This window comes from Mycobacterium asiaticum (assembly GCF_001673635.1).
Lineage (GTDB): Bacteria > Actinomycetota > Actinomycetes > Mycobacteriales > Mycobacteriaceae > Mycobacterium > Mycobacterium asiaticum_C.
Window position 1 is genome coordinate 1 of sequence record NZ_LZMH01000036.1, and the last position, 57671, is coordinate 57671.

Genomic DNA, 57671 nt, shown 5'->3' on the forward strand with positions numbered 1-57671 from the left:
CGGCCCTGCCGGCGCCAATCAGCCCCGTCCCGCCGCCGCTGCCGCCCGTCCCGCCGACGCCGCCGGCGGCGCTGCTTCCTCCTATACCTCCGGCACCGCCGTTGCCGGTCAGCCAGCCGCCGTTGCCGCCTGATCCGCCCGTCCCGCCGAGGCCGCCCGTGGCGACCGGTGCCTGCGCGGCGCCGCCCTGCCCGCCGCTGCCGCCGTCGCCGAACAGCCAGGCGCTGCCGCCGGCGCCACCGACTCCGCCGTTACCGGCCGTGGTTGCGACGCCGCCCGACCCGCCCGCGCCCGCGTTTCCGGCCAACAGGCCGCCCCACCCGCCGGCGCCGCCGTTGCCGCCGCCGTTGGCACCCAGGCCGCCGGCACCGCCGATCCCTCCGGCGCCCAACAGGATCGCCTGCCCGCCGGCGCCGCCCAAACCCCCGATGCCGGCAACGGCGTCACCGCCCGCTCCCCCGGCCCCGCCGTTGCCGAACAGCCAGCCGCCGTTCCCGCCGGTGCCGCCGACCGCACCGGCAGCCCCGGCGCCGCCGGCCCCACCGTTACCGAAAAGCCCGGCGGCGCCGCCCCTTCCACCAGCGGGATGGGCACCGCCGCCGGATCCGCCGGATCCGCCGTTGCCGAACAACAGACCACCGGCACCACCGTCCGCGCCGGTGCCCGCCGCCCCGTCGGCGCCGTTGCCGATCAGCGGCCGCCCCAACAGCAGCTGCGTCGGCAGGTTGATCAGATTGAGCAGGTCAGCGATCGGCCCCGGCAGGGCCGCCGCACTGGCGGCCTCGGCACCGGCATATGCCGCCGCGCCCGCGGTGAGAGCGCGCACGAATTGGGCGTGCAAGGCATCGGCTTGGGCACCGAGTGATTGGTAGAGCTGAGCGTGCCGGCCGAACAACGCGGCGACGGCGGCGGACACTTCGTCGGCGCCGGCGGCCAGCAATTCAGTGGTGGGAGCCGCGGCAATTGCGTTGGCCGCGTTGACCGCCGAACCGATGGCCGCCAAATCCGCTGCGGCAGCTGCCATCCACTCGGGCGTCACAGCCACGAACGACATAGTGCACCTCCCGGCTTGCCGGATGTGCAGGACAGAGTAGCTCTAGTCGGCGCCTAGATCGGGGATTTGGCGGGGTCGAGCACGTGGATCTCGCCGGTGCTGCCGTCCACCTCGATCAGGGCTCCCGTCGGCAGCGACCGGGTGGCGCCCTGAACGTCGACCACACAAGGGAACCCGAATTCGCGGGCCACCACCGCCGCGTGCGACATGGGGCCGCCGAGTTCGGTGACCACCGCGGCGGCATAGCAGAACGCGGCGGTGTAGCCGACGTCGGTGACCTCGGCGACCAGGATCTCGCCGGGTTGCAGGTCGTCGATGGTCTCGGGCCGCACGATCCGCACCCGGCCGCGCACCTTACCGCCGCAGACACCGACACCGCGCAGGCTGTCACCGCCGGTGAGGGCCGGCGGTGCCGCCACGGTCGGCTCCCAGGACCCGCTGAACACGGTGGGTGGAACGACGCCGACCAGCCGGCGCTGCTCGGCGCGACGCCGGGCGACCAGCTCGGCGACGTTGGGCGGCAACGCATCCAGTTCGTCGACCAGCAGGTAGAAGACATCGTCGGCGGATTGGAAGACCCCGGATTCGGCCAGCCGTCGGCCATATTCGCGCAGCAGTCCGCGCAGCACCCAGATGGCCCGCACCATGCGGTCCCGGCGGACTTCCCGGTCCCGCAACTGCCGGGCGGCGAGCAGCGCAACAGGCTTGGCGCGCAACGGAATCCGTGCGTGTCGGGGCTGCGGCGCGGGTGGTGCGCTCAGCGCCTTGGTAACCATGCGGACCAGTAGCTCGGGGTCGTCGGCGTAGCTGGTCGACAACATCTCGACCTCCGCCGGACCGCGGTGTCCCATCAGGTCCAGCTCCGCGAACACCGCGGCGTGGAACTCGGGCGCCTCCACCGCCAGCTTGCCCAGCCGCTCCCCCGGTTCGCCCAGCACCCGCAGCACCGCGGGATCGTGCCGCGCGGCGGTCACCAGCCGCTGCACCGCTTCCACCGAGCGCGCGCTGACCAGTTGGGGTCCCGCGGCCGGTGCGGTGTCGCGTCCGCACAGCCCACGCAGCAGCACGTTGAACGCGGCGCAGAGCATGAACGACCCGGAGGCCAACAGCCAGCCGTGTACGACGTGATCGCGGGCCAACAGAATCAGGCTGAGCAACCGGCGGTCGTCCAGCCGGGTGACGTCGCGGCCGACCAGTTGCTCCAGGCGGTCGATGTCGGCCAGGTAGTCGTCGGTGTCCAGCGGTGAGCCCGCGCTCAGGCCGACCAGGTTGACCCCGAACACGCCGATGTTGCGGATGGTACGCAGTTGCCTGCGGACCGGATTGGTTTCCGACGGTGGCCGTTCGGCACCGAAGATCGGCAGCGAGGCCATGCTGGGCCCGAAGAACCCGCTGTTGCTGACGATGGTTGCGGGCTTCGCGAACGGCACCGTCTCGGCCATGAAATGCGCCGAGGTGATCGCCCCGTAGAGCCGGTGTGCGAACACCGCGACGGTGCGCATCGCGATTTCCTTCTGCACAATCCCGCCCGGACGTAGCCGCTCGGCGATGCCCACGCCGCCCGCGCGCAGGCCGCGGACCGTGACCGATGCCGACGACGGCGAGAACGGGCCGGGCAGCGCCTCGGAGAGGTTGGTGGCCAGGAAGGTAGGGAACCGGGGGTCGATCGGAGTGTCGAATTCTCCGTTGACGCCCTGCGGCCCGGCCAGTTTGGGCACCACCCCGTCGGCGGCGGGGGCGTCCACCGCGGGCAGGTCCTGGATGGGCGCCAGCCGCCACGGCAGCGCCAGCACGCGTTTGCCGAGCGAGACCCGGCCGCGCACCGCCAACGCGAAGTCTTCCAGGCATTCCTCGGCCGTCCACGCCGGCGCGAAGCCCCAGTGCTCGCGCAGCCGGGTGGTCTCCATCAGGGCGACCTCCGGCAACGTGGAGCTGCGTCCCAGGGCGGCGAGCCCGGGAAGCAGCGGGCGGCCCACCGCCGCCGCGAGCTGCCGCAGTGTCGGCGTCGCATCGGCGGCGAGATTGATTGCGCCGCTGTCGATTTCGGGTTGGACGAGGGCGGTGGTGAACAACCGCAGCGCGTCGTCGGTGTGGACCACCTGCACGCGGCGGTCGGCGGAGTCCGCGCGGAGCACCGGCCGGGCCAGCAGCCGGCGCAGCTCGTTGTCGACGCCGCGTCCCACCACCAGGGGAAAGCGGATCGCCACCCACTGCAGTCCGGACTGAGCGAGCATCTCTTCGACCCGCGCCCGCAGCCGCCCCTCGGGCGTCGCCGGGCGCACCGGGTCCTGCTCGCTCGCGGGCTTTGTTCCGCCGCCGTATACGTGCGCCGATGATGCGAACACGATGCGGGGGTTGCCCGACTCCTTCGCCGCGGCCAGCAGGTTGGCGGCCCCGGTCAGGTTGGCATGACCGCGGTCCCGACGCGCCCAGGCGCAATGCGCGACCACGTCGGCGCCGGAGATGGCGCGCCGGACCGCGGCGGCATCACGGATATCGCCGACGACGAAGTCGGCTGTGCTAGGCCAACTTTCGGGCCGGTGACGGCCGAGGCCGGTGACTTCGTGTCCCTGGCTGAGCAGTCGGGCGACCAGGCCGCGGCCGAGCACGCCGCCGGCACCGGTGACCGCGACCCTCACTGGTTACTCACCGCACGCACTCACTCATCGTCGTTCAGGAATGCCGCGTTGACCAGGTCGTCGAGGTCCATGTCCGCGATGTCCTTGGCGTCGGATCCGGACTGCGACGCCGCATGGGCACCGTTGAGGTCGCCGTCCTTCTCGTTGGCCAACGCCAACAGCACGTCCAGCACGCCCGCCTGCCGCAGCCGCTTGACCGGGATGGACGCGACGACGCGCCGCAGTTCCTCTTCGCCGGGCGCCGCGAGCTGGGCCGCCGGGTGCTCGGCGCCGACGAGCTCCTGGTGGAAGTAGCCGGCCAGCGCCGCCGAGTTGGGATAGTCGAAGATCAGCGTCGGCGACAGCGCCAGCCCGGTGGCGGCTTTGAGCCGGTTGCGCATCTCGACGGCGGTCAGCGAGTCGAAGCCCAGCTCCTGGAACGCCCGGTCGGGGTCGATCGCTTCGGGTGTGGTGTTGCCCAGCACCGTGGCGATGTGGGAGCGCACCAGATCCAGCAGGATCGCCCGCTGCTCGTCCTCGGGCAGACCGTCGAGGCGTTGCAGCAGCGCCGACTTCGATTTGGCCGCGGCCAGCGAATCGTCCACCTGACGCCGCGCCGGTGCGTTGATCAGGTCGACGAACATCGGCGGCAAGGTGCCGGCGTCGAACTTCGCCCGCAGCGCGACCAGGTCGATGTGCGCGGGCAGCAGGAACGGCTCGTCGACGATCAGCGCAGTGTCGAGCAGCTCCAGCGCCTCCTCCGAGGACATCGCCACGATGCCGTCGCGGGCGAACCGGGCCAGGTCGGCCGCGGCCAGTCCTTCGGTCATGTTGCTGGCCTGATCCCAGAGTCCCCAGCCCAGCGAGATGGCCGGCAGACCCTGGGCCTGCCGGTACACCGCCAGCGCGTCCAGGAACGAGTTACCCGCCGCATAGTTGGCCTGGCCCGAGGCGCCGGCCAGTCCGGCGATCGACGAAAACAGCACGAACGCATGCAGATTCAGTTCGCGGGTGAGCTCGTGCAGGTTCCACGCGGCATCGGCCTTGGCCCGCAACGCCGCATCGACCCGTTCCGGGGTCAGCGACGTGACCACCGCATCGTCCAGGGTGCCGGCCGCGTGGATCACGGCTGTCAGCGGATGCCGTTCGGGGACATCGGCGATCACCTTGGCCATCGCCTCGCGATCCGCGGCGTCACAGGCCACCACCTGCACCTGTGCGCCGGCGGCGGTCAACTGCGCGGTCAGCTCCGCTGCGCCCGGCGCATCCGGGCCGCGCCGGCTCACCAGCACCACGTTCGGCACCCGGTGCCGGGTGACGACATGCCGCGCCAGGGCCGACCCCGCCATGCCGGTGCCGCCGGTGATCAGGACGGTGCCGCCGCCCAGACCGCTGCGTGCCTCGCCGACGGGCCCGGCGCTCAGCGCGGCCGGCACGGTCATGACGACCTTGCCGACGTGGCGGGCTTGGCTGAGGTAGCGCAGTGCCGCCGCCGCGCGTCGCACGTCGAACGTCGTGGCCGGCAGTGGCCGCAGCACCCCGGCCTCGAACAGTGCGGTCAGTTCGGTGAGCATCCGCTGGATATGGTCGGGTCCCGCTTCGAACAGGTCGAAGGCGCGGTAGAGCACCCCGGCGTGTTGTTGCGCGACCTTTTCCGGGTCGCGGATGTCGGTCTTGCCCATCTCCAGGAACACCCCGCCCGGCGCGACCAACCGCAGTGACGCATCGACGAATTCGCCGGCCAGCGAGTCCAGCACCACATCCACGCCGCGCCCGCCCGTGGCCGTGCGGAACTGGTCCTCGAACTGCACACTGCGCGAGTCGGCGATGTGGTCGTCGTCGAAGCCGAGGCGGCGCAGGGTGTCCCACTTGCCCTTGCTGGCGGTGGCGAACACCTCGACGCCCAGGTGCCGGGCCAGCTGCACCGCGGCCATGCCCACGCCGCCGGTGGCTGCGTGCACGAGCAGGCGCTGGCCGGGCTGGATGTCGGCCAGGGCCGTCAGCGCGTAGTAGGCGGTCGCGAAAACGACCGGGGCGGTGGCGGCCTGGACGTCGGACCAGTCCGACGGAATCTTGATCAGCAGCCGCTCGTCGGTGACGGCGACGGCACCGGTGCCTTCCGGGAACAGCCCGGTGACGCGGTCGCCGGCCGCGAAACAGCTTGCCTCGGGACCCGTTTCGATGACCGTTCCGGCGGCCTCGACACCCATGGCGGCGCTCTCGTCAGGGTAGAGGCCGAGGGCGATCATGACGTCGCGGAAGTTGGCGGCCATGGCACTGGTCGCGACGCGGACGTTGCGTGGGGCCAACTCATCGCCCGCGCCGGGAATCGGCTCCATGCGCAGGTTCTCGAATGTGCCGGCGGTGCTCATGCCCAGTCGCCACGGCCCGTCGCCGGGCGGTACCAGCAGACTGCGCACCGCGCGGCTGCCGTGCACCCGGGCGATGTGCGTCACGCCGTGGCGCAACAACACCTGTGGCTCGCCGACCGCCAGCACCGCCGCGGCCTCGTCGTCGCCGATCGACACGTCGGTGTCCACCAGCACGATCCGGCCGGGATGCTCGGTCTGCGCCGAACGCACCAATCCCCATACCGCGGCGCCGGCCAGGTCGGTGACGCTCTCACCCGGGCCGGCCATCGCGCCGCGGGTGGCGACCAGCAACACACCGGAATCGTGCTCGCTCAGCCAGGATTGGACGATCTGCAGCGTCCGGTGGGTCGCTGTGCGCACGGCGGCCAAGGTGTCCCCGGAGACCGGTTCGGACTCGTAGAGCTGATACGGCGGCGTGCCGCCGGCTGATGCCGCCGGTGCCGGTGACCAGACCACGTCGAACAGCCGGTCACCGGCCGAACCCGAGAGCGCGGCCTTGAGCTGCTGCTCGGTCACCGGGCGGGCCACCATCGACGCCACGGACAACACCGGCAACCCGAGCGCGTCGGTCAATTCCACCGATACCGACGACGGGCCGGTGCGCGTGATGCGGGCGCGCACCGCCGAGGCACCCGCTGCATGCAGCGAAACACCTTGCCAGGCAAAGGGAACCAGTACACCGCCGGCATTATCCGGGCCTGCTTCGGCGCCGGCGATGATGGCGTGCAGCGCGGCATCCAGCACCGCCGGGTGCACACCGAAGCCGGTAGGCGACAAACCTGGTACCGCGGGCAGGGCGACCTCGGCGAACAGGTCGTCGCCACGACGCCACATGGCGGTCAGGCCCTGGAATGCCGGGCCGTAGCCGTACCCGTGCTCGGCCAACCGCTCGTAGATTCCGGTCACGTCGACCTGCTGTGCGCCCACCGGTGGCCACGCGGACAGGTCCGTACCGGGTTGCGCGGCCGCCGGACTCACCGAGCCTTCGGCATGCAACAGCCAGGTGGAGCCGGAGTCGGCCCGCGAGTAGACCGACACCGCGCGGGAGCCGGAATCATCGGCGGCGTCTACCACCACCTGCACGGCCACCGAACCCGACTCGGGCAGGACCAACGGCGCCGCCAGCGTCAGCTCGTCGACCACCGCGCAGCCGACTTCGTCGGCGGCCCGGATGGCCAACTCAACGAAACCGGCGCCCGGGAAGATCACCACGCCGCCCACGGCGTGGTCCTTCAGCCAGGCGTGCCGGGCGGCGGACAACCGGCCGGTCAGCACCACACCGCCGGAGGACGGCAGGTCCACGACGGCACCCAGCAGCGGGTGCTCTCCGGCGGCCTGGCCGAGGCCTTCGGCGTCGACGGCACCGCCATCGTTGGACAGCCAGAACCGGCGTCGCTCAAAGGCATACGTCGGCAGCTCGACGAAGTTCGCCGGCCCCAGCACCGCCCGCCAGTTCACCTGTGCACCCGTCACGAAGGCCTGGGCCAGGGCCGTGATCAACGTGGTGGGCTCCGGGCGGTCTTTGCGCAGCGCGCAGACCGTGGTCACGGCGACGTCGGGCAGGGACTCGTCGATGGAGGCGGTCAGGCCGCCGCTGGGACCGACCTCGACGAACCGGGTCGCGCCGGCCGCATGGGCGGACCGGATGCTCTCGGCGAACCGGACCGGTTCCCGCACATGGCGTTTCCAGTATTCCGCCGAGCCGAAGTCCGCGCCGGCCAGCTGCCCGGTCAGGTTCGAGATGACCGGAATGCTGGGCTGCCCGACCGGCAGCCCGGCCGCGACCGCGCCGAATTCCTCGACCATCGGGTCCATCAGCGCCGAGTGGAAGGCGTGCGACACGGCCAGCTGGTGGACGCGGCGGCCCTGTGCGCGCAGGCCGTCGGCCACCAAGCGCACCGACTCCTCATCACCCGAAATCACCACGGACGAAGGACCGTTGACGGCCGCGATGCTGACCTCGGGTCCCAGCAGCGGACGGACTTCCGCCTCGGTTGCCTGCACCGCGATCATTGCCCCGCCGGCGTCCAGCCGCTGCATGAAGCGGCCGCGGGCGGCGACCAGAACAGCGGCGTTCTGCAGCGACAGCACCCCGGCGACATGCGCAGCGGACAACTCACCGACCGAGTGCCCCATCACGAAGTCGGGCCGCACATCCCAGGACTCGAGCAGCCGGAACATCGCGACCTCGACGGCGAACAGCGCGGGCTGAGCGAATTCCGTGGTGTTCAGCAGGTTTTCGTCGCCGCCCCAGACCACCTCGCGCAGCGGGCGCAGCAGGTGGCGGTCCAGCTCCGCGACGACGGCGTCGAACGCCTCGGCGAAGACGGGATACCGGGCGTGCAATTCCTTGCCCATGCCCAGCAATTGCGAGCCCTGGCCCGGGAAGACGAAGACCGTCTTGCCACCGGGCTGGGCGACGCCGCGAATGACCTCGCCGACTTCGTCGGTGGCCAGCTCGTCCAGTCCGGCCAGCATCTGCTCCCGGTCGGACCCCACGATGACGGCCCGATGCTCGAAGGAAGACCGGCCGGCCAGCGTCCAGCCGATGTCGGTGAGCCCGAACTCGTCGTGGCCGCCAAGGTATTCGGACAACCGCGCCGCCTGGGCCGGCAACGCTGAGGGTGTCTTCGCCGAGACCACCCACGGCAGTACCGCCGGCTCAGGTCCGGCCGGCTCGACTGCGGGTGCCGCCGGAACCGACTCGATGATCACGTGCGCATTGGTGCCGCTGATCCCGAACGAGGACACCCCCGCACGGCGCGGGCCGCTGTGCGCGAGCCACGGCCGGGATTCGGTCAACAACGACACCGCCCCGGTGGACCAGTCCACGTGCGGGCTCGGTGCGTCGACGTGCATGGTGGCCGGGAGCACCTCGTGGCGCATCGCCTGAACCATCTTGATCACCCCGGCCACACCGGCTGCTGCCTGGGTGTGGCCCATGTTCGACTTGATCGATCCCAGCCACAGCGGCTCGGTGCGGCCCTGGCCGTAGGTGGCCAGCAGCGCCTGCGCCTCGATCGGGTCGCCCAAAGTTGTTCCGGTGCCGTGCCCTTCGACGACGTCGACCTCGGCCGGGGTCAAGCCGGCGTTGGCCAGCGCCGCCCGCACCACCCGCTGTTGGGAGGGACCGTTCGGTGCGGTCAGCCCGTTGGAGGCGCCGTCCTGGTTGATCGCCGAACCCCGCACCAACGCCAGCACCGGATGCCCGAGTCGCTGCGCGTCCGAAAGCCGTTCCACCACCAGCATTCCGCCGCCCTCGGCGAACCCGGTGCCATCGGCCGCGCCGGCGAACGCCTTGCACCGCCCGTCGGCTGACAGGCCACGCATGCGGCTGAACTCCACGAAGATGTCCGGTGTGGCGTTGACGGTGACACCGCCGGCCAGCGCCAGGTCGCACTCCCCCGACCGCAGCGACTGCACCGCCATGTGCAAAGCCACCAGCGACGACGAACACGCGGTATCCACCGACACCGCAGGGCCTTCCAGGCCCAGCACGTACGCCACCCGGCCGGAGGCCACGCTCGAGGACTGTCCGGTCAACCGGAAACCCTCCGCGGTCTGTGCGGCCCCGATGCCGTAGCCCTGGGTGTAGACCCCGGCGAACACGCCGGTGGCGCTGCCGCGCAGGGCGCCCGGGTCGATTCCGGCGCGTTCCAGCGCCTCCCAGGACAGTTCGAGATACATGCGCTGCTGCGGGTCCATGGCCAGCGCCTCGCTCGGTGCGATCCCGAAGAAAGCGGGGTCGAAGTCCGCGACACCGTCGACGAAGCCACCGGTGCGGGTGTAGCAGGTGCCTGGCACGTCGGGGTCGCGGTTGTACAGGCCGGCCAGGTCCCAGCCGCGGTCGGCCGGGAAGTCCGACAGCACATCGCGGCCTCGGAACACCATGTCCCACAGCTCTTCCGGGGAGGTCACCCCGCCGGGGTAGCGGCACGACATACCGACGATCGCGATCGCGTCGTCACCGGTGGCGCGGACCGCGGGCACCTGCTTGATCTCCTGCGGCATGCCGGCGAGTTCGGTGCGGATGTAGGAGGCCAGCCCGTTGGGCGTCGGGTAGTCGAAGATGAGTGTGGGCGAAAGCGACAGCCCGGTGGCGGTTTTGAGGCGGTTGCGCATCTCGACGGCGGTCAGCGAGTCAAAGCCCAACTCCTGGAACGCCTTGTCGGGGTCAATGGCTTCCGGCCCGATGTTGCCCAGCACGGTGGCGATATGGGATCTCACCAGGTCCAGCAGAACGGCATGCTGCTCGGCCTCGGCCAGCCCCTGCAGCCGGTGCGCGAGTGCCGATTTCGACTTCGCCGCGGCCAGCGATTCGTCGACCTGACGTCGGCCGGGGCCGGTGACCAGATCACGGAACATCGGCGGTACCGCCACCGCGTGCGCCCGCAGCGCGGCCAGGTCGATCCGGGCCGGGGCCAGGAACGGCTCGTCGACGATCATTGCGGTGTCGAACAGTTCCAGCGCTTCCTGCGACGACAACGCCAGCACACCCTCGCGGCCCAGCCGGGCCAGGTCGGCGGAATCCAGGCCGCCGGTCATCGCGCTGGCCTGATCCCACAATCCCCAGCCCAGCGACATCGCCGGCAGGCGCTGGGCGCGCCGGTGCGCGGCCAGCGCGTCGAGGAAGCAGTTCGCCGCCGAGTAGTTGCCCTGACCCGAGGAGCCCACCAGTCCGGCCATCGACGAAAACATCACGAACGCGGACACATTCAGATCGCTGGTCAGCTCGTGCAGGTTCCAGGCCGCATCCACCTTGGCCCGCAACACCGCGTCGATCCGCTCCGGTGTCAGCGATGTCACGACCGCGTCGTCGAGCACCCCGGCGGCGTGGATGACCGCCGACAGCGGCCGCTGCACCGGAATGTCGGCGATGACCTTGGCCAGCGCCGGCCGGTCCGAGGCGTCGCACGCGACGATCTGCACCTGCGCTCCGGCGGCCTCCAATTCCGCGGTCAACTCCGCGGCGCCGGGCGCGTCCGGGCCCCGTCGGCTGAGCAACAGCAGATGACGAACCCCGTGCTGCGCCACCACATGCCGCGCCAACGCCGAACCCGCCATCCCGGTGCCACCGCTGATCAGGACGGTGCCGTGCCCCAAGCCGTTGCCGGCCCCAAAGGGAATAGTCATGACGACCTTGCCGATGTGGCGGGCCTGGCTCAGGTACCGCAGCGCGGCCGGTGCCCGCCGGATGTCGAAGGTGGTCACCGGCAGCGGCCGCAGCACACCCGCGTCGAAAAGCTCGGCGAGATCCAGCATGTACTGGTGCATACGGGGCCGGCCCGGCTCGAAAAGGTCGAAGGCGCGGTAGCGCACCCCCGGGTACTCCTGGGCGATCGCTCCGGGGTCGCGGATGTCGGTCTTACCCATTTCCAGGAACACCCCGCCGGGGGCGACCAGCCGCAGCGAGGCGTCCACGAATTCGCCGGCCAGCGAGTCCAGCACGATGTCCATGCCGGCGCCGTTGGTGATGGTGCGGAACTTCTCCTCGAATTCCAGGCTGCGCGAGTCGGCAATGTGGTCGTCGTCGAAGCCCATGGCCCGCAACGTGTCCCACTTGCCCTTGCTAGCGGTGCCGAACACCTCGAGACCGAGGTGCCGGGCCAGCTGGGTGGCCGCCATGCCGACGCCGCCGGCGGCGGCGTGGATCAGCACCCGCTGCCCCGGTTTGGCGGCGGCGAGGTCGATGAACGCGAACCACGCGGTGGTGAACACCGCGGAAATGGCGGCCGCTTCGGCGTAGGTCCAGTCCGACGGCATCGGCAGCAGCAGCCGGATGTCGCCGGGCACCAGGGTGCCGCTGGTGTCGGGGAAGAATCCGTATACCGAGTCACCGACCGCGAATTCGGTGACGCCGGGCCCGACCTCGACGACCACGCCGGCGCCCTCGCCGCCGAGCAGGGCTTCGTGGGTGAACATGCCCAGCGTGATCATGATGTCGCGGAAGTTCGCCGCGATGGCGCGCAGCGCGACCCGGACGTGGCCGGGCTGCAACGGCGCCTCGCCGCCGGGAACCGGTTCCAGGCGCAGGTTTTCGAAGGTGCCGGCGCTGCTCAGGCCCAACCGCCACGGCCCCTCGCCCGGCGGTTCCAGGATGCCGTCGACCGCACGGCTGGCCCGCACTCGCGGCGTGTAGGCCTGCCCGTTCCGCAGCAACACCTGCGGCTCGCCGACCGCCAGTGCCGCCACCGCGGCCGAATCATCAACGGGCGCATCGGAATCGACCAGCACCAGCCGGCCCGGGTGCTCGGTCTGCGCCGAGCGCAGCAGACCCCAGACCGCCGCGCCTGCCAGATCTTTGACGTCCTCGCCGGGCAGCGCCATGGCACCGCGGGTGGCGACCACCAGCACGCCCGAATCCTGCTCTGAATCCTTTTGGAGCCACGATTGCACCGCGGCCAGCGCTCGGTGCGCGCGTTCGTAGGTCGCGGTCACCGGGTCGTCTTCGGCAGCAACGGAATTGAAGATCTCATAGCGTTCCGGCTGGCCGCTCGTGGATGTGGCCGCCGACCACACCAGTTCGAACAGCCGGTCGGGGCCGGCCCCGGAAATCGCTGCGCGCAGCCGCTGCTCGGTCACCGGCCGGGCCACCATGGCGGCGACCGAGAGCACCGGCAGGCCCAGGCCGTCGGCCAGCTCAACGGAGACCGCGGCATTCCCGGCCGGCGCGATCCGCGCCCGTACCGTCGATGCGCCCGCGGCGTGCAGCGACACACCCTGCCAGGAGAACGGAAGCGCCAGCTCCGCCTGCGGGTTGGCCAGCACCGCCGCATGCAGGGCGGCGTCCAGCAGCGCCGGGTGCATCCCGAATCCGCCGGTGCCCCCGGCCGATTCCGGCAACCGCACCTCGGCGAACAACTCCTCGCCGCGTGACCACAACGCGGTCAGCCCGCGGAAAGCCGGGCCGTAGCCGTAGCCGTGCTCGGCCAGCCGCTCGTAGCCTCCCGTCAGGTCGACGGCGACGGCTCCCGCCGGTGGCCACACCGCCAGATCGGCCACCGGTTCGACCGTCCCGGAACTCAACGTCCCCTCGGCGTGCAACACCCACGCCGAAGCGCCGTCGACGTCGGCGTGTGAGTAGATCGAGACGCTGCGCTGGTCGCTCTCTTGCACAGCTGCGCCCACAACCACTTGCACCGCAACCGATCCCGACGCGGGAAGCATCAACGGCGACCGCAGGGTCAGCTCGTCGACCACCGTGCAGCCGACCTCGTCGCCCGCGCGGATCGCCAACTCCACGAAGCCCGTGCCCGGGAAGACCACCATCCCCGAAACGGCGTGATCGGCCAGCCATCCCTGCGCACTGGCCGACAGCCGACCCGTCAGCACCACTCCGCCGGAGGCGGGCAACTCCACGACCGCGCGCAGCAGCGCATGCTCGCTGACCGCCAACCCCAGCCCCGAGGCGTCGGCGCCCGCGCCCTCACCCGAAAGCCAGAAGCGGCGCTTGTCGAAGGCGTAGGTCGGCAGGTCGACCAGACGGCCGCCGGCCACCGGGACGTGCCAATCGACCGTCACACCGGCCACAAAAGCCGCGGCGGCCGAGGACAGGAACCGCCGCAGACCGCCGTCCTCACGGCCCAGGGTCGGGATCACGACGGGCTCGGCGTCGCCGTCGAGGCAATCGGCGACCGTGTCCTCGATGCCCGCGATCAGCGCCGGATGCGGACTGGATTCGACGAACACGCGGTAGCCGTGCTCGCAGGCGCTGCGGACGGCCTGGTCGAGTTGCACGGTCTGGCGGATGTTGCGGTACCAGTACTCGGCATCCAAACCGGCGGTGTCCAAGCGGTTTCCGGTGACGGTAGAGAAGAAGGCGGTGCGCGTCGAGGTGGCTTCGATGCCGGCCAGCGCGTGGGCGAGGTCGGCGCGAATCGCCTCGACCTCGGCCGAGTGCGAGGCGTAGTCCACGTCGATCCGGCGGACGCGGAGTTCTTGTTCGGTGCATACGCGGATCAGCTCGTCCAGGGCCGCCCCTTCGCCGGACACCACGACCGCCGAGCGGCCGTTCACCGCGGCAATGTCGATCCGATTTCCGAACGGCGCCAACAACTCCCGCGCCCGCTCCACACCGCAGGCGATGGAGACCATGCCGCCCGGTCCGGCCAGCCCGGTCAGCAACTTGCTGCGCAGAGTGACCACCTTGGCGGCGTCGCGCAAGGACAGCGCACCGGCGACGTAGGCGGCGGCGATCTCACCCTGCGAATGACCGATCACGGCATCGGGGCGCACGCCGATCGACTTCCACAGTTCGGCCAGCGACACCATCACCGCGAACAGCGCCGGCTGCACGACGTCGACGCGATCCAACCCGGGCGCGCCCGGCGCGCCGCGCAGCACGTCGATCAGCGACCAGTCGACGAATTCAGCGAACGCCTCCGCGCAAGCTTGGATCTGTTGCGCGAAAACCGGCGCCGTATCCAGTAATTCGACACCCATGCCGATCCACTGCGAGCCCTGGCCGGGGAAGACGAACACGGTCTTGCCGGCGGGCCGCGCCGTGCCGCGCACCAGTTCACTGAGTTCAGCGAGTTCACTCGGCTCCCCCGCTGCCAACTCGTCAAGCCCGGCCAGCAGGCGCTCGCGGTCCGCGCCGACCAGCACGGCCCGGTGCTCGAAGGTGGTGCGGCCGGCCAGTGTCCAGGCGACATCGGCGGGTTCCAGCTCCGGCCGGGCGCGCAGGTGCTCGACCAGGCGGGCCGCCTGGCCCGTCAACGCCGAGGCGGACTTCGCCGAGAGTGCCCACGGCACCACCGCAGGCGCCGGGCGGGACTGCGGCGGCTCGTCGGCCGGCACCGACTCGATGATCACGTGCGCGTTGGTGCCGCTGATCCCGAACGACGACACCGCCGCGCGGCGCCTGCGTCCCGACTCAGTGGTCCAGGGCCGCGCCTGCGCCAGCAACTCCACCGACCCGGCCGCCCAATCCACATGCGGCGAAGGCACATCCACATGCAGGGTCGCGGGCAGCAGCTCGTGCCGCATCGCCTGCACCATCTTGATCACCCCGGCCACGCCGGCGGCGGCCTGGGTGTGACCCATGTTCGATTTGACCGACCCCAGCCACAGCGGTTGGTTGCGGTCCTGGCCGTAGGTGGCCAGCAGCGCTTGGGCCTCGATCGGATCGCCCAAAGTTGTTCCGGTGCCGTGGCCTTCGACCACATCCACGTCGGCCGGGGTCAAGCCGGCGTTGGCCAGCGCCGCCCGCACCACCCGTTGCTGGGAAGGCCCGTTGGGCGCCGTCAACCCGTTGGAGGCGCCGTCCTGGTTCACCGCGGACCCGCGCACCACCGCGAGCACCGGATGCCCGAGCCGGCGGGCGTCGGAGAGGCGTTCCACCACCAGCATGGCCCCGCCCTCGGACCAGCCGACGCCGTCGGCCGCCCCGGCGTAGGCCTTGCAGCGCCCGTCGGGCGCCAGGCCGCGGTGCCGGCTGAACTCGACGAAGACCGTCGGGGTGGCGTTGACCGTCGCGCCGCCGGCCAGCGCCAGATCGCACTCGCCGGTGCGAAGCGACTGAACCGCCATGTGCAGCGCGACCAGCGAGGACGAGCACGCCGTGTCCACCGATACCGCCGGGCCTTCCAGGCCCAGCACGTAGGACACCCGGCCGGACGCCACGCTGGACGTCATTCCGGTGAGCCGGTAGCCCTCGACCTCCTCGGCAAACATTCCGTAACCCTGGGCGATAATGCCAGCAAACACACCGGTGGCGCTGCCCCGCAATCCGCCGGGGTCGATTCCAGCGCGCTCCAGCGCTTCCCACGACAACTCCAGCAACATCCGGTGCTGGGGGTCCATCGCCAGCGCCTCGCTGGGCGCGATGCCGAAGAACGCGGGGTCGAAGTCGGCGACGCCGTCCACGAAACCGCCGGTATTGGCGTACGTCTTGTGCGGGGCGTCGGGGTCGGGGTCGAAGAGGCTGCCGACATCCCAGCCGCGGTCGGTGGGGAACTCGGCGATCACGTCGCGGCCGTCGGCCACCATCTGCCACAGGCCGTCCGGGGAGTCCACTCCACCCGGGAAGCGGCAGGACATTCCGACGATGGCGATCGGCTCGCTCGACCGCTCCAGCAGCGCGCGGTTGGTGCGCTTGAGGCGCTCAACCTGGACCAGCGCTTTTCGCAACGCTTCGGTTGCATGCTGGAGTTGATCAGCCATTACTAACCCCTCGCCTTTTTTGGTCGTCTCTGACCCGCCGGATGCGGCTCTCGCCGAGTCATGAAGGTTGCTGCACGAAGCGACGTCGCTGTTTCTTCGACCGGCTTCGTGCGGGCTTCCGACCTAAGAATCTCGCTGGTGAGTATCGCCAACTCCGGCTGGATTTCAAAACGTCCGATACTCCCGGCTACACACGGAACGGCTGGGCACCCGTCCGCCGCGGCGATCCACCCGATGGATGCGCGGCGCACTGCGTCCCCTCTGCACTCCCTTGTACACCGGGTCCGCCGTTCATGGCGCGACTGTACCTTTCCTTCTCGATTCCATGTCGTTCCGGCCGTTCGGGAAGTTCGCTTACGAGGGCTCAGACGCCCACACGCCGCCAGCCGTCGGCGGCTCGGGCGGCGCGGAGCAATTCGTTGCAGAGGTCCCGCAATTCGGCGGCGCCGGCACCCTCGTCGAGCGCGGTGGCGACGTCCTCGGCCGCGCATCTGACCTGGTAAACGCGGTCCGACAGGTCGGCCGCCTCGTCGGCGGTCAATACAACGGCGTCGGCGGGCAGGGCCGCGACTTCACCGCGGGTGATCATGGCCCGCTGCTCGTATGCCCGCTGCCGGCAGGACTGGCGGCAGTACTGGCGACGACGGCCCATACCCACGTCGGCGACATCCCGTCCACACCAGCGACACGGCTGGGGCCGAACCCGACGACTCACGCCTGCAGACTTTAGTCGGAACCGGGCCGCGATCCCGGTATCATTGATGATCGCCGATGATCGCGTCGTTCATGCGCAGGAATCATGGAGAACGGGAACTCGGGCAAACGGTCTTATCGTTTGCTTAGGGAGAATCGCACTACGGGAGCACCACGGGCTCACCGCACCCAAAGGAGCAGCACCAATGGCTGATCGTGTCCTACGAGGCAGTCGCCTCGGAGCCGTGAGCTATGAGACCGACCGCAATCACGACCTCGCGCCGCGACAGATCGCGCGCTATCGCACCGAGAACGGCGAGGAGTTCGAAGTTCCGTTCGCCGACGACGCCGAGATCCCCGGCACCTGGCTGTGCCGCAACGGCATGGAAGGCACCCTGATCGAGGGCGACCTGCCCGAGCCGAAGAAGGTCAAGCCGCCACGTACCCACTGGGACATGCTGCTGGAGCGCCGCTCGGTCGAGGAGCTCGAGGAATTGCTCAAGGAGCGTCTCGACCTGATCCGGTCGCGCCGCCGCGGATAGCCACCGGATCAGGTGCGGGCTCGGCTTGACCGGGCCCGGTTGTGTCGGCGCTCGACCCGGCCCTTCCAACCCCACTGGGCGACCTTGACCAGTGCCTCGCGGATGTTCGATCCGCTCATTTTCGACACGCCGATCTCGCGCTCGGTGAAGGTGATCGGGACCTCGACGACGGAGAAGTCGGCGTTGACGCTGCGCCACGTCATCTCGATCTGGAAGCAGTAACCCTTGGAGTCGACGGTGTCCAGGTCGATGGCTTCGAGGACTTCGCGTCGGTAAGCGCGGTAACCGGCCGTGATGTCGTGGACGCCGATGCCCAGCGCCAGGCGTGAATACGTGTTGGCCGTCCAGGACAGCGCCCAGCGCCGCCACGGCCAGTTGCGCACGGCCCCGCCGTGTACGTAGCGGGACCCGATCGCCAGGTCGGCGCCGGCGTCGACGGCCTCCAGCAGGCGGTACAGCTGCTCGGGAGCGTGGCTGCCGTCGGCATCCATCTCGACCAGAACGGCGTAGTCGCGGCTCAGCCCCCAGGCGAAACCTTCCAGGTATGCCGCGCCCAGACCGTTCTTGACCGTGCGGTGCAACACGTGGGTGCAGCCTGAATCGGCGGCCGCCAACTCGTCGGCGAGCTTGCCGGTGCCGTCGGGGCTGCTGTCGTCGACGATCAATATGTGCACGTCAGGGCAGGCCTGCTTGACGCGCTGATGGATCAGCGGCAGGTTCTCCAGCTCGTTGTAGGTGGGGATGATCACCAGGACGCGCTGGCTGGGACCGGCGCCCGACACGTCGGGCGCGCTGTGGCCGGTGGTCATGTAGCTCCTTCGTCTCGCCCGGTTGGAGTTCCGTCGCCTTCGTCGGACGGGGCGTCGTTGGCCGTGGTCACCTGGCTCGCTGACGGCGGTTCGGAGTCACCATAGTTGGGCCGGGACCGCCGGCGGTTTGGACGCGGAAACCTCGCCGGGAACCAACCATTGTGCCGTATTGCGGCCAGAATCAATGCCCCAGCCGCCCCGACCAGGACCCATTGCACGATCGGAGCCCAGCGCGTGGCCGGCGTCAGGCGGGTCTTGAGGCGGACTTGGGTGTCCAGATAATCCGGCACGAAGAACTCCGTGCGCTTGAGTTCGCCGCCGTCCGGAGCGATGACGGCGCTGATTCCGGTGGTGCCGGCCACCAGGACGTAACGGTCGTGCTCGACGGCCCGCACCTTGGCGAACGCCAACTGCTGCTCACTCATCGTTCTGGTGAAGGTGGCGTTGTTGCTCGGCACGGCCAGCAACTGGGCGCCGTTGAGGACGGACTTGCGCGGCGCGCGGTCGAAGACCACCTCCCAGCAGGTCGCCACGCCCAGCGGTACCCCGGCGATGGGCACCACCCCGTCCCCGGGGACGGGCACGAAGTGTCCGGCGCGGTCGGCGTAACCGGACAGATGGCGGAACAGCCAGGGCATCGGCAGATACTCGCCGAACGGTTGCACGATCGCCTTGTCGTGGCGGCCCTCCGGTCCCTTGCCGGGGTTCCAGACGATCATCGTGTTCGTGTATTCGGGCGTCTCTTTCATGCGCCCGGGCACGTCGAGCACCGTGCCGATCAGGATCGGCGCGCCGATCGCGCCGGCCGCTTTGGAGATCTGCTGGCCGGCGTCGATGTTGGTGAACGGGTCGATGTCGGAGGAGTCCTCCGGCCAGATCACGAAGCGGGGCTGCGGGGCGACCCCGGCCTGCACGTCCTCGGCCAGCCGCAGGGTCTGGTTGACGTGGTTGTCGAGCACCGCGCGCCGCTGGGCGTTGAAATCCAGTCCGAGGCGGGGCACGTTGCCCTGCACGATGGCGACGGTGATGGTCGGTTCGCCGCCGGCGCCCACCCCGGCGTGGCGCACCTGGGGCCAGATCACGATCGCGGCCAGCAATACGAGACAGATGCTCAGGCCCGGCAGCATGACCGCCGGCGGCTTGGCTGTGTCGGCTGTGTCGGCTGTGTCGCGCTTGGCTGTGTCGCGCTTGGCTCCCCCGGCGCGCAGCCAGGCAGCGATTTCCAGCGCGATCGCCGTCATGCTGGTGCCGACCAGCACCACCGAGGTGGACAGCAGCGCCACCCCGCCAAGCTGAACCAGCGGCAGCAGGGGGCCTTGGGCCTGCCCGAAGGCCACCGAACCCCAGGGGAATCCGTCGAACGGGAAGATCGATTTCAGCCATTCCTGGGCGCCCCAGAGCACCGCGAACCAAACCGGCCAGCCGGGCAGTCGGCGGACGACGACGGCAAGCAAACCGAAGAGGGCCGGAAAGCAGGCACAGGCGGTCGCCAGCACCAGCCACGGCATCGTGCCCACCAGCGTGCTGATCCAGGGCAGCAGCGGGACGTAGAACGCCAGGCCGAACAGGAATCCGTAGCCCAGCCCGCCGGCCGGCGTGGTGGCGGGGTGCACCAGCACCCAGGTCAGTAACGCGATCGCCACGACGGCGGCCCACCACCAGTTCAGCGAGGGAAAACTGGCGTACATCAGCCAGCCGGCGACCAGGGCGACCGCCAAGCGGACCAGCCGCGGACGCAGCGCCGCAAATATGTCGGGAATGCGTTCCAGCGCCCGCCGGCCCGGGCTCGGCCGTTCCGGCCGTGCTTCTTCTGGCAAATCCTCGGATGCCCCCGACGGCAAATCCTCTAGGGGTTGCTCCGGGACCGGTTCGACGTCGGGAAGACTTGACTGGGCCGGCTCGTCGGGCTCCTGGCGTCTCGGTCCCCGGCTGTGCCGTCCGCTAGCCATAGATGACCGCACCCCGGTGCACGGTCTGGCGGCATCGCGGCAAGGGGTCGTGCGTGTCCAGCCGCGGCAAGGCGGGCACCCTCGATCGCGGGTCCGTCGACCAGCGTTGCACGTCATCGCGGGGTGCGCTGACGTCCAGCACGTCGGCATCCCATACGGAATACGACGCGGGCGCGCCGGGTACCAGGGTGCCGGTGACGCCGTCGCGGACCCCGCTGGCCCGCCAGCCGCCCCGGGTGGCCGCGGCGAACGCCGCCCGCGCCGACACCGCGCTGCCCGGCGTGCGGTGCCGGACCGCAGCGCGGACGCTCCCCCAGGGCCCGAAGCCGGTCACGGGCGCGTCGGAACCGAAGGCGAGGGGCACGCCTTGGGATGCTAACAGCGCGAGCGGGTTGAGCCGGCAACCTCGATCGGGACCGAGCCGCTGCGCATACATGCCGTCACTGCCACCCCACAACGCGTCGAAATTCGGTTGCACGCTTGCGATGACGCCCCACGAGCCCAACTTCGCGGCCTGCTCGGCGCTGACCATCTCGAGGTGCTCGAGTCGATGGCCGCAACGAGCGACAGCGGCCACTCCGAGGTCGGTTACGACCCGTTCGAGGGCGTCGACGACCGCTGACACCGCGGCGTCCCCGATCACATGGAAACCGGCCGTCACCTCGGCCTGGGTGCACGCCCGCAGGTGGGCCTCGATGGTGTCGGGATCGATATGGCGGGTGCCGGTGCATTCCGGTGCGTCGGCGTACGGTTCATGCAGCCAGGCGGTGCGCGAACCCAGCGCCCCGTCGACGAACAGGTCCCCGGCCAAGCCGCTCGCGCCGGTCTCCGCTATCAGCGCGCGAGCCTGCGCTGCCGTGCTGACCGCTTCACCCCAGTACCCGATCACTTCGACGCCGCTATGTAGTGCGCTGATCTGCAACCAGTCGTCCAGGCCGCCGATCTGCGGACCGGCGCATTCGTGCACCGCGACGATGCCGGCCGCGGCCAGCGCCTGCAGCGCCGCGACTCGGGCCTCGGCGAGCTGATCTTTGGTGAGCAGTTCTCGGGCGGTCTGCCGCGCCAGGTGGTGCGCGTCGGCGGTCAGCGGCCGCTGTGGGTCGAATCCTTTGGCGTCGGCAAGTCCGGGGACGAGCCGCCGCAGCGCCGACGACGCCACCGCCGAGTGCACGTCCACCCGGGCGAGGTAGGCGGGCAGATCGCCCAAGGCCGCATCGAGGTCGTCGGTGCGGGGGGCGGTGTCGTCGGACCAGGTCGACTCGTCCCAGCCGTGCCCCCATATCGGTTGTCCCGGGTGGGCGACCGCGTAGTCGGCGAGCAGCCGCAGGAACTGCTGCCGCGAGCCGGCGGGGCGCAGGTCCAGGCCGCTGATCGCCAGGCCGGTGGCGCTGAGATGGATGTGACTGTCGACGAAGCCCGGCGCCACGAATCCGCCGTCGAGATCCTGCACCTCAGCGTCCGGGAACTGGGCGCGGCCCACCTCATCGCTGCCCAGCCACGCGACGACATCGCCGCGCACGGCCATGGCGGTGGCGTCCGGGTGGCTCGGGCTGTGTACCCGGCCGTTGATCAGCAGCCTGGTGGATGTCGGCGTCACACGGGCAAAACTACGCGGGTCCGTCATGCAGTCTTCGAATGCCGGATTGTGGGGTAAATGTTGGCGAGGAGTTGGACGGGAGGCTGCCATGCCCAAAGAATCGAAGACCGCTGACGACGAGCCCAAGGGCGGCCGTCCGGGACCCGTGGACCACGGGCGCGAAGGCGGGATGGCCACCCGGGAGAACGCGCCGGAACTGACCGAACCGGACAACGACGACTAACGGCTGGGACCCGAGGGCAAGCCGGGTGCGTCGACGTCGATCACGTCGATGACCTCGCCGTCGATGTAGTCACGGCCGTCGCTGTCACGGCCGGTCTGCAGATCGGCCGGCAGCGGGATACGGCGCAGGAACCCGCGTACCGCCAGGGCGCTGAACGCGGGGCGAGCGGCGGCGCGCACCGGCGGCACCAGCAGCAGCAAGCCCAGCACGGTGGAGGCAACCCCGGGAACCACGACCAGCCCGGTGGCCAGCGCGGTCAGGGCGCCGTCGCCCAGCGCGCTGTGCGGTTCCTCGGCGCCCGATCGCAGCGCCATCAGCTGGCGACTGAGCTGCAGCCCGCCCATCGGCGCGCCGACCATCAGTCCCAGCACGAATGTGCCCGCCAGCACCAGCACGGTCCAGCCGACACCGATCGTCGCCGCCAGCCCGACCGTGATCATGAGCTCGACGACGGCATAGACAAGAAGCAGCCGTCCTAACATGTGACGCCAACGTGCGCCGGGTACGCGAGAGTTCCTTGGACGGTCGCGTCACGGCTGCAGTTAGATGACGGTATGACGACGATCGAAATCGACACCCCCGCCGGACCGATCGATGCGCTACTGAGCGTTCCGCAGGGTGAAGGTCCGTGGCCGGGTGTCGTGGTGGTGCACGACGCGATCGGGTACGGCCCGGACAACGAGGCCGTTTCCCGGCGCATCGCCGGTGCGGGCTATGTGGCGATCACGCCGAACCTGTATGCGCGCGGCGGGCGGGCCCGCTGCATCACCAGGGTGATTCGCGAGGTGCTCGCCGGCCAGGGGCGGTCCATCGATGACGTGCTGGCCGCCCGGGAGCACCTGTTGGCGCTACCCGAATGCAATGGCCAGGTCGGCATCGCCGGTTTCTGCATGGGCGGTCAGTTCGCACTTGTGCTGTCGCCCAAAGGTTTCGGTGCGTCGGCACCGTTCTACGGCACGCCGCTGCCGCGTCGGCTGGACGAGACGCTGGACGGCGCCTGCCCGATCGTGGCCAGCTTCGGCAAGCGCGACCCGCTGGGGGTGGGTGCGCCGGACAAGCTGCGCCGGGTGACGGCGGCCAAGAACATCCCGACCGACATCAAGACCTACCCGAAAGCGGGACACAGCTTCGCCAACAAGCTGCCTGGGCAGCCGGTGCTGCGGATCACCGGATTCGGCTACGACGAGGCCGCCACCGAGGACGCCTGGCGGCGGGTGTTCGCATTTTTCGGCGAGCACCTGCGCTGAGTTCTTGGGCCTCTTGGGCCACGTTTCTCAGGCCACCCTCAGTTCGAGTCCGACGTTGTTCTCCATACCGCCGCGCAGCTTGCTGAACAGATTGAAAACTTTGCCGATGACGCCGTAGCGCTTGCCGATCGCGTCGTAGACGGCCGCGGTTTGCGACTTGTCCAGGATCGCCGCGGTGCCTTCGACGGCGTCGCTTTTGGGGTTACCGCGCATGTCGCAGATGGCCAGCGTGACCCGCGGCGTGTTGCGAATTCGCTTGACCTTCCAGGACTTCTCCTGGGTGATGACCAGCAGCCGGTCACCGCTCTCCTTGTCTAGGGCGGCCCAGATCGGGACGGGCTTGGGCCGGCCGTCCTTGGTGAAGGTGGTGAGCAGGATGTATTGCGCTTTGGCCAGGTCGGCGAAGGTCGGTGTCACGCTGACAACCTAGCGCGCTTTGGTTGCGCGAGCAGACGCAAAAGCACCCAAAATGGCACATTTTGGGGCGCTTTTGCGTCTGCTCGCCGGGGGCACGGGTGCCCCGCTTTCGAGGTGCGGCACATTCCGTCGTTGACATCCGGCGGCGTTAAGTGAAAACATCGTTTTCACTTAACCTGCGTGCGGATCGAGGAACCGGGTGAGCGACCCACCACAACCGTTGGCCTGGTTGCCGTTTTCCATCACCGAGGCCGCAACCGCGGGCTCCGAGACGCACCTTCCGCCCGCATGGTCACACCTGTTGGACCGGCTGCGCCGGGCCGCGGCAGTGGTGGAGTCCTCCTCGAGCAACCGCAATCGCGCCGATTTTGCCGCCGGCATGCGGCACCTGACGGTGCTGCTGACCGCCGGCATCGATGAGGTCTTGCAATTCGACCCCGATCCAATCCTGTCGGTGCAACGGACCAGTACCGACGACCTCATCACCTGGGGCATGGAATGCCCGGACTGTCTCTACACCCGCGCCGTGCTGCGCGGCGGGCAGCGCTACCGGTTGTTCGGCAATCGCGGTACCGCACGCTATGTCGGTCTGCAGACGATGAACGGGATCGCGGCGACGGCGAACGCGCTCGTTGATGAGCTGGCGGTCGACTCGGCCGGCAACTTCGAGGTGTTCCTGTCCGCCGATGAACAGCCAGGCAACTGGCTGCGCGTCGAGGGCGACAACCCCACGCTGGCTGTCCGGCACTTCTTCTACGACTGGGACACTGAAGTGCCGTCGTCGTTGCGGATCGAACGGCTCGGCGGGCCGACGGCGGCGACGGGTGATCGCGTCGACGCCGGTGACGCATTGGCGCGGCAGCTGGTCGCCCTCGGCGACTTCGTCCACGACAACCTCGCGTTCTTTCTCCAATTCGGCGCCGCCCCACCCACCAACGGGTTCCTGCCGCCGATCGACCGCACCGACATGGGCGCCGCCGCGGAAAACAGGCCGGTCATCGGCCGGTGGGAGCTGGAATCTGACGAGGCGCTGATCGTCGAAGTTGAACCACCCGAAGGCATTTACTGGAGCTTTTCCATCGGTAACCCGTGGTGGGAGACCATCCACTACGGCCGCCACCAGTCCAGCCTCAACGCCCATCAGGCCGTCGTCGATTCCGACGGACGCGTGCGCGTGGTCCTGTGCTCGCAGGACCCGGGGGTGGCCAATTGGCTCGACACGGCCGGGCACAGCAATGGCCCCATCATTCTGCGCTGCGTGCGGACCGCGACCGCACCGGTGCCGACGACGCGCGTGGTTCCCGCCACGAATGTGCTGTCGGATTTGCCATCAGACACAACGAGAATTACGGCGGCAGAGCGAGCTGCGGTGCTCGCCGCGCGCCGGCGTGCGGTGCACGAAAGGTTCCGACGATGACTTTCAGTGCTGACGAATTGGAAGTGGGTGCCTGTGCGGCAACGGGTCTCGAGGATTTCGGATCAAGTTATTACCGGGATGGGCTCGAGCGCATAGTCGACGCGCTGAACACCGAGGCGGATCTCAACGAGCTCGGCCGGGTCATCCAGCACGCCACCATCAGCAACGCACTGATCCAGCGACTCAAGGTCGAGGACACCTATGCCCGGCACCCCGAGATCGACGATCAGGTGGTGGAGGGACCGGTTTTCGTCATCGGCCTCCCCCGCACCGGCACCACCGCGTTGAGCCAACTGGTGGCCGCCGATCCACAGTTCCGATCGTTGCGCATGTGGGAATCACAAGCACCTACCCCACCGCCCGAATCCGCGACCCAACATGATGATCCGCGCATCGCGCAGGCCGAGGCGGGACTGAAGATGCTCGACGACATGTTCCCGAAGATGAAGACGCTGTACAACTCCGAGGCGACCGCACCAACGGAGTGCCAGGATCTGATGGGCATGAGCTTCCGGACGTTCCACTTCGACGGCGCCGTGCGTGCGCCGAGATACCTGGCATGGTTGATGGACTGTGACATGCGGGAGACCTACACGTACCACCGGCGAGTCCTCAAGTTGTTGCAGTGGCGTTGTCCACCGAATATGTGGCACCTCAAAACGCCCGTACACATGTTCGCTCTCGACGCGCTCGTCGAAGCGTACCCGAACGCTAAATTCCTTTGGAGTCATCGTGATCCGGCCAAGGTGATGGCCTCGGTGTGCAGCCTCATTCACTACGTGCGCAGCTGGAGCAGCGACCGCGACGACGCCGCCGAGTTGGGTGCCGAGCAGGTCGACAGTTGGGTCGAGGCGGTTCGGCGGGCAATGGATTTCCGCGACCGGGTGGGTGATGAGCGATTCGCCGACGTGTCCTTCGCCGCATTGCAATCCGACCCCGTCGAGACGCTGCGCGCCAGCTACCAGTCACTGGGATTGACATTCAGCGAGGCGAGCCGGCGCGCCGTCGACCAGTGGGCGCAGGATCATCGGCCGGGAGCCCGTGGTGCACATGACTATTCGTTGAGCGATTACGGCTTGATCGCTGAAGGTGTGCGCGAGCGGTTCGCCAACTACCTGGCCAGCTATGACGCAACTGCGTGAAGAAGGCACCGCGGCCCGGACCCGGCGGCGCGATAAGCTCGGGCCGGACCCCGCGATTCGCCGCCGAATACTGACGGCCGCCTCGGCGACTCTGCGCACGGAGGGCGTGAGCGGACTCAGCATCGCGGCGGTTCTGGACCGAGCAGGTTTGAGCACCCGCGCGTTCTACCGGCATTTCGACTCCAAGGACGCCCTGGTAGCCGAGATATTTCTAGATGCCGCGCGCATCGAAACGCGCCGGCTGCGTCGCCGCATGGCCTCTGCTGCAACCGAAATAGACGCTGTGGCGGCATGGGTCGACGCACGACTAGACCTTGCGTTCGACCCCCACGTGAGGTCGGATCTGCGGCGACTCTCACAAGAGGCGCAATCGCAGACCTTCGTGTCGCCCAACTCGATTCAGCCGGCGTTTCTGGAGATGCTCAAACCACTCGCCGACGCGCTGCAAGGCGGTGTCCAGAGCGGGGCGTTTCACGACGTCGATCCGGTAATCGGTGCCCGCTTCATTCACGGCGTCGTGTGGACGGGCATTGACCGGCAATGGGCTGATGGCGACTGCGATCGCGCCGAAGTCCGCGCCCACATATTGCGGTTCTGCCTGGGTGGCCTGGGCGTTGCGGCCGAATTGATCGACGGCATCTGTTCGGGTTGAAGGAGTAGTTGTGGACTTGGGGTTGGCCGGCGCGACCGCCGTCGTCACCGGTGGCAGCAAGGGGATGGGTCTGGCCATCGCCGAGGCTCTGGCGGCCGAGGGCGCCAGGGTGGCCGTCATGGCGCGGGGCCAGGACGCGCTCGATGCCGCGGCGGCGGTGCTGACCGCGGCCGGCGCTCCGGAAGCCATCGGGATCAAAGTGCATATGGGCGAGGCGGATTCGATCGCTTCGGGCTTCGCTGAGGTGTCGCATCGCTGGGGCCATCTCAATTGCCTGATCCATACCATCGGACCGGCCGACGGCTACTTCGAGCAGATGGACGACGCGGAGTGGGATGCCGCGTTCGCTTTGGGCACCATGTCGGCCGTGCGATCGATTCGAGCGGCGTTGCCATTGCTGCGCGCCGCAAAGTGGGCTCGCATTGTGACCCTGGGTGCGCATTCCATCCAGCGCCAGAACCCACGCATCGTCGCCTACACCGCAGCCAAGGCGGCCCTGGCCAGCGTGACCAAGAATTTGTCCAAAAGTCTTGCCGGCGACGGCATCCTGGTGAATTGCGTGTGTCCCGGGACCATCGTGACAGCCAGCTTCACCGAGAACCTCAAGGACATCCTGGCCGCCGACGGACTGGATGCGACTGATCCCCGTGATGTGATGACCTGGATTGACCGGCATTTTCATCAGCCCTGCGACCTCGGGCGGGCTGGCCTGCCGGAAGAGGTTGCGTCGATCACTGCCTACCTTGCATCCCGGCTCAACGGCTACGTGACTGGCGCGACGGTGAACGTGGATGGTGGCTCAGATTTCATCTGAGTCCACCTTTGGTTGCGCGAGCAGACGCAAAAGCACCCAAAATGGCACATTTTGGGGCGCTTTTGCGTCTGCTCGCCGGGAGGGCGTTAGCCCTCCAGGTCGCCCTCGGTCTCCAAAAGCGCCTGGCGCAGCCCATCGAGTGTGTCGGGTTGCGGTTCGGCCCACATGCCGCGACCGGCCGCCTCTAGCAGTCGCTCCGCCATGCCGTGCAACGCCCACGGGTTGGACTCGGTCATGAACTTGCGGTTCTCCGGGTCCAGCACGTATCGCTCGGTCAGTTGCTCATACATCCAGTCGGCCATCACGCCTGCGGTGGCGTCGTACCCGAACAGGTAGTCCACCGTCGCGGCCATTTCGAACGCGCCCTTGTACCCGTGCCGGCGCATGGCCGCCATCCAGCGGGGATTGACCACCCGGGCCCGGAACACCCGGGTGGTCTCCTCGGACAGCGTGCGGGTGCGGATGGCGTCCGGCCTGGTGTTGTCGCCGATGTAGGCCGCGGGCGCCTGACCGGTCAGCGCCCGCACGGTGGCCACCATTCCGCCGTGGTACTGGAAATAGTCGTCGGAGTCGGCGATGTCGTGCTCGCGGGTGTCGGTGTTCTTGGCGGCCACCGCGATGCGCCGGTATTGCCGGTTCATGTCATCGACCGCCTCGCGCCCGTCCAGGCCTCGGCCGTAGGCGAAACCGCCCCACGCGGTGTACACCTGCGCCAGGTCGGCGTCGTCACGCCAGTTGCGGCTGTCGATCAACTGCAGCAGGCCCGCGCCGTAGGTGCCCGGCTTGGATCCGAAAATCCTTGTCGTGGAACGCCTTGCATCACCGTGCTGGGCCAGGTCGGCGCGCGAGTGTGCCCGCACGTAGTTGTCCTCGTCCGGTTCGTCGAGTTCGGCGACCAGGCGTACGGCGTCGTCGAGCATGGTCACCACGTGCGGGAAGGCGTCGCGGAAGAATCCCGAGATGCGCACGGTCACATCGATGCGCGGCCGGCCCAACTCCTCGAGCGGGATGGCCGTCAGGTCGACGACCCGGCGGGACGCGTCGTCCCAGACCGGCCGTACGCCCAGCAGCGCCAGCACCTCGGCGATGTCGTCGCCCGCAGTGCGCATCGCCGACGTGCCCCACACAGACAGGCCCACCGACTGCGGCCACTGCCCGTGGTCATCGCGATAGCGGTCCAGCAGTGAATCCGCCAGTGCCACACCGGCTTCCCACGCCAGCCGGGACGGCACCGCCTTGGGGTCCACGGAGTAGAAGTTGCGTCCGGTGGGCAGCACGTTGATCAGGCCGCGCAGCGGCGAGCCGGACGGTCCGGCCGGGATGAACCGTCCGTCCAATGCCCGCAGCACCTGCTCGATCTCCGCGGAGGTCCCGGCCAGCCGGGGCACCACCTCGGTGGCCGCAAAACGCAACACGGCGGCGACGTCGGCGTTGTCGGTGAGCCGGTCGGCCGCGGCGGCATCCCAGCCGGCTTCCTGCAAGCCGGCGATCAGCTTGCGGGCCGCGGCCTCGGCCTGGTCGACCGAGGTGCGTTCGTCGGTGCCGTCCTCGGACAGGCCCAGCGCCTGGCGCAGACCGGGCAGCGCCTGCTGGCCGGCGAACAGCTGACGGGCCCGCAGGATGGCCAGCACCAGGTCGAGTTCGACTTCACCCGTAGGCTTTTGGCCGAGGATGTGCAGGCCGTCGCGGATCTGCACATCCTTGATCTCACACAGCCAGCCGTCGACATGCAGCAGCATGTCGTCGAAGGTGTCCTCTTCGGGCCGCTCGGTCAGCCCTAGGTCGTGGTCCATTTTGGCGGCGCGGATCAACGTCCAGATCTGTTGCCGGATGGCGGGCAACTTGCCGGGGTCCAGCGCGGCGACGTTGGCGTGCTCGTCGAGCAGCTGTTCCAAACGCGCTATGTCGCCATAGGTTTCGGCGCGCGCCATCGGCGGGATGAGGTGGTCGACCAACACGGCGTGGGCCCGCCGCTTGGCCTGCGTGCCCTCGCCGGGGTCGTTGACCAGGAACGGGTAGATCAGCGGCAAGTTGCCCAGCGCGGCATCAGAGGCGCAGGCCGCCGACATGCCTAACGTCTTGCCCGGCAGCCATTCCAGGTTGCCGTGCTTGCCCAGATGTACGATCGCGTGCGACCCGAAGCCGGTGTCCAGCCAGTGGTACGCGGCCAGGTAGTGGTGGCTGGGCGGTAGGTCGGGGTCGTGGTAGATCGCCACCGGGTTCTCGCCGAAACCGCGCGGCGGCTGCACCATCAACACCAGGTTGCCGGATTGTATTGCCGCGATGACGATCTCGCCGTCCGGATGGTGACTGCGGTCGACGAACAGGTCGCCTGGGGGCGGACCCCAGTGCTTGATCACCGCGTTGGACAGCTCCGCCGGCAGGGTGGCGAACCACTCGCGGTACTCCTGCGCCGAGACCCGGATGGGGTTGCCTGCGAGTTGGCTTTCAGTGAGCCAGTCGGGGTCCTGGCCGCCGCGTTCAATCAGGGCATGCACCAGCGCGTCACCGTCGCCCGCCTCGACGCCGGGTAGATCGCCGATCTGGTAGCCGTGCTCGCCCATGGCGCGCAGCAGGGCCACCGCGCTGGCCGGGGTGTCCAGGCCGACGGCGTTGCCGATGCGGGCGTGTTTGGTCGGGTAAGCCGAGAACACCAGTGCCACCCGCTTCTCGGCGGCAGGGATGTGACGCAGCTGCGCGTGCCGGACCGCCAGACCCGCGACACGGGCGCAGCGCTCCGGGTCCGCGACGTAGGAGATGAGTCCGTCGTCGTCAATCTCCTTGAACGAGAACGGGACTGTGATGATGCGGCCGTCGAACTCGGGCACCGCGACCTGGGTGGCCACATCCAGCGGGGACAGACCGTCGTCGTTGTCTTGCCACTGCTCACGCGGGCTGGTCAGGCACAGGCCCTGCAAGATCGGAATATCCAGGGCGGCAAGGTGTTCGACGTTCCAGCTGTCATCATCACCACCCGCGCCTGCCGCAGCGGGTTTGGCTCCGCCGGCGGCCAGCACGGTCACCACCATGGCGTCGGCAGTTGTGAGCGTCTTCAACAACTCGGGCTCGGCGGTGCGCAGCGAGGCGCAGTAGACGGGCAGCGGCTGGCCGCCGGTGGCTTCGATCGCCTGGCACAGGGCCTCGACATAGGCGGTGTTGCCGGCGAGCTGCTGGGCGCGGTAGTAGAGCACCGCAATGGTGGGCCCGGTATTGCGGGTGGCAGGCCGGTCCAGGACACCCCAGGTCGGGGTCTGCACCGGCGGAGTGAAGCCGAATCCGGTCATCAGCACGGTGTCCGACAGGAACGCATGCAGTTGGGTCAGGTTGTCAACGCCGCCGTGGGCCAGGTAGATGTGCGTCTGCACCGCGATGCCGGCGGCTACGGTCGAAAGCCCGGTCAGCTCGGCGTCGGGCGCCTGCTCGCCGCTGACCAACACCGCGGGCAACCCGCTGGCCAGCACCGCGTCGATGCCGTCCTCCCAGGCGCGGTATCCCCCTAGGATGCGCACCACCACGATCGAGGCCTCGGCGAGGAGTTCGGGAAGCTCGACATCGGACAGCCGCGCCGGGTTGGCCCACCGGAAGTTCTTGCCGCTGGAACGGGCGCTGATCAGGTCCGTGTCGGACGTCGACAGCAGCAGGATCGTTGGGTCGGCCACCCCTCATTCGTACCGCAGCGGCGTCGGAGCACCGAATCGGCACGTATGGTCGGCATATGGGCAGAGGATTCGTCGTCACCTTCGCGGTCGGGCTGATCGTCGCGTTGTTCGGTGTGATCTGGGCGCTGCAGGGCTTCGGCGTGCTGGGCGGCAGCCCGATGAGCAACACCACCACCTGGTCGGTGATCGGGCCGATCACGGCGCTCATCGGGATAGCGGTCGCGGTGTTCAGTTGGCGGAAGCTGTCGTCGAAATAGGTTTCACGCCGGCACCACGGTGAAGTTCACCGTGTGCCAGCCGGTGGCGCCGTCCGGAACGGGACTCGCCCGTTGTTCGGTCTGAACGCCCCCGGTGTTGTCGATGGCCCGCACGGTAATGCTCTGTCTCCCGGGTTCTTTCGCTTGCCACGGGAAGCTCCACAGTCGCCATGTCTGGTTGGAGTAACTTGCGCCCAGTTCGGTCGGCTGCCAATCGCCGTCGCCGATGCGGACTTCCACCGCCCGCACGCCGCGATTCTGCGCCCAGGCGACACCGCCGAACACGACCGGCCCCACCGGTACCTGCTGGCCGCCTCGGGGCACGTCGATGCGCGACTGCGTCTTGATGGGCGCCTGCGCCGCCCAGCCCTGCCGCGTCCAGTAGGCCTTGGCCTTGTCGAAACGGGTGAGCTCCAGGTCGACGACCCACTTGGTGGCGGACACGTAGCCATAGAGTCCCGGCACCACCATGCGGGCCGGGTAGCCGTGTTCGACCGGCAGCGGTTGACCGTTGAGGCCGACCGCCAGCAGCGCCTCGCGGCCGTCCGTGAGCGCCTGCACGGGCGTACCGGCGGTGAATCCGTCGATCGAGGTGGAGAGCACCATGTCGGCGTCCGGGTGCACGCCGGCCGGCGCCAGCAGATCCGCCAATCGGTAGCCCGTCCAGATTCCGGTCGAAATAAGATCTCCCCCAACGGGATTAGACACGCAGGTCAGGGTGGTCACCGACTCGACGATGTCGAAGCGGGCGAGGTCGTCGAGCGTGTAAGTGGTCTCGCGATCCACCATCCCGTGGATACGCAACCGCCAGTCGCCGCGGCTGAGCTGGGGCACGCTCAGCGCGGTGTCGATGCGGTAGAAGTCAGCGCTTGGAGTGATGAAGCTGGGTAGCGCAACGCCTTTCGGCTGCACCTCGGGAGGTATCGGGCCCACCCTCGAGCGTGGGGTCGGTACGGCGAACGTCTTGCGATCCGATTCCACCGAATGCGCCAGTCGGGTGGCGATGGCCCCCACTACCCCACTGACCACGCCGAATCCGAGCAACCCGTACAGGACCATTTTGCGCCGGCCGGGGTCCGCTAGCTCGTTGCCTGCCGCCTCGCGCTCCGGGTGTGGCCAGAACCGCCGGATGAGGATGCGCAGGACCGCTATGCCGGAGGCGACGCCGAGGATGGTGGGGATGGTGTCGAGCGCGGTGCCACCGGGTCGCGACAGCACGGCAGCGCAGCCGAGGACGCCGGCGGCGGCGATCACGGCACTACCGACCGGGCGGCGGGGCGTTTCGAGGGTTCCGGCGATCGCCGCGATCGCCGCGATCACCACGAGCACGACGACGGCCAGGAAGGGCTTGTCCAGCGGGCCGAGTGTTTGGATCGCCCATTCCTTGACCGGGCCGGGCGTCAGGTCGACGACCGCCGAACCGACGGCGGTGCGGGCATCAGCCCGCCCACCGATGGGGATGCTGGCCAGTTGAGCGACACCGAGCGCGACGGAGGCAGCTGCGACCCCGGCAATCATCCGTTCATTCGACGAGGCCGCCTGCACCGGACTGACTCTACTCGCGGCACTCGTCGCCGTCGTAAATGTTCTGGGGGCCATACGGTTCGATGCAATAGTTGCTGTCCCATCGACCGCAGACTCGCAAAGTAATACCGTGGAGCGATGACATCCCAATCCGTCGCCGGAAAAGTTGTTGCCGTGACCGGTGGCGCCCGCGGCATTGGTCTGGCGATCGCCACGGCGCTGCACGCTGCGGGGGCCAAGGTGGCCATCGGAGATATCGACGAAGCCACCGCCAAGCAGGAGGGTGAGCGGCTGGGACTGGCCGTCTCCCGCCGCCTGGACGTCACCGACCGCGCTTCGTTCAGCGAATTCCTCGACGCGGTGGAGAATGAGCTGGGCCCGCTGGATGTCCTGGTCAACAATGCCGGGGTGATCGCGGTGGGTAGCGCCGTCGAGGAGGATGACGCTGTCACCCGACGCTTGTTCGACGTCAACGTGCACGGAGTCATCCTCGGCACCAAATTGGCGACGAAACGGATGCTGCCCCGTCACAGCGGCCACGTCGTCAATATCGGCTCGTTGGGCAGCGTGGTACCCACCGAAGGCATCGCAACCTATTGCGCCACAAAGCACGCCGTGCTCGGATACACCGATGCGGTGCGCATGGAGAACCACGGCAGCGGAGTGAATTTCACGGTGATCATGCCGACGCTGACCAACACCGAGATGGTCGCCGGGGTCGGCCACGCCAAGGGCTTCAAGAATGCTGAGCCAAGCGACGTCGCGCGGGCCGTCGTCAACGTCATCGCCAGACCCGAACCGCGAGTAGCGATTCCGCGTTCACTCGGCGCTACCGTGTGGGCACAGCGCTTGATGCCCCAAGCCGTGGCCGAGGCACTCGGGCGCGCTCTGGGTACCGGGCGGATATTCACCAGCGACCTGGAACGTGAAAAGCGTCAGGCTTACGCGCGACGCACCGGGACGTCGTGAATGCGTAGATAGTTCAGCGCCAAAGTCGTGATCTCGTAGAGGAATTCGTCGCGGTCGATATCGGGACGGTCCAGGATGTAGCGGACGGTGAGGTGCTCGACCATCCGCACCAGCATCCACGCCGCGGTATCGAAGCGGACATCGGAGCGCACCTGGTCGCGGTTCATCACCAGATAGGCCATGGTCAGCTCGCCGATCCGCTGCTCGAAGGCCGCGAGTTTGCTGCCGGCGCCCAGTCGCGGGGTCCGTTCGATCACCGCCCGCAGAAATTCGGGATGTACATCGAGCGCGTCGAGCAGCGCTGCGACGGAGTTACGGACATGTTCGGGCGCGGGCCGGTCCAACGACTGCGTGAGCGTGGAGGCCACCCGTGCCGCCAGCGCGTCGCTGTAGCGGTCGATGACCGCGGCGACGATGGCCTCCTTGTTCGGGAAGTACTGGTAAAGCGAACCCGGGCTGACACCGGCCGCGGCCGCGATTCGGTTGGTGGATGCACCGTCGTACCCGTGGCCGATCAACACCTCCTGCGCCGCGTCCAGGATTCGTTCGACCAGCGCACGCGACCGCTCCTGGCTGGGCGTTCGGCGGGCAGCGCCCTTGTTGGCCCTGGCCATCAAAACGCGAATTGAACGTGAATTAGAGCTCGTGTCAGCATGGGAGCCATGGTGGCAGACCTGGACGTACCGCTCAAGGCGGATGCCCGATATCCGCGCCGCTTTCTCGGTGCCCAGGCGCGCAACCGCCGGCTGGGCCGCCCGCTGCAGGTTCTGACCCGCACCTCACGGCCCGACAGTGAAGTTCTGGAGCGGATCGGCCAGCGCCTGATGCAACGCGACGAGCCGGGCGCTGCTCTGGTGCGGGCGATGCGGGCCGGCGAGGTGTCCATGGGCCAGTTCAACGCTGCCCTGGACTCCGGTGTCGACGCGGTGCCTGACTGTCCGGCGGCGCTGCGCGAGTTCTTCGCCGTCGTCGAGCGCACCCCTGAGTGGGTGGACTTCGACTTGATCAACCGGGGCGCAGCGGCCTACCGGCGATTCGGCACGAACGCCGCCGATGTCATGCTGCAGTTGGCCTTGATTGGCGGATATCGGTTCGGCGGGCCTACCGACCTGCTCGTAGAGACCGGCGGGCTGACCGGACGCACCACGGTGCGTCGGTTGGCAGAAACTCAGCACTGGGCCGTCGCGATATCGGAACACGATGGCATGCGCCGCGATAAGCCGGGCTTCAAGCTCACCGTGCACGTGCGGCTGATGCATGCGCTGGTGAATCAGCGGTTCGAGACCAACGGGCGATGGGATGTCGAGCAGTGGGGTCTGCCGATCAACCAGTCCGACCAGGCCGCGACGCTGGGGCTGTTCAACGGCGCACTGCTGCTTGGTGTCCGGCTGCTCGGGGTACGGGTCAGCCGTCAGGATTCCCTGGCGATCATGCATCTGTGGAAGTACGTCGGTTGGCTCATGGGGGTAGATGAGGACTGGCTTTGCGACACCGAAAGCCAGCAGCACCGCCTCAATTACCATCTGCTGCTTACCCAGTCCGACGTCAGTCTGGCTGGCCCGCCGTTAGCCAACGCCATCGTCGACGCGCAGCGCGGCCTGTACTTTCCCACCCTGCCCCGGGTGCGGGGTGCCGTCGCGCGCGCCCGTCTGCTCAGCATGCTGCGTTATTTCCTGCGCAAGGACGGCATGCGCGATCTGGAACTGCCGCGCTCGCTTCCCGTCGCGGTGCTGCCGGTCCTGGCCGCCAATCTCGTTCGGTATCAACTGCTTACCCGAACCCGCTGGGGGACGGCTTACGTGCAGCGCTGGGGTGAGCGCGCCCGGCAGCGCGTGCTGAACCGGTATTTCGGCGACCAATCCCACGACGTGGGCAAGTTGGCGCTATGAGCACCCGTGTCGATTTGGGTCCGCGGTCACTGCTGTGGCGCTGGGCGGGCGACCTGCGCATCGCCTTCGAAGGCGGTACGGCGGGCTTGATGCAGACGATGCATCCCGCGATCGGCCAGGGTCTGATCGACCACTCGAACTTCTTCGACGATCCTGTCGACCGCGTATTCCGTTCCCTGCCCGGCATTCTCGGCACCATTTACGATGGGCCCGACGCGGACGACACCGGGATCAAGGTCCGCGACTTTCACCGTGACATCAAGGGTGAGCTGCCCGACGGGCAGCGCTACCATGCCCTCAATCCCGAGACATACTGGTGGGCGCACGCCACCTTTCAGGTGATGGTGCACCGGCTCGCCGAACACTGGGACACCCATCGGCTGACCAATCGCGAACGCGAACAGCTTTACCTCGAGGGCTGCGAATGGTATCGGCGGTACGGAGTTTCGGAGTCGGTTCTGCCGCCGACGCTTTGCGAATTCAACCGGGAGTACGACCGCTACTGCACTGAAGTGCTGCAGCCCAATGCGGCGTCGGACTATCTGATCAAATTTATCAAGAGGCCGGCGATCCCCGATATGAGCGCGTCACCGGATTATCCGAGCCATCCCCTACTGCGTCCGCTCATGGACGCGTTGCTGCCGACATTACCGGTCCGTGCGGCTCTGGCACCGCCGATGCGCCTGGTGATCTTCGGTGGTCTGCCCCCAATTGTGCGGGAGCGTTTCGACATTCGTTGGACGCGGGTCGATGAGACCCGCTACCGGGCCGTGCGCAGCGCGATCAGGAGCGGTTGGCGCACGGTGCCCGCATCGCTGAAGTGGCATAAGGCGGCCCGCAAGGGGTGGTTGCGGGAGCTGGGCAGTGTCCCACGCCGGGTCTGAGGGTGCCTGTGCTCACCGCGCGTACACCCGGCGCCGCGAACCTCGCACACCCGCCGCGCACCCGCACACCCGATGCGCCCACTCCACACCCGCCGATCGTGGGCCTTGTGGCGGCCTCAAGCGCGATTTCTCTACCTGAGGCCAGCGCTCGACCGCGGCGCGCGGCACGCGCCCGCAAGCAGCACCCATAGAGCCCGCTACGCGACGCCCTTCTGGCGCAAGAGCGGCAGCACCCCCTCGGCGAACCAGTAGGCCTCTTCCAGATGCGGATAACCCGACAGGATGAACTCGTCGAAGCCCAGCGAGTGGTACTCCACGATCAGGTTGGCGACCTCTTCGTGGCTGCCCACCAACGCCGTTCCCGCGCCCCCGCGAACCAACCCCACCCCCGCCCAGAGGTTGGGGTAGATCTCCAACTGGTCGAGGCGCCCGCCATGCAACGCGGTCATCCGGCGCTGCCCCTCGGACTGCGAGCGCGCATGAATTTCGGTGGCACTGGCGATCTGCTCGGCAGTGAGTTCGTTGACGAGCTCGTCGGCCACCGCCCAGGCGGCCTCCGATGTCGCACGGCTGATGGTGTGCAGCCGGATTCCGAACCGCATGCTGCGGCCGCGGGCTTCGGCCAGCCCCCTTACTTTGGCGATCTTGTCCGCCGCCACCTGCGGTGGTTCTCCCCAGGTCAGATAGACGTCGACGAATTCAGCGGCGATGTCCAGCGCCGGCGGTGAAGAACCACCAAAGTAGATCTGCGGCAAAGGATCCGGCGGCGCCGATACGCGCGCGTCCTCAAGCCGGTAGTACTTGCCGTCAAAGTCGACGGCTTCCTGCCGCCAGATCGAGTTAACGATCTGCAGGAATTCGCCGGTGCGGTCATAGCGTTCGTCGTGGCTCAGCCAGTCGCCGAAGCGGCGCTGCTCGGAGTCATCGCCGCCGCTGACGACGTTGAGCAGAACCCGTCCTTCGGAGAACCGCTGCAGAGTGGCGGTCTGCTGCGCCGCGAGCGTCGGCGGCACCAGGCCGGGGCGGAACGCCACCAGGAATTTCAACCGCTCGGTCTCGGCGAGCAGCGCGGCCGCCGTCAACCACGCGTCCTCACACCAGGTGCCCGTCGGTGTCAACACCCCTTCGAAGCCCAGCCGGTCTGCGGCCCGGGCGATTTCGGCCAGGTACCGTCGGCTGGGCTTGCGATGGCCCGCCGAGATCGCGTGATGCGACGACGTGTGGGATCCCCCGACAATCGACCGGCTATCACCGGTAGTCGGGAGGAACCAGAAGAATTTTGCCGGCATGGCTCCCCCTTCGTGTTAGCTGATCAGGTTCGGGCGCAGCGCGTCGTTGAAGCGCCTGTCCACCCAGTTGACGAATTTGGGTGACGATTGGATCTGTTGTGAGGCCGCGAACAAATCGGCAAGCCGCTGTTCTGAATTGATCACATCGTCGCCGAGCTCGGTAGGCAGTCGCAGGCTCCGATTCGCCGCAACCGCCGCGGTTTCTGGATCCAATCCGACTGCGGTGGCGTAATACTGACCCCACTCCTGGGGATGCCCCTTCGCCCAATGAGCGGCTCGTGCGAAACGCACCAGGAGGTCAGACAGTGCGGTGTTGCGTTTGGGGTCGGCAAGTGCCTGATCCGACGCCACGCCCACATAGTCGCCGTTGGTGACCCCGGTGGCTTCGGCGATGCTGCGCACCGGGATCTGCCGCTCGGCCTGCGCCGTGAAGGGGTCCCATATCGCCCACGCATCGGCCTGATGCTGCTTGAATGCCGACAACGCGTCCGCGGGTTGCAAGAACACCAGCTTGATGTCGGACGGTTTCAGCCCGACCTTGTCGAGCTGTGCCAGCAGGTTGGCATGCGAGGAACTGCCTTTGCCGACCGCGACGGCCTTGCCGCGCAGGTCAGCAACCGAGGTGATCGGTGAATCAGCATGCACTAGAATGCGATTGCCCGGCCCACCACCGGCATACGCGGACACCACCTTGATCTTTGCGTTGCTGGCCGCCCCGAAGATCGGCGGCGTATTGCCCATGATCGCGAAGTCGATCTTGCCCGCCGTGGCCGCTTCGACCTGAGGCGGGCCCGAGGTGAATGTGGAGAAAGCGACGCGGTATGGCAGGTTCTCGAGTTGCCCTGCCGCGCGCAGCAGCGCCTCGGTCCCGCCCTTCTGGTCGCCGATTTGCAACGTGAGACCGGCCAGCTCGGCCAGCGGAACTGCGGCGGGTGCGGCTTGTGGTCCCGAAGTCCCGGCCCGCGCGACACATCCGGCCGTTGCGAGAGCCACGACCGCAAATAGCGCAAAGATAGTTCGGCGCACGCTCAATGCCGCACCCCGAGCCGATCGAGCAGTTCGGCGCGGTACCGCTCGGTGTGTGCGCCCACGTCGCCGGCCGAGCGACGTGGCTCGTGGATCGTCAGTGTGTGCACGATCCGTCCGTCGTCGCAGACCAGTACGCGATCGGCCAGGGCGACCGCCTCATCGACGTCGTGAGTTACCAGCAACACACCGAACCCGTGCTGTCGCCACAGATCCAACAACAGATCGCGCATCGTCAACCGGGTCAAAGCGTCCAGCGCCCCGAACGGTTCATCGAGCAGCAGCAACTGCGGCTCGGCCACCAACGCCCGGGCAAGTGAAACCCGTTGTGCCTGACCGCCTGACAGCGTCAGCGGCCAGGCGCCGGCACGGTCGGCCAGACCGACGTCGGCCAGCGCCCGGTCCGCGCGCTCCCGGATCTGAGTCTTGGGCAACCGACTGCGGGTCAGGCCGTAGCCGACATTGGTGCGCACGTCGCGCCACGGGAACAGGCGTGGCTCCTGAAAGGCCAACGCCGGCGCACCGGCCACCACGCGCTCGCCGCTGTGGTCGTCGGACAAGCCGGCAAGCACCCGCAGCAGCGTCGACTTGCCCGAGCCGCTGCGCCCCACCAGCGCGACGATCTCGCCGGTGCGCACCTGCAACGAAACCTCGACCAGCACATGGCGTTGGCCGTACCACTTGTCGACGTTACGGAGTTCTCCGGCGATCGCCACGCGGGCACCCTGACCGGTGGTGGGTTCTGCTGTGATGGTCACCTATGGCCTTTCATTGTCGGTACCGCAGCGCGCGACGCTCGACGAGGCGGACGAGCGCGTCGGTCGCGATGCCCAGCAACGCATAGACGGTCAGGCCGAAGATGATGATGTCAATGCGCAGAAAGTCGCGTGCATTGTTGATCAGGAAACCGATTCCCTTGTCGGCGTTGACCTGTTCGGCCACGATCAGCGTCAGCCAGGCAATGGCCAGCGACTGCCGGAAGCCGACCAGTACCTGCGGTGCGGCGCTCGGGACGATGATCCGGGTGAACCGCTGCCAGAACGAAAAGCCCAGCACCTGAGCGGTTTCGAACAGTTTCGGATCGACCTGGCGGATCGCCGAGAAACTGTTGAGATACAGCGGGAACGTCACCCCCAGCGCCACCAGCAACACTTTCGGCAGCTCGCCAATCCCGAACCACACGATGAACAGCGGGATCAGACCCAGATGCGGCAGCGCCCGGATCATCTGCATCGGCGGGTCGACCGTCGCCTCGAACCAGCGCGACAGCCCTACCGCGGAACCGAGTACCAATCCCACGATCCCGCCCAGTGCCAACCCCTCGATGACCCGCAAACCCGACACCTGCAACGCGTCGAAGAGTTGGCCGTTGTGGATCAGTTCCAGACCCGCATCAGCGATGAGCGAGGGAGCAGGCAGCACCGACTCCGGGATAACCTCGACAGCGCTCCCCAGCTGCCATATCCCAAGGGACAGCAACGGCGAAGCCCAGCGCAGGATGTCCCATTTGCGGCGCGCCCAACGGCCGGCCGGGCTGACTCCCGTGGTGCCGGCGACCCTATTCGGGGCAGCAACGAGCGCGGTGGCAATGCTCACCGGGCAGACACTAAAGCGCTATCAGCCGGTGCCGTAAGGGTTTTCCTCTGCGTGACGACAAACGCCACTCCGGGGGTGCGGACGTCGAATCCGGCGAGCTCTGGGTGACGCAGAACGTCGTGGTGTGCTTGGGGCGACCAGGGAAAAACTCGGGCAGACCGTCCTTGCCCGGGTACCAGCCCGCCGCAGCCGGTGATCCAGATGGTCTGCGGCGTGCCGGCTTCATATCCTCGATCAGCAGGCGACTTGCCGGACGCCGAAGACCCGTTCCATTAGGGCTGCGTCACCGAAGGTCCGGACGTTGACCACCCTGCCGTCCTGGAACTGGTAGACGTCGGCTTGCCGGGCAACATTTGCGCCGAAACGCAATTCGGTCAGCACGATGACCGACTCGCCGTCGGTGAAAAACCGCTTCGGCTCGATGCCGGTGAGCTTCGCTGCGACCCGCTGCAGCAGTTCGACGACCGCGGCCCGGCCACCGTACGTCCCGCTGATTGAACTCTCGCCGTTGACATTCCACTCCACCGAGCCGTCGAAGATACTCAACACCGAATCCAGGTCACCGGCGCTCAATGCGTGGTAGGCCTGCTCCACGGTGTGGAGGTTCTCCAACGTCATGCGCTTGCGACCAAGCGTCCGTCGGACCCCTCGTGGACGGAGTGCCCGCCCGCCCGGCGGTGCTGTGCGCGCAGAATGCGGAGCAGAATTGGGGGGCGCAATAACCGGAGCGGCGAGTCCAGCATTCCGACGACGCGCATGAACTGCCCCGCGACGACCGGGTCCGTCTCACTGGCGATCATCACCGGCTCGAGACACGCATTGCTGATCCGGATCGACACCGGTCGCGGCCCAGGGACTTCCGGCAAAGCCAGGTCCGAGGCGACGGCGGTCTGCCACGCCACCCGCACATGCTTCGCTGCCAGCCGGGTAAAGCGGCGCGTCAGCCCGCTCCCCCCGTGGCGCAGACAATCGCGCAGCACGGTCGCCTCGATGGCCGCGATCGTCATGCCCTGCCCGTAGATCGGGTTGAAGCTGCACACCGCATCGCCGACGACCAGCAAACCCTCCGGTAACCGGTGCAGTTTGTCGTAACGACGCCAGCGGTTGGATGGGACGCGATGGTGCACGACGTCGCCGATCGGCTCGGCGGCGCGAATCGCCTCGACCACCCGGCGTGGCGCCAATTCCGCTGCATAGTCGAGTATTTCGGCATGATCGCGGGGCGGAACCACCCCCGCCATGGTGCCGGCGCCGACCATATACGTGTCGTCCTCGTACCCGATCATGGCGAACATCCTTGGCCGTCCCGGCGCCGGGAAACGGGCAATCATGTGCTCCTTGATCACCCCGGCGGGGATGCGCAGCAGCTGGCACGCGTAGGCCAACTGAACCACCACTTCGTCTTCTCGCGGCCGGTCATAGCCGAGTTCTTCGAGGAAGACCGGGGTCCGGGAACCGCGGCCGGTGGCGTCGACCACGACATCGGCGGTCAGTGTCTCGGTACTATCGTCGGCGCGGTTTACCACCCGCACACCCGTTACCCGGCGACGATCCGGCGTGGCGGTCAGGCCCACGACGTCCTGGCCCTCCCGGAACGTTACGTCGGCAATTGACCGAACACGTTGCCGCACCGCGTATTCCAGCATCGGACGGCTCGGGGACAAGATCCGCGGCGCGTCCACCGAGCGCCCCTCTCGCACCAGCTGGTGTCCACCGAACGACCAGTCGAGTTTGGCAAGGTCACCGTCATCCCACCGGCTGACGCCGCGAACTAGCAGGTCGTCGCTGAAGCCGGGGAACAGCTCGTCGAGAACCTGGACCAGCCGCGCGAGGCAGGAATGAATCAGCCTGCCCTGGGGGACGCCGCGCCGGTTCACGGGTTCCGTCGGCAGGACATCTCGCTCGACAACCGTCACCCGGCGGTAGAACTCGGACAGGACGCGAGCCGCCAACAACCCGCCCATACTGGCACCCAGCACCACCGCATGATCTCCGCGTTGCTCCATTGCACACTCCTGGCCGCTCGAATAGGACTGTTCGAAGTCTCCGGTCAAGCGAAGCGGTGTGCCTAAGTAGTGGCGTACTGCACTTCGGTTTCGCACGCTACTAATGCAGCGCGCCGCCCGATGTTGCCGGTCAGCGACCGATCAGTGCCGCGATCCGCGCGGCGACCTCGGCGGCGACCCGCTGGGCCGCTGCCCCGGTCCCGGGTACGTAGCGATCGGCGGCGGCGTCGTAATCGGCGCCGGCGATCGTCCCGTGGTCGGCGTCCAGTTCCGCCAGTTGCACCGGCCATCCGCGCTGTTCGAGGGCCGCGGCGAAGTCCCGGCTGGCGCTCACCGGGACCACATCATCGGCCAGGCCGTGCAGCAAGGTGAACGGCGCCCCGACGTGCTCGGACCGCAGCATGTCGGTGACCGGGCGGCCCGAGATCGGATCCGGCGCCATGAAGGCGCCCGCCAGGCACACCGTATGCGCCAGTTGAACTTTCAGATTGTCGGCGTCGAAGGTGACCCCCGCCGCGGCCGCGGCCCCCATTGACCACCCGACCAGCACGATGGGACCGTCAGTTCGCCCGCGGGCGAACTCCAGCGAACCCAGCAGGTCCGCCCGTCCGCCGTCGTCGGCATGGGAGTTCCAATCCGGGGCCACCACGGCGGCGCCGTGCCCGGCCAGCAGCCCCGCAAGTGGCCGGACGGCGGCGCGGGCATCGGTCTGCATGCCGTGCCACAGCAGAATCGTGGGCTGGTCGGGGCCGCCGAAGACGTCGGCCGAGCGTCCCGGGGCGTACTCCACCGTCTCCATGCCCCCGGTGTGCCCCCGTCGGCGGGGATCCAATCACCTCCGGCGCCACCCCGTACCGTGGATGGGTGTCCAGGACCCGCGATTCCGACGCTTGCCCCGGTGCGCTGCAGGTGCATCAGGCCGCGGACGGTGCCCTAGTGCGGGTGCGGTTGCCTGGCGGCAGGATCAGCGCCGCCCAGTTGGCCACGTTGGCCGGGGTGGCACAGGAATTAGGCTCGGCGACGCTGGAGCTGACCGCACGCGGCAACGTGCAGTTGCGGGCGATCAGGGATGTCACCGCGGTCGCCGAAGCGGTCGCGGCAGCCGGGTTGTTGCCGTCGGCGACGCACGAACGCGTTCGCAACATCGTCGCGTCGCCGCTGTCGGGCCGGGTCGGCGGCAACGCGGACGTGCGGCCGTGGATCACCGAGCTGGACGCGGCGATCCGCGCCGAACCCCGCCTCGCCGACTTGGGCGGGCGGTTCTTCTTCAGCCTGGACGACGGCCGAGGCGATGTATCGGGCCTGTGCGCCGACGCCGGCGTGCACGTGGGCCCGGACGGCCCGACGCTACTGCTGGCCGGCCGCGACACCGGCGTGCGACCCAGCGACGTCACCGCGGCCCTGGTCGATGTTGCAGTGCGGTTCCTTGAGACTCGCGAAAAGGCTTGGCGGATAACGGAACTGGCAAATCCAGCCGAATTGTTGCCCGGCGTGGAGCTCGGCGCCGCGTTCATGCCGGCCCAAAAACCGCCGATCGGCTGGATCACCCAGGACGACGGCAGGGTGACCCTGGGCGCCGCGGTGCCGCTGGGCGTGTTGCCCGCCCGGGACGCGGAGTTCCTTGCGGCGATCGAGGCGCCCGTGCTGTTCACGCCGTGGCGCACGGTGCTGGTGTGCGACCTCACCGAAGAGGTGGCCGACGTCGCCCTGCGGGTGCTGGCGCCGCTGGGTCTGGTGTTCGACGAGAACTCGCCCTGGCTGACGGTGAGCGCATGCACCGGCAGCCCCGGCTGCGCGCGCTCGCTTGCCGACGTGCGCGCCGATGCTGAGGCCGCGCTGGACCCGGCGTACCCGGTGCACCGGCACTTTGTCGGTTGCGAACGCGCGTGCGGTAGCCCGCTGCACGGAGAAGTGCTGATCGCTACCGGGACGGGCTACCAGGTACGCAGGTCTTAAGGTGGGCGGGTGCTCGACTACATTCGCGACGCTGCGGAGATCTACCGGCAGTCGTTCGCGACGATCCGCGCCGAAGCCGACCTGACGCGCTTTCCCGCTGACGTCGAGCGCGTGGTGGTCCGGCTGATTCACACCTGCGGTCAGGTCGACGTCGCCGAGCATGTGGCCTTCACCGACGACGTCGTGGCCCGGGCTGGCGCCGCCCTGCGCGCGGGCGCACCCGTGTTGTGCGATTCGTCCATGGTGGCGGCCGGCATCACCGCCGCGCGGCTACCGGCCGGCAATGAGGTGGTGTCGCTGGTCGCCGACCCGCGCGCGGCCGACCAGGCCGCCACCCGCCAGACCACCAGGTCGGCGGCCGGCGTCGAGTTGTGGGCCGACCGCCTGGGTGACGCCGTCGTGGCCGTCGGGAACGCGCCCACCGCGCTGTTCCGACTGCTGGAACTGATCGACGAGGGCGCGCCCACGCCGGCGGCGGTGCTGGGCGGGCCGGTCGGATTCGTGGGTTCGGCGCAGTCCAAGCAGGAGCTGGTGGCACGCCCGCGCGGCATGTCCTACCTCGTGGTGCAGGGGCGCCGGGGTGGCAGCGCCATGGCCGCCGCCGCTGTCAACGCGATAGCGACCGAGCGCGAATGACGCCGCGGGGCACGCTGTGGGGTGTCGGGCTGGGTCCCGGCGATCCGGAGTTGGTGACGGTCAAGGCGGCCCGGGTGATCGGCGAAGCCGACGTGGTGGCCTATCACAGCGCGCGTCACGGCCGGAGCATTGCGCGCGGTATCGCCGCACCGTATTTGCGGCCGGGCCAGATCGAGGAACACCTGGTGTACCCGGTGACGACAGAAACGACCGATCATCCCGGCGGCTATGCGGGCGCGCTGGAGGACTTCTACGTCGAAGCCACCGAGCGGATCGCCGCGCACCTGGCCGCCGGACGCAATGTCGCGCTGCTGGCCGAAGGCGACCCGCTGTTCTACAGCTCCTACATGCATCTGCACACCCGGCTCACGGAGCGGTTCGACGCGGTGATCGTGCCGGGCGTGACCTCGGTCAGCGCCGCCTCGGCGGCCGTGGCGACCCCGCTGGTGGCCGGCGAGGAAGTGCTCTCGGTGCTGCCCGGCACCCTGCCGGTGGGCGAGTTGACCCGGCGGCTGGCCGACGCCGACGCGGCGGTGATCCTGAAGCTGGGACGCTCCTATCACAATGTGCGCGAAGCGCTTTCGGCATCCGGTCAACTCGACGACACGTTCTACGTGGAGCGGGCCAGCACCCCCGGCCAGCGGGTACTGCCCGCCGCCGACGTCGACGAGTCCAGCGTCCCCTACTTCTCGCTGGCCATGCTGCCGGGCGGTCGGCGTCGGCACCGGGCGGCAGGCTCGGTGGCCGTGGTGGGTCTGGGTCCGGGCGGCATCGAGTGGATGACGCCGCAGAGCCGACGCGAGCTGGCCGACGCGACGGACCTGATCGGCTACGGCGGATACCTGGACCGGGTGCCCGTCCGCGACGGCCAGCGCCGCCACCCCAGCGACAACACCGACGAACCCGCCCGGGCCCGGCTGGCCTGTTCGCTGGCCGAGCAGGGGCACGCTGTGGCGGTGGTGTCCTCGGGCGACCCGGGTGTGTTCGCGATGGCAACAGCGGTCCTCGAAGAAGCCAAACAGTGGCCGGCCGTGCAGGTTCGGGTGATTCCTGCGATGACGGCGGCACAGGCGGTGGCCAGCCGGGTCGGCGCGCCGCTGGGCCACGACTACGCAGTGATCTCGCTCTCCGATCGGCTCAAGCCATGGGACATCATCGCCGCCCGACTCGAGGCCGCGGCCGCCGCCGATCTGGTCCTTGCCATCTACAACCCTGCGTCGAAGGCCCGGACGTGGCAGGTGGGCGCCATGCGCGACGTGTTACTGCGCCACCGCGACCCCGGCACGCCGGTCGTCGTCGGGCGCAACGTGTCCGGGCCCGACGAGGATGTCCGGGTGGTGGCGCTGGCCGAGCTGAACCCCGCCGACGTCGACATGCGCTGCCTGCTGATCATCGGCTCGTCGCAAACTCAATGGCAGTCAACCGATTTCGGCGATCGGGTGTTCACTCCCCGTCGCTACCCCGGCTAGACCCCCAAGGCAGAAGCCACAATCCGCGCGGCGTCGGCGACGAACGCGTCGTTGGGTTGCGCGCCGTAGCCGCCGCCGACGAAATCGGAGTAGATGGCGATCACGTGCGGCGCTCCGCTGGGCGACCACACCACCGCGACGTCGTTGGTACGGCCGTAGTCGCCCGAACCGGTTTTGTCGGCCACCTTCCAGTCGGGCGGAAATGCCGCGCGGATCCGCTTGCCGCCGGTGGTGCTTCGGGTCATCCAGTCGACCAGCAGCACCCGCTTGTCGGCCGGTAAGTCGTCACCGAGCAGAAGTTGTTGGAAGACAAGGGCAATGGCGTGCGGGGTCGTGGTGTCCCGCGGATCGTCGGGCGCGTCGCGGTTGAGTTGCGGCTCGGGCTGGTCAAGCCGACTCACGTTGTCCCCCAAGGTGCGCAGGTAGGCGGTGAAGCCGGCGGGACCGCCGACCTCGGCGAGCAACAGGTTGGCGGCGGTGCCGTCGCTGTAGCGGACGGCGGCATCACACAATTGCCCTACGGTCATTCCGGTGTCGACGTGCTGCTCGGTCACCGGTGACACGGAGTTGATGTCGGACCTGTTGTAGCTGACCAGCTTGTCGAGGTGATCCAGCGGGTACTGGTGCAGGACCGCCGCGGCCAGTGGCGCTTTGAAGGTGGAGCAGAAAGCGAACCGCTCGTCGGCGCGGTAGGCGATCGCCGGCTCGGGCACGTAGACACCCAGCCGCCCCTCGTATCGCCGCTCCAATTGGTCGAACTGGTGGGACAGGTCCGGCGCGACCCTGGGGGTTGTGTTCGACGTGGTCGGTTGGTCGGCCTTGGGGGCGCACGCACACACGGTCAACGCAATCCCGGCTGCCATGGAGAGTGCCTTGCGGCGGGTGAGCGGTGGTGTGCGCATTTCGCGCAACAGTGTGCCACGCGCCCTAGTTCCGGTCGTCGTCCCAACTGCTGGGCAACATGGGCAACCTGCCGTCGTCGGGCAAGGTGGCCAATCCCGTCGCGTGTGCCGACGCGGATCCGGTCGCGGCTCCGGCGAACCCCAGCGACCCGGCGCCTGCCGGGGACGGTGCGGCGGCGTCCAGGTATTCGTACCGGTTGCCCTGATCCTTCACCGTCGCGCCCCGGTGGCGACGACGGCGGACCCGGTCGTCCGCCGGTGCGATCGCCGGCGCCGGGGCCGCCGCGTCGTCAGGCGCCGGTTCGGGAGCCTGACGGCGCGCGCGGTTACTGGCGCTGCTTCGGGCGGACAACTCCGAGAGACCCACTGCGTACAAGGAATCGCTGACGCCGGCCGTCGCCCCGGTCGGGTCGGTGAGGGTGGGACCGAAGCCGGCCGCACCACCACCACCGGCCGGGCCTGCCCCGGTGGTCGTCACGGCACTGGGCGCGGCGGTGCTCGGTGCGGCATGGCCGACGCTCGTCGGCGCCACGCCGGCCGTCGGTGGCACCGGGACACTGGAGCCCGGCGCGGCGGTGGCCAGCGGCGTGGCGACCGAAAGCGGAATGGCGATGCCGGCCGCCCCGACGCCGATCGTCCCACCCAGTCCGACCGCACCCAACCCGGACGCGACGACGAATACCGGGGCCAGTGACACGGCCAGGCTGACCGCCTGCTGCCCGAACGGCCAGAAGATCATCAGCGTGTGGAACGTGGCCCACGCCAGCGCGGTGGCCAGCACCGGAGAGATGCCCGGGATCTGCCCCAGTGCGGCGCTGAGCCCGTTGGCGAAGGGAACCGCCGGGATGGGCCACCCGCCCGGATTGAGGTCCTTGGAGACCGGCCAGGCGAACTTCGAGGTGTACTGCTGAATGACGGCGGCCAGCTGATCCTGCCAGGTGGTGGGGGCGGCGGCCTGCTGAGCGGTGTCGCCGTGCTGCGCGACGATCTTGGGCGCCGGCGTGGTGGCCGGCTCGGCGGCGACCGCGGTCTCCGCCGCCGCCTGGTAAGTGGTCATGGTCTCGGCAGCCTGCAGCCACATGCGCACGTAATCGGCTTCGTTGACGGCGATGGGGATGGTGTTGATGCCGAAGAAGTTGGTCGCCACCAGCGCGGCATGCACGGCATGGTTGGCGGCGAGTTCGGCCAGCGTGGGCATGGCGGCGAGCGCGACGGTGTAGGCGCTGGCGGCGGCTTGGTGCGTCACGGCGGCTTCGGCACTTTTCGCGGCGGTGTTCAGCAGCCACGCCAGGTAGGGGGCGTGGGCGGTCACATACGCTTCGGCGGTGGGTCCGTCCCAGGCCCCTTGCACCGCGCCGAGTAGCTCGGTGAGCTCGTCGGCCGCCTCGGTGTAGGTGGTGCTCAGCGACGACCACGCCTGCGCGGCCGCCAACAGCGATTCTGGCCCAGGCCCACTGCTCAATAGCGCCGAAGGCACCTCCGGCGGCAGGGCCAGCCACAGCGGAGCCGTCATCGTCGGCGACCTGCCCCCAGCACCACGATCTACCTCCCCCAGAGCCGCTCGGGCTGTGAGCGGCTTCCGTCTCAGGTAGTCGGATCGGTGCGCGCGCTAGTTCCCCGCATTTGAATTGGATGTGAGGCCGCTGACCCATCGCGCTGCCTCTTCGACGGTGCCGACCGCGCGTACCCAGTCCGGTAGCGGCGGTCGCGCCACCATTACGACCGGGATCCGCAACGAGGCGGCCGCGTCCAATTTTCCGCGGGTCATCTCACCGCCGCTGTTCTTGGTCACCAGCGCATCGATGCGGTGGTCGGCCATCAGTCGGAGTTCGTCCTCGTAGCGATAGGGACCGCGGGAGAGCAGCAGCGTGCGGCGACGCGGCAGTCGGTCGTCGTCGGGCGCGGTGACGGCTCGGATCAGGAACCACGCGTCGCTGTCGGCGAACGCCCCGACCGCCGATCGGCCGGTGGTCAGGAAGACCCGCGCATAACCCTGTCGCGCAACCTCTTCGGCGGCGGCGCGATCCGAGGCCACGACGGTGGCCGCACCGGGATCCCACGCGGGCCGGGCGAGCACGAGATGCGGTAGGCGCAGTTCGCGGCAAACCTGTGCGGCGTGGGCGGTCATGGTCGCCGCGAACGGGTGGGTGGCGTCGACGACCGCGTCGATGCGTTCGTCGCGCAGCCACCGGCGCAGCCCGTCGACGCCGCCGAACCCGCCGATGCGCACCGGGCCTACCGGCAACGCCGGGTCGGGCACCCGGCCCGCCAGCGAGCTGACAATATCGACCTGCGGGTGCAGGGCTTGTGCCAAGGCGCGTCCTTCGGCGGTGCCGCCCAGCAGGAGCACCCGCATCAATGGTCCCTGCGCCTGGCCGCCGAATAGAGATAGCTGTCGGTGAAGCCTTCGGCGGCCAGCACGTCTCCGACGACGATGACGGCGGTCTTGGTGATTCCGGCCTGCCGCATCTGGGCGGCGATGTCGGTCAGGGTGCCGCGCAGCACGGTCTGTTGCGGCCAGCTCGCGAAAGCCACCACGGCGACCGGCGTTTCGGGCCGGTACCCACCGGCCAAAAGCTGCGGAACGATGGCGTCGATCTGTGCGGCGGCCAGATGCAGCACCAGGGTGGCACCGGTTGCGGCGAGGCTCGCCAGGTCTTCCCCGGGCGGCATCGCCGTGGACAGTGTTGACACCCGGGTCAGCGTCACGGTCTGGGCGACCCCGGGCACGGTCAGTTCACGCTTGAGTGCCGCGGCCGCGGCGGCGAAAGCTGGTACACCAGGCACGATTTCGTAGCCGATGCCCAGCGCGTCGAGCCGACGGCACTGCTCGGCAAGGGCACTGTACAGCGACGGGTCACCGGAATGCAGCCGCGCCACGTCGTGGCCGGCGGCGTCGGCGGCGGCGAGCTCGTCAATGATCTGGTCCAGCGTGAGCGGGCCGGTGTCGATGACGCTGGCGTCGGATCGGCAGTGCGCCAACAGGTCTTGCGGCATGATCGAGCCCGCGTACAGGCACACCTGGCATGTTTCGAGCAGACGCAGACCACGCACGGTGATCAGATCCGCGGCGCCGGGGCCGGCGCCGATGAAGTACACCGTCATCGCTTCACTACCGACCACTGGGTGACGGGATGCTGCGGTCGCCAGCCGCTGAAGCCGCCCAGCGGCTCGGCCTGGTAGTGCTGGAACCGGCGCAAGTCACCACCGTAGCGGGAATGGCTCTGCGCCAGCAGACTTTCCGATTCCACGGTGACCGCGTTGGCCACCAGCCGACCACCGGCGGGCAGGCGCTTGAGGCAGGCGTCCAGCAGATCGGGGTGAGTGAGGCCGCCGCCGATGAAGATCGCCGACGGTGCCGGGGCACCGTCGAATCCGCCCGGTGCCGCCCCACGTGTCTCGATGTCCACCCCGTGCGCCGTCGCGTTGGCTACGATGTTGGCACGGCGGCGTTCGTCGCGTTCAAACGCTATGGCGGTGCAGCCCGGCCCGCTGCGGCACCATTCGATGGAGATGCTGCCCGAACCAGCCCCGACATCCCAAAGCCGTTGTCCCGGGGCGGGAGCCAAGACCGCCATGGTGACCGCCCGGATGGTGTGTTTGGTGATCTGACCGTCGTGGACGAAGGCGTCGTCGGGAAGTTGGGCGGCGCGTTCGTCGGGCAGGTACTGCACCGCAACCACATTGAGGTCGTCGACGTCGGCGGGCATGTGATCGGCCCAGTCCCGCGCGGTGCCGTCTCGACGGCGCTCGGCGGGAGCACCGAGTTGTTCGAGCAGGGTCAGCTCCGAGTCGCCACGTCCGTGCTGCCGGAGTAGCCCGGCCAGAGCCAGTGGTGTTGTACGGTTGCGGGACAGGATAATTGCCCGTCCCCCGCGCCGCACCGCCGTGTGCGGCTCGGCTGTGACGAGGCTGATCACCTCGGTGTCGTGGACGTTCCAGCCCATCCGGGCGCATGCCAGGGTGACCGATGAGACGTGCGGCAGCACCCGCACGTTGGCGGCGCCGAACAACCGGATCAGCGTTCCGCCGATTCCGTGCAGCAGCGGGTCGCCACTGGCGACGACGTGAACGTCGGCCGCCGCGTCGTCCAGGAGCTTCTCCAAGACGGGCAGCAGCGGCGAGGGCCACTGCCGACGCGGTGCGCTCACCGTGTCGTCGAGCAGGTCGAGTTGCCGTTTCGACCCGTAAATGACTGTGGCGGAGCGTAATTCAGATCGGGATTGATCCGACAGGCCGGACATGCCGTCGGCGCCGACGCCGACCACGATGATCATCTCGGCATCCTGCGCCAGACGACTTGCGGCAGCAGCTTCAGGGTGAAAAACATCGGCCGCAGCGCCCACGGAATCCAGACGCTGCGTCGGCCTTTGGCCAGTGCTTTCGCCGTGGCGGCGGCGACCTGCTGGGGTGTGCTGGACAGCGGCGCCGGTGTCATGCCCTCGGTCATACGCCCGATGACGAACCCGGGGCGAGCGATCAGCAACCGCACCCCGGTGCCGTGCAGGGCGTCGGCCAGTCCGTTGGCGAACCCGTCCAGGCCGGCCTTTGCCGAGCCGTAGACGTAGTTCGCGCGTCGGACCCGCACGCCGGCCACCGACGAGAACACGACGAGCGATCCCCGGTTGGCGGTGCGCATGTGTGCCGCCAGGATGGTCAGCAAGCTGACCTGCGCGACGTAATCGGTGTGCACGATGGCGACGGCGTGCGCGGCGTCCACCTCGGCGCGGCCCTGGTCGCCGAGGATGCCGAAGGCCAGCACCGCGGTGCCGATGGGGCCGTGCTCGGCGATGATTGCCTCGACGAGGCGAGCGTGGGAGGCGACGTCGTCGGCGTCGAACTCCTTGGTGTACACGGCTGCCGCGCCGGCGTCTTGAACCGCGGCCACTTGGTCGTCGAGTTCGTTTGCGCGGCGTGCCGCAAGCAGCACCGTGGCTCCGGGAGCCAGGTGCCGCGCGAGCTCGACGCCGATCTCGCTGCGGCCGCCGAAAATTACTACCGGACCGCTGCCCGTGTCATCCACGGCTGTGATTATGGCCTGCGCTAGCGTGAAGGGCGATGGCCAAGACCACTACGCGGCTCACCGACGACGCGCTGGCGTTTCTCTCCGAACGCCATCTGGCGATGTTGACGACGCTGCGGGCCGACAATTCGCCGCACGTGGTGGCGGTGGGATTCACCTTCGACCCCAGGACCCACATTGCAAGGGTGATCACCACCGGGGGTTCCCAGAAGGCGGTCAACGCCGAGCGTGGCGGCGTCGCGGTGCTCAGTCAGGTCGACGGCGCGCGCTGGCTGTCGTTGGAGGGCCGCGCCACGGTCAACAAGGAGATCGACGCCATCCGCGATGCCGAACTGCGGTACGCGCAGCGTTATCGCACCCCGCGGGCGAACCCGCGCCGGGTCGTCATCGAGGTCCAGGTGGAACGGGTGCTGGGCTCGTCGGATTTGTTGGATCGCGGCTAGTCGCTCGCTGCTACGGCGAGATCATGTACTGCACCCATGCGCCGCCGCCCGGGCCGGACGCCGCCCACAGCCGCGAATTCTGAATACCCGTCCGGGGCAGCCCGAAGGTCAAGCCCATGGCGGTGCAGGCCGCAGCGGCATTGGCGAACGGGACCGGCGCCGTTACCGACCACGTGCCCGTTCCGCTGACGCAGGCCGCGGGATGCGCGTCGGTGCAGGGCGCGGCCACCCACCGTCCGTCGGTGCCCTGCAAGGTGCACGAGCCTGCGCCCGCGCGCGGTTCGTCCGGGGCCCAGCTCCATAGCGTCCCCTGGATGCGGCCGTCTTCGGGGAGCAGCTGGTCGAGTCCGAACAGGTTGACACCGCAGAACGTCATGGCCTGCACCTTGGTCGGCGTCAACGCGGCCGGATTGTTGGGCGGCCGGGTGGGGTTGACCAATGCCGAGATGAAAGTCGAGTCCTCGAAGTAGCGGACGATGTTGTTGGCGTAGACGGCCGGGCCGTAGGTGGCGTCACACTTGGGGAACTGCTGGTAGTCGAATGTCGACCCGCTCTGCACCTCCTCGCCTTCCCAGCTGAAAACGGCGGTCCCCAGGCCCGGTGAACAGTCACTGACGAGCACCACCTGTGCGCCCGCGGCCCGGACATCGTTGCGGGAGATGTTGCGCGGGAATGCCGCACAGCCGCTGGGGCCGATATCGGCGGGTGCGGGATGGTAGATGAGGCTGGTCCCGTTGGGCCGCCGCAGACCGGTCTCCATGGTGTTCAACGCAGAGGCGTACGCCGTCGCATCCTTCAGCTGGTCTTCGATCATGATCAGCACGACCTCGTTGGGATGGGTGTTCAACCAATCCGTAATAGCGGGAAGGACTTTGGAGAACAGGGGTTCGGTGGTGCAGCCCAGGTTGCCCTGCTCGGGCGGACGTCCATGGCAAACCGTCACGCCCGGGCGCCCGAGTTGGCCAAGCTGTGGGATGTAGTGCAGGTCCAGTTCGATGCTGCGCACGTCGATGTCGAGCTGCTGAGGCATCGACAGCTGCTGATTGGAATCGGCGTGCGACGGGGTGAATTGGTTCGCCAGACTGTTGAACGAATTGTGGGTGCCGAGCCACTGAGCGTCGCGGAATGGCACCGAGTCGCCGAGAGCGTATTGGAACTGGGCGGTCCGGTGCACCCATGACTGCAGGTAGGCGGCTGTCGCCGCCTGAGTCACCTTGTGCGCCAACGGCACCAGGCACAGGCTGTCGGAAACTCCGACACGGCGGCACTCTGCGGCGACCGCGTCGGCAAACTTCCCGGTGCCCGAACACGGGAATGCGAACGGGCTGATGGCATTACACGGAGCCGTAGGTGAGGGCGGGGTAGGCACCTCGTTGACATCCGCTGTGACGGGCGCGCCCGACGTCAGGGCGAGCATGAAAGCAAACACGACGACGGCGCACTTGATCCACCGAGCGCTGGGCATGGGCTACCCTGGCACGGCTCGACGGACAGAGACGAGAAACGTTGTCGAACTGTAGGAGTGTTGAGATCACTTCGTGAACCACGTCGGGCAGGTGTGGGCCGCGCCGAGGGGTGAATTGCGGGCGGGCGGGCCCGACGTTAGCTTTCCCAGCGAAGGGAGGCCGAAGTGTTCGTTGACACCGAATTGTTGCGAGCGGGTGGTCGCGAGGCTCGCCGCGCGGGGGCGCACACCGAGCAAGCGGCGCAGCATCTTTCGCGTGAGCCGCTGCTTGCGCAGATGTTCGGCGACTTCGGCGCGGGTGAGGCGTTCCGCGTAACGGTCGGAGCCGCGCACGCTCATCAGCTGCGAACCCTGTTGGGTAACAGGACGATCCTGACCGGCGTCGGTGACCACGCCCACCAGGCCGTTGCCGCGTTTCACGCCACCGAGTACGACAACGCCGGCCGGCTTCGAGCGGTGCGGTGCAGCTCCGGAACATAAGCGTTCGGCGTCTGGTCGCCGAAGCCGGCGGTGACCCGTGGGCCGTCAACGCGAGCCTTCAGCGTGGCCGTCCGGCTCAGATCTCGTCGCTGGGTCAGGCGTTTCACGATGCGGGGCAACGGACCGCTGAGGCCGATGCCGCCTTCGGGGAAGCGCGTCGCCGCTTCGAGGCGTCCTGGAACCGCGAGAACGGCGACCATCCGATCAACGACGCCGCCGAGGTTCGTCGCGCCACCCAGTCACTGGGTATCCAGGCGGCGCAGCTCACTGACATCGCAGCCGATTTGGAGCAGGTGGCGGCGCTGCTCGCCGAAGCGCAGCGGGCGACCGCAGCGGTGCTCCAGGCGTTGGAACCTCGGTTGGAGAGCATCGACCGCGAAATAGGTGAGGTGCTCCTGTTCGAGATGGCGCACCTTTTCGACGGGCACGCGGCGATCTCCGATCTGGAACACCTGGCAGTCGAGGAAACGGCGGCTGCGGCCCACCAGGTCGGAAGCATCCGCGACATGTATTCCGAACGGCTCCACCATCTGACGATGCGGATGCGCACCAAGGACGGATACGACGCGGCGCCGATCGAGAACCTGGACGGTTACGAAGCCGAGTCGCCGGAACAAGCCGAACAAGACGTCCACGCGGCCCTTGCCGGAAACCAGGCTGCGGCGTCCCGAGTGAATCAAGTGTTGGACTCGATCACCGCCGAGCAGCTCGCCGGCACGACTCCGCTGACAGGAGACCAGGCTTCGGTACTCAGTCAGTTGCAGGCCCAGCAGCACGGCATGTCCGTGGATGCGCTGGCCGCGGCAGAACGGCGACTCGGTGACCAACGGCAGATGATCGCCAATTCGTGGCAGCTGATGAGTAACCCCGCGATCGTGTTTCCGCGCACCGAGCTCAAACCCGGCGCCCGCCAGGGATCCGACACGATGCGGGGCGGGGCGACGCAGCTGCCCGTAAGCGTGCAAGAAGCGTTCGACGCACCCTTCGAAATTCACACCGATGCGGCGGTGGGACCGATACTGACCGGCGACCCGATGAGGATGCTGACCGACATAGTCATGCGCAGCAATCCCGCCTTTCAAACGAACACCGATCTGGATCGGCGAATGATCCGGCGTGCGGCGGTCGTGATGGATGGCACGCTCGGTCCGGTCCCACCCGCAGAGGTCCATATTGCAATGCGCGACGACGTCTTCGACCCGTTCGTCAGGGACATGTTGGCGGCGGTCTCACCGGACCACCCGGTGGTGCATGACATGCTTACCGGACCCGACCGCGACGCTTTCTTGCAACACGTGCTGCGACATCCCTGGCATGACGACGGGAAAGCTGTTGCCGCGCTGTTTGATTGGACCGCACCGGCCCATGGTCCGGAAGCCGGAATCGCCGGTGAAACCGCACATGCTTATGGGGCCTATATCGGTTCACACGAACACGACTTGCTGCATCTGCCCGGTGAAGAGACGGTGGGCAAGAGAAATCCCGAACTGGTGCGCGCCATGGCGCGCGGACTGGCACCGTATATCGGCAACATCACTGGGACGCGGGGCGCTATACCGGATTTCGGCGAGTTCCCCGGCGCCTACGGCGACGACGACGAGAGCGGCAGATTGCCGATTGCCAAGGGAATGTTCTCGGTGCTCAGTACCGACCGGGTGGCCTCGGACTACTTCAACGGGCTTGCTGACCGCCGGGCGCTGATCGCCGAAGGCAGTTATGTCCAGGCGCTCACGAGCCATGCACCCGATTTGACGGGTTACAACGCCGACTTGCACGAGGCGATGACCCTGCGGGGACTGGTCAACTCCGGGATACACAACGCGGTTCAGGCCGAGGCCGAGAACCACCAGATGGCCGAAAACGCCACACAGCGCGCAGAATACGATCAAAACAAGACCGCTTACGAGTTGGGTGCGAGAGCCACGTCCGCGGCGGCGGGACTGGTGCCGGGGGCAGGGCCCTACGCAGGGCCCCTCGTCGGCATCCTCGGCCAGGCGATCGAGACCGAGGTCTTGGGGCCCGCGCCGACCGAGACGCCGATGCCGACCGATCATCCGTTGGCCAACATGTCGATTGGCCGCGCAGACCGCGAACTACTCAACGCGGTCATGGCCTCCGGACACGGCATCGAGGGCATTCCGCCGCGGTATTTGATCGACGGGCGCATCGGCAGCCCAGATGAGTTGCGGGGAAGAGGTATTCCCGTGGAGTCCGGTATCTACGACGCGACTTTGAACCGGGCGTTGGCGGGATTGTTCACTGAAATCTACGGCGATAATCCTGCTCGGTACGTAATGCCCGACAAAGACATGATTTTGCGCTACAACGCGGTAACCAACGACCCCAACCCGTTGAAGCGATGACGTCGCGGGGCAGTGACTAACTCGATTCGCCGATAGGCGCTAGCATCACCGAATCCCGTCGGCGTGTGGCGGGTCGGGTGGAAGGACGCGATGAGCGGCGACGACGAGTTACGCATCATCCTCGA

42 protein-coding genes and 2 pseudogenes (1 of these 44 running past the window's edge) are annotated in these 57671 nt (G+C 68.4%); 18 read left to right on the forward strand and 26 right to left on the reverse strand.

Annotation, left to right across the window (positions count from 1 at the left end; genetic code table 11):
• The 4 genes from A5645_RS09850 to A5645_RS28315 form a co-directional block, all read right to left on the reverse strand.
• Window positions 1–1054, reverse strand: a 1054-nt coding sequence (locus A5645_RS09850; RefSeq protein ID WP_155767940.1) for a PE family protein, incomplete at its 3' end; no start/stop codon positions are given.
• A 53-nt stretch (window positions 1055–1107) separates the two neighbouring features.
• Window positions 1108–3693 carry a sugar epimerase family protein gene (locus tag A5645_RS09855; RefSeq protein ID WP_065034887.1) on the reverse strand — a complete coding sequence of 862 codons (2586 nt, stop codon included), beginning with the start codon at window positions 3691–3693 and terminating at the stop codon, window positions 1108–1110.
• Window positions 3694–3713: 20 nt separating this feature from the next.
• The gene (locus A5645_RS09860; RefSeq protein WP_065129383.1) at window positions 3714–16208 is read right to left on the reverse strand and encodes a type I polyketide synthase; all 12495 of its coding nucleotides are present in this window, start codon (window positions 16206–16208) and stop codon (window positions 3714–3716) included.
• A gap of 364 nt (window positions 16209–16572) precedes the next feature.
• Window positions 16573–16923 (reverse strand): hypothetical protein, encoded by a 351-nt coding sequence (locus tag A5645_RS28315; protein ID WP_081282410.1) that lies wholly within the window; start codon window positions 16921–16923, stop codon window positions 16573–16575.
• A gap of 184 nt (window positions 16924–17107) precedes the next feature.
• Here A5645_RS28315 and rbpA point away from each other — a divergent pair, with 184 nt between their 5' ends.
• Window positions 17108–17443 carry an RNA polymerase-binding protein RbpA gene (gene rbpA, locus A5645_RS09870; RefSeq protein ID WP_036359704.1) on the forward strand — a complete coding sequence of 112 codons (336 nt, stop codon included), beginning with the start codon at window positions 17108–17110 and terminating at the stop codon, window positions 17441–17443.
• An 8-nt stretch (window positions 17444–17451) separates the two neighbouring features.
• Here rbpA and A5645_RS29430 read toward each other — a convergent pair.
• From A5645_RS29430 to A5645_RS09885, 3 genes and pseudogenes are all read right to left on the reverse strand, one after another.
• Window positions 17452–18273 (reverse strand): annotated as a pseudogene (locus A5645_RS29430) (polyprenol monophosphomannose synthase); the annotation flags it as partial.
• A gap of 109 nt (window positions 18274–18382) precedes the next feature.
• Window positions 18383–20021, reverse strand: a pseudogene (gene lnt / locus A5645_RS29435) (apolipoprotein N-acyltransferase); the annotation flags it as partial.
• Between the two features lie 172 nt (window positions 20022–20193).
• Window positions 20194–21726 (reverse strand): amidohydrolase, encoded by a 1533-nt coding sequence (locus tag A5645_RS09885; RefSeq protein ID WP_253866916.1) that lies wholly within the window; start codon window positions 21724–21726, stop codon window positions 20194–20196.
• A 160-nt stretch (window positions 21727–21886) separates the two neighbouring features.
• Between A5645_RS09885 and A5645_RS29065 the strand changes: the two genes are divergently transcribed.
• Window positions 21887–22021, forward strand: coding sequence for a hypothetical protein (locus A5645_RS29065; protein WP_301336987.1), 135 nt, complete (start codon window positions 21887–21889; stop codon window positions 22019–22021).
• On the opposite strand, the gene A5645_RS09890 is transcribed toward A5645_RS29065, so the two are convergent.
• Complete coding sequence (locus tag A5645_RS09890) at window positions 22018–22503, reverse strand: FxsA family protein (protein ID WP_065129387.1); 486 nt, start codon at window positions 22501–22503, stop codon at window positions 22018–22020. The genes A5645_RS29065 and A5645_RS09890 overlap by 4 nt on opposite strands.
• A 72-nt stretch (window positions 22504–22575) precedes the next feature.
• Between A5645_RS09890 and A5645_RS09895 the strand changes: the two genes are divergently transcribed.
• On the forward strand, window positions 22576–23268 hold the full coding sequence (locus A5645_RS09895) for a dienelactone hydrolase family protein (protein WP_065036318.1): 693 nt from the start codon (window positions 22576–22578) through the stop codon (window positions 23266–23268).
• Window positions 23269–23295: 27 nt separating this feature from the next.
• On the opposite strand, the gene A5645_RS09900 is transcribed toward A5645_RS09895, so the two are convergent.
• Window positions 23296–23685: a PPOX class F420-dependent oxidoreductase gene (locus A5645_RS09900; protein ID WP_065036317.1), complete on the reverse strand. Its 390-nt coding sequence runs from the start codon at window positions 23683–23685 to the stop codon at window positions 23296–23298.
• A gap of 199 nt (window positions 23686–23884) precedes the next feature.
• Between A5645_RS09900 and A5645_RS09905 the strand changes: the two genes are divergently transcribed.
• Genes A5645_RS09905 through A5645_RS09920 form a run of 4 tightly spaced genes read left to right on the forward strand, consistent with a single transcriptional unit; the run spans window position 23885 to window position 27710 of the window.
• Entirely contained in the window at window positions 23885–25102 is a 1218-nt protein-coding gene (locus A5645_RS09905; RefSeq protein ID WP_172830508.1) for a DUF1214 domain-containing protein, read from the forward strand.
• A complete protein-coding gene (locus tag A5645_RS09910) occupies window positions 25099–26244 on the forward strand; it encodes a sulfotransferase family protein (RefSeq protein WP_065129388.1) in 1146 nt (381 codons plus the stop codon). The genes A5645_RS09905 and A5645_RS09910 overlap by 4 nt, the downstream gene beginning before the upstream one ends.
• Window positions 26228–26896, forward strand: a complete 669-nt coding sequence (locus tag A5645_RS09915) for a TetR/AcrR family transcriptional regulator (protein WP_065129389.1) — start codon at window positions 26228–26230, stop codon at window positions 26894–26896. Before A5645_RS09910 ends, A5645_RS09915 begins: the two co-directional genes overlap by 17 nt.
• 10 nt (window positions 26897–26906) lie before the next feature.
• Window positions 26907–27710, forward strand: coding sequence for an SDR family oxidoreductase (locus A5645_RS09920; RefSeq protein ID WP_065129390.1), 804 nt, complete (start codon window positions 26907–26909; stop codon window positions 27708–27710).
• Window positions 27711–27796: 86 nt separating this feature from the next.
• Here the strand turns inward: A5645_RS09920 and cobN are convergent, their stop codons facing one another.
• Entirely contained in the window at window positions 27797–31369 is a 3573-nt protein-coding gene (cobN, locus tag A5645_RS09925; RefSeq protein ID WP_065129391.1) for a cobaltochelatase subunit CobN, read from the reverse strand.
• Window positions 31370–31425: 56 nt separating this feature from the next.
• Here cobN and A5645_RS09930 point away from each other — a divergent pair, with 56 nt between their 5' ends.
• On the forward strand, window positions 31426–31626 hold the full coding sequence (locus tag A5645_RS09930; RefSeq protein WP_065129392.1) for a hypothetical protein: 201 nt from the start codon (window positions 31426–31428) through the stop codon (window positions 31624–31626).
• A 3-nt stretch (window positions 31627–31629) separates the two neighbouring features.
• On the opposite strand, the gene A5645_RS09935 is transcribed toward A5645_RS09930, so the two are convergent.
• Window positions 31630–33144 (reverse strand): molybdopterin-dependent oxidoreductase, encoded by a 1515-nt coding sequence (locus tag A5645_RS09935; protein ID WP_065129393.1) that lies wholly within the window; start codon window positions 33142–33144, stop codon window positions 31630–31632.
• A 144-nt stretch (window positions 33145–33288) separates the two neighbouring features.
• Between A5645_RS09935 and A5645_RS09940 the strand changes: the two genes are divergently transcribed.
• The gene (locus tag A5645_RS09940) at window positions 33289–34119 is read left to right on the forward strand and encodes an SDR family oxidoreductase (protein ID WP_065129394.1); all 831 of its coding nucleotides are present in this window, start codon (window positions 33289–33291) and stop codon (window positions 34117–34119) included.
• Here the strand turns inward: A5645_RS09940 and A5645_RS09945 are convergent.
• The gene (locus A5645_RS09945; protein WP_081288265.1) at window positions 34092–34733 is read right to left on the reverse strand and encodes a TetR/AcrR family transcriptional regulator; all 642 of its coding nucleotides are present in this window, start codon (window positions 34731–34733) and stop codon (window positions 34092–34094) included. The two genes, A5645_RS09940 and A5645_RS09945, sit on opposite strands and share 28 nt — an antisense overlap.
• A 48-nt stretch (window positions 34734–34781) precedes the next feature.
• On the opposite strand from A5645_RS09945, the gene A5645_RS09950 reads away from it, so the two are divergent.
• Together A5645_RS09950 and A5645_RS09955 are read left to right on the forward strand one after the other, a co-directional pair.
• Complete coding sequence (locus tag A5645_RS09950; protein WP_065129395.1) at window positions 34782–36008, forward strand: oxygenase MpaB family protein; 1227 nt, start codon at window positions 34782–34784, stop codon at window positions 36006–36008.
• Window positions 36005–36892 carry an oxygenase MpaB family protein gene (locus A5645_RS09955; RefSeq protein ID WP_065036309.1) on the forward strand — a complete coding sequence of 296 codons (888 nt, stop codon included), beginning with the start codon at window positions 36005–36007 and terminating at the stop codon, window positions 36890–36892. Before A5645_RS09950 ends, A5645_RS09955 begins: the two co-directional genes overlap by 4 nt.
• Before the next feature lie 197 nt (window positions 36893–37089).
• Here the strand turns inward: A5645_RS09955 and A5645_RS09960 are convergent, their stop codons facing one another.
• The 7 genes from A5645_RS09960 to A5645_RS09990 all read right to left on the reverse strand — a co-directional run bounded on the left by A5645_RS09960 (window position 37090) and on the right by A5645_RS09990 (window position 43608).
• The gene (locus A5645_RS09960) at window positions 37090–38181 is read right to left on the reverse strand and encodes an LLM class flavin-dependent oxidoreductase (RefSeq protein WP_065129396.1); all 1092 of its coding nucleotides are present in this window, start codon (window positions 38179–38181) and stop codon (window positions 37090–37092) included.
• Between the two features lie 15 nt (window positions 38182–38196).
• Window positions 38197–39213 (reverse strand): ABC transporter substrate-binding protein, encoded by a 1017-nt coding sequence (locus A5645_RS09965; RefSeq protein WP_414467376.1) that lies wholly within the window; start codon window positions 39211–39213, stop codon window positions 38197–38199.
• The gene (locus A5645_RS09970; RefSeq protein WP_065034198.1) at window positions 39210–39965 is read right to left on the reverse strand and encodes an ABC transporter ATP-binding protein; all 756 of its coding nucleotides are present in this window, start codon (window positions 39963–39965) and stop codon (window positions 39210–39212) included. The genes A5645_RS09965 and A5645_RS09970 overlap by 4 nt, the downstream gene beginning before the upstream one ends.
• A 10-nt stretch (window positions 39966–39975) precedes the next feature.
• On the reverse strand, window positions 39976–40803 hold the full coding sequence (locus A5645_RS09975) for an ABC transporter permease (protein ID WP_065034197.1): 828 nt from the start codon (window positions 40801–40803) through the stop codon (window positions 39976–39978).
• Between the two features lie 234 nt (window positions 40804–41037).
• Entirely contained in the window at window positions 41038–41421 is a 384-nt protein-coding gene (locus tag A5645_RS09980; RefSeq protein ID WP_065034196.1) for a nuclear transport factor 2 family protein, read from the reverse strand.
• Complete coding sequence (locus A5645_RS09985) at window positions 41418–42809, reverse strand: FAD-dependent oxidoreductase (RefSeq protein ID WP_065129397.1); 1392 nt, start codon at window positions 42807–42809, stop codon at window positions 41418–41420. Before A5645_RS09985 ends, A5645_RS09980 begins: the two co-directional genes overlap by 4 nt.
• A 130-nt stretch (window positions 42810–42939) precedes the next feature.
• The gene (locus A5645_RS09990; protein WP_065129398.1) at window positions 42940–43608 is read right to left on the reverse strand and encodes an alpha/beta hydrolase; all 669 of its coding nucleotides are present in this window, start codon (window positions 43606–43608) and stop codon (window positions 42940–42942) included.
• 65 nt (window positions 43609–43673) lie between these two features.
• On the opposite strand from A5645_RS09990, the gene cobG reads away from it, so the two are divergent.
• The 3 genes from cobG to A5645_RS10005 are packed head-to-tail and all read left to right on the forward strand — an operon-like array spanning window position 43674 to window position 46870.
• Window positions 43674–44765, forward strand: coding sequence for a precorrin-3B synthase (gene cobG, locus A5645_RS09995; protein ID WP_065129399.1), 1092 nt, complete (start codon window positions 43674–43676; stop codon window positions 44763–44765).
• 9 nt (window positions 44766–44774) lie between these two features.
• A complete protein-coding gene (locus tag A5645_RS10000; protein ID WP_065129400.1) occupies window positions 44775–45401 on the forward strand; it encodes a precorrin-8X methylmutase in 627 nt (208 codons plus the stop codon).
• On the forward strand, window positions 45398–46870 hold the full coding sequence (locus tag A5645_RS10005; protein ID WP_065129401.1) for a precorrin-2 C(20)-methyltransferase: 1473 nt from the start codon (window positions 45398–45400) through the stop codon (window positions 46868–46870). The genes A5645_RS10000 and A5645_RS10005 overlap by 4 nt, the downstream gene beginning before the upstream one ends.
• On the opposite strand, the gene bla is transcribed toward A5645_RS10005, so the two are convergent.
• From bla to dprE2, 6 genes are all read right to left on the reverse strand, one after another.
• Window positions 46867–47772 carry a class A beta-lactamase gene (gene bla / locus A5645_RS10010; RefSeq protein WP_065129402.1) on the reverse strand — a complete coding sequence of 302 codons (906 nt, stop codon included), beginning with the start codon at window positions 47770–47772 and terminating at the stop codon, window positions 46867–46869. The genes A5645_RS10005 and bla overlap by 4 nt on opposite strands.
• 25 nt (window positions 47773–47797) lie before the next feature.
• A complete protein-coding gene (locus tag A5645_RS10015) occupies window positions 47798–49285 on the reverse strand; it encodes a PPE family protein (protein ID WP_065129403.1) in 1488 nt (495 codons plus the stop codon).
• A gap of 96 nt (window positions 49286–49381) precedes the next feature.
• Entirely contained in the window at window positions 49382–50128 is a 747-nt protein-coding gene (locus A5645_RS10020) for a cobalt-precorrin-6A reductase (RefSeq protein ID WP_065034188.1), read from the reverse strand.
• Complete coding sequence (gene cobM / locus A5645_RS10025; protein ID WP_065034187.1) at window positions 50128–50877, reverse strand: precorrin-4 C(11)-methyltransferase; 750 nt, start codon at window positions 50875–50877, stop codon at window positions 50128–50130. Before cobM ends, A5645_RS10020 begins: the two co-directional genes overlap by 1 nt.
• On the reverse strand, window positions 50874–52049 hold the full coding sequence (locus A5645_RS10030; RefSeq protein ID WP_065129404.1) for a bifunctional cobalt-precorrin-7 (C(5))-methyltransferase/cobalt-precorrin-6B (C(15))-methyltransferase: 1176 nt from the start codon (window positions 52047–52049) through the stop codon (window positions 50874–50876). The genes cobM and A5645_RS10030 overlap by 4 nt, the downstream gene beginning before the upstream one ends.
• On the reverse strand, window positions 52046–52795 hold the full coding sequence (dprE2, locus tag A5645_RS10035; protein ID WP_065034185.1) for a decaprenylphospho-beta-D-erythro-pentofuranosid-2-ulose 2-reductase: 750 nt from the start codon (window positions 52793–52795) through the stop codon (window positions 52046–52048). Before dprE2 ends, A5645_RS10030 begins: the two co-directional genes overlap by 4 nt.
• Before the next feature lie 35 nt (window positions 52796–52830).
• On the opposite strand from dprE2, the gene A5645_RS10040 reads away from it, so the two are divergent.
• Window positions 52831–53238, forward strand: coding sequence for a F420-dependent biliverdin reductase (locus tag A5645_RS10040; protein WP_065034184.1), 408 nt, complete (start codon window positions 52831–52833; stop codon window positions 53236–53238).
• A 10-nt stretch (window positions 53239–53248) separates the two neighbouring features.
• On the opposite strand, the gene A5645_RS10045 is transcribed toward A5645_RS10040, so the two are convergent.
• Window positions 53249–54703, reverse strand: a complete 1455-nt coding sequence (locus A5645_RS10045; RefSeq protein ID WP_065129405.1) for a phosphoinositide-specific phospholipase C-related protein — start codon at window positions 54701–54703, stop codon at window positions 53249–53251.
• Window positions 54704–54868: 165 nt separating this feature from the next.
• Here A5645_RS10045 and A5645_RS27015 point away from each other — a divergent pair, with 165 nt between their 5' ends.
• The 3 genes from A5645_RS27015 to A5645_RS10060 all read left to right on the forward strand — a co-directional run.
• On the forward strand, window positions 54869–55183 hold the full coding sequence (locus A5645_RS27015; RefSeq protein ID WP_081288266.1) for a DUF2563 family protein: 315 nt from the start codon (window positions 54869–54871) through the stop codon (window positions 55181–55183).
• The gene (locus A5645_RS10055) at window positions 55165–57546 is read left to right on the forward strand and encodes a putative alpha/beta hydrolase (protein ID WP_065129407.1); all 2382 of its coding nucleotides are present in this window, start codon (window positions 55165–55167) and stop codon (window positions 57544–57546) included. The genes A5645_RS27015 and A5645_RS10055 overlap by 19 nt, the downstream gene beginning before the upstream one ends.
• 90 nt (window positions 57547–57636) lie before the next feature.
• A protein-coding gene (locus tag A5645_RS10060; protein ID WP_065129417.1) for a hypothetical protein crosses the window boundary here: on the forward strand, window positions 57637–57671 show its 5' portion. The gene runs 928 nt beyond the window's last position; only the first 35 of its 963 coding nucleotides appear in the window; it begins with the start codon at window positions 57637–57639; the stop codon falls past the right edge of the window.

Bases quoted from the DNA above. Each gene is read 5' to 3' on its own strand.
- A5645_RS09910 (WP_065129388.1), top strand. From the start codon at position 25,099: ATGACTTTCAGTGCTGACGAATTGGAAGTGGGTGCCTGTGCGGCAACG.
- A5645_RS09955 (WP_065036309.1), top strand. From the start codon at position 36,005: ATGAGCACCCGTGTCGATTTGGGTCCGCGGTCACTGCTGTGGCGCTGG.
- A5645_RS10040 (WP_065034184.1), top strand. From the start codon at position 52,831: ATGGCCAAGACCACTACGCGGCTCACCGACGACGCGCTGGCGTTTCTC.
- A5645_RS10045 (WP_065129405.1), bottom strand. From the start codon at position 54,703: ATGCCCAGCGCTCGGTGGATCAAGTGCGCCGTCGTCGTGTTTGCTTTC.
- rbpA (WP_036359704.1), top strand. From the start codon at position 17,108: ATGGCTGATCGTGTCCTACGAGGCAGTCGCCTCGGAGCCGTGAGCTAT.
- A5645_RS10015 (WP_065129403.1), bottom strand. From the start codon at position 49,285: ATGACGGCTCCGCTGTGGCTGGCCCTGCCGCCGGAGGTGCCTTCGGCG.
- A5645_RS10030 (WP_065129404.1), bottom strand. From the start codon at position 52,049: ATGATCATCGTGGTCGGCGTCGGCGCCGACGGCATGTCCGGCCTGTCG.
- A5645_RS09935 (WP_065129393.1), bottom strand. From the start codon at position 33,144: ATGATTGCCGGGGTCGCAGCTGCCTCCGTCGCGCTCGGTGTCGCTCAA.
- A5645_RS09930 (WP_065129392.1), top strand. From the start codon at position 31,426: ATGGGCAGAGGATTCGTCGTCACCTTCGCGGTCGGGCTGATCGTCGCG.
- A5645_RS09895 (WP_065036318.1), top strand. From the start codon at position 22,576: ATGACGACGATCGAAATCGACACCCCCGCCGGACCGATCGATGCGCTA.
- A5645_RS09940 (WP_065129394.1), top strand. From the start codon at position 33,289: ATGACATCCCAATCCGTCGCCGGAAAAGTTGTTGCCGTGACCGGTGGC.
- A5645_RS09885 (WP_253866916.1), bottom strand. From the start codon at position 21,726: ATGGCCGTGCGCGGCGATGTCGTCGCGTGGCTGGGCAGCGATGAGGTG.
- A5645_RS09890 (WP_065129387.1), bottom strand. From the start codon at position 22,503: ATGTTAGGACGGCTGCTTCTTGTCTATGCCGTCGTCGAGCTCATGATC.
- A5645_RS09915 (WP_065129389.1), top strand. From the start codon at position 26,228: ATGACGCAACTGCGTGAAGAAGGCACCGCGGCCCGGACCCGGCGGCGC.
- A5645_RS29065 (WP_301336987.1), top strand. From the start codon at position 21,887: ATGCCCAAAGAATCGAAGACCGCTGACGACGAGCCCAAGGGCGGCCGT.
- bla (WP_065129402.1), bottom strand. From the start codon at position 47,772: ATGCGCACACCACCGCTCACCCGCCGCAAGGCACTCTCCATGGCAGCC.
- A5645_RS09990 (WP_065129398.1), bottom strand. From the start codon at position 43,608: ATGGAGACGGTGGAGTACGCCCCGGGACGCTCGGCCGACGTCTTCGGC.
- A5645_RS09960 (WP_065129396.1), bottom strand. From the start codon at position 38,181: ATGCCGGCAAAATTCTTCTGGTTCCTCCCGACTACCGGTGATAGCCGG.
- A5645_RS10020 (WP_065034188.1), bottom strand. From the start codon at position 50,128: ATGCGGGTGCTCCTGCTGGGCGGCACCGCCGAAGGACGCGCCTTGGCA.
- A5645_RS09945 (WP_081288265.1), bottom strand. From the start codon at position 34,733: ATGGCCAGGGCCAACAAGGGCGCTGCCCGCCGAACGCCCAGCCAGGAG.
- A5645_RS09980 (WP_065034196.1), bottom strand. From the start codon at position 41,421: ATGACGTTGGAGAACCTCCACACCGTGGAGCAGGCCTACCACGCATTG.
- A5645_RS09950 (WP_065129395.1), top strand. From the start codon at position 34,782: ATGGTGGCAGACCTGGACGTACCGCTCAAGGCGGATGCCCGATATCCG.
- cobM (WP_065034187.1), bottom strand. From the start codon at position 50,877: ATGACGGTGTACTTCATCGGCGCCGGCCCCGGCGCCGCGGATCTGATC.
- A5645_RS10005 (WP_065129401.1), top strand. From the start codon at position 45,398: ATGACGCCGCGGGGCACGCTGTGGGGTGTCGGGCTGGGTCCCGGCGAT.
- A5645_RS09860 (WP_065129383.1), bottom strand. From the start codon at position 16,208: ATGGCTGATCAACTCCAGCATGCAACCGAAGCGTTGCGAAAAGCGCTG.
- A5645_RS09985 (WP_065129397.1), bottom strand. From the start codon at position 42,809: ATGGAGCAACGCGGAGATCATGCGGTGGTGCTGGGTGCCAGTATGGGC.